Genomic DNA, 55,270 nt, shown 5'->3' with positions numbered 1-55,270 from the left:
AGTGGCCGCGCGTACAGACCACATCCGGTCGGAAGGCCACTCTTGAAATGCCGCATTGGGCAGGGGTTGACGGCCACATACCGTTCGAACCTGCGATTCTTGATCGATCGCGGCAAATTCCTTTTCGCGTCTGCGGTCCGCGGGAAATGAGGGACCGATTGCGGGTCGAAATCGCCGATGCCCCCGAACATTCTGGTCATCCGGAGGAGCTTTGGAGTGAAGCAGTCATTCGGCCCATCAAATGGCGACTTGCTTCGCCATGAACCAGCGCAATCGATGCGGCAGGTCCTCGCATGGATTGCACTGGCGTTGTCTTCGGCGCTTCTGGCGGTCGGGTGCGGGGGTGGGGGCGGCGGATCATCCAGTGGGGGTTTCGTCGTGTCCGGGAGCATCGAGGTGCAGGCCTTGCATCATGTCGATTCCGATACGAACGACCCGGAAAGCCGGATCTCCAGCAACAACGACCTCGCCAGTGCGCAGGCGGTACGCATGCCCGCCATCATCGGCGGATTTGTGGCCAGCCCCCTGACCGACAGCCGCTTCGGCTCGGCCGGAGACCCGGATGACATATTCGTGGCCGAGTTCGAGGCCGGCGACCAGGCCTTGCTGGAGTTCCCGGATACCGCACGGGCCGATCTCGACCTGTACCTGATTGATGAAGACGGGATGCTGGTGGATGCCTCCATTAGCGTCGAGGGTTTCGCGCGCGTCGTCGCACCCGAGGCCGGGCTTTACTATGTCCGGGTATCGGCCTATTCGGGCCAGTCCGCGTACCATTTGCGACTCGACTCGTCGCAGCTGCTGGACCCCGCGCATGCGGCAAGCCTGCGTGTGGCGGATGACTTTGTGCCGGGCGAGATCATCGTGCGCAGCGCGGACGAGATCCGCCCATTTGCACAAGGGAAAACCCCGGCCGACATGCTCCTGCAGAGGATTTCCGGGGCGCCGGGACGCGAGCAGCTCTGGCGCATCCCCGAGGGTCATGCGGAGGCAGTCATCAGTACGCTGGGCCTGCATACGCCCTCGATCTCGCCGGCAGTGGCCTGGCGCACCCCGGAACAAGCCGCTCGCCATGACACCCTGCGCGTGATCAAGGCGCTGCGGGGGCAGCCGGATATCGTCTCGGCATCGCCCAACTACCGAATGACTCCCCTGCGGACGACGCCCAACGACCCACACTGGGGAGATCAATGGTTCCACGAAGCCATCAACCTGCCGCAAGCCTGGGACATCACCACCGGCCAGGAAGCAGACGAAGAGGTTGTCGTGGCCGTCATCGATACCGGCGTCTACCGCGAGCACGAAGACCTGGACGAGAACCGACTCTTCCCGACAAAGCGGTTTGTCTGCGATCCGGCAGACAGCACCTGTGATGAAGAGCGTTCCTGGCATGGTACGCACGTCACCGGAATTATCGGGGCGGCCACCGACAACAGTCTTGGCGTTGCCGGCATCTCCTGGGGAGTGGACATCCTCCCTGTCTGGACGCTGAACGGGACCGGGACCCTGAACGACACGCTACAGGGGATCCGCTACGCAGCCGGTCTGCCGAACGACTCCGGCACCGTACCCGAGAAGCCGGCCGACATCATCAACCTCAGCCTCGGGGGCGGCGGCTACAGCGCGGAGGCCGATGAACTCTTGCAGGAGGTACGCGAGCTCGGAATCCTGGTGGTCGCGTCCGCGGGCAACGATGGAACCAGCACGGTCGGCTACCCCGCGGCCTACGAATCGGTATTGGCAGCGGGCGCCACGGACCGCAATGCCGAACGCGCCTGGTACAGCAACTACGGCCCCCGTCTGGACCTGGTGGCTCCCGGGGGCGTCATCATTCAACCCGGTGACGGCATCCTGAGCACCTGGGTGAAGGAGAACCCGGCCGGAACCCTTGAATCGGGCTACGCACTCCTCCAGGGCACTTCAATGTCCACGGCCGTTGTTTCCGGTGTCCTTGCGCTGGGCCGCGCGGTGAATCCGGGACTCTCCCCGGGATTGCTGCTGGAGTTGCTCGAATCGGGCCGGCTCACCCGGGACCTGGGACCTGCCGGGTGGGAGCCGGAAACCGGCTGGGGCGAGATCGACGCGCATCAGGCGGTCCAGGAGATCGCGGCCCGGGCCGGCTCGGAAGAGCTGGCACCCCGGATCTCGGTAACCCCACAAAGCCTGAACTTCGGCTTCACCGGAACGGGCCTGGATCTGCGCCTGCGCAACGGGGGCGATGGCACCCTGCAGATTGAAGACATCGCCACGCCCGCGACCTGGCTGACCGTGGAACCACACGAGGTCACCGACGACGGTCTGGGGCTTTATCTCGCCTACGGGCAGCGCGATGCCCTGAGCCCGGGCGACTACGAGTCTCGCTTGCGCATCACCGCCGACAACGGCGACCCGCGCGACATTCCGGTCGGCATCCGGGTCGCCGAGCGCGACCCGCAAAGCGATACCGTGGGACGGGTCTACGTACTCCTGCTCGACCGCGACGATCGCGTCGTGGCGCAAACGGCCCTGGAACCCGAGTTCGGGACCTACCGCTATCGCTTCGAAGGGGTGCCCGCCGGGGATTATCGCGTGGTCGCCGGCACCAACATCGCGGGCGATGACCGGATTTGTGCCGGCGCCGAGGCCTGCGGAGCCTGGCCTCAATATGGAGCCCGCGAGACCTTCCGGGTGGATCGCGACCGTACCGGACTCGACTTCGGAATCGCCTGGCGGCCGTTCACAGACGGTGGTTTTGCCCTGTAGCCCCGTTGGCCAGCGCCTGGGGTGAACTGGATCACCGGGCCTCGCAACCGGGACACGGGGACTGATTCACCCCCACCAACAGAAGGGGCGCTGAGTGAGAACCCGGCGCCCCTATGGCTTCCCCTACTGCAGGGCAGCGGCCCAAAGCCGTAACCCACTCGGACGATCGATACTAGCTATCCGGGAAATTCACTTCCGTCGTCTCACCCGCCTCGACTTCGGCGTTGGCCTGATCGACGAACTCGATGGGAGTGGCCTCCTCCGGATCGTCCTCGCCCGCCTCGAAGGTCAGGGCCACCGTGTAATCGCCCGCCTCCAGGAATCCTGCGGTGTAGCGGTACTCCCAGTCACCGGTCGCCTCGACATGGCGGTAGTGCACGTTGGCCGTGGTCACCGCATCGTCATCGTCGTCGCGGAGATCACGCGGCTCACGGTCAGGGCCCTCGAAGACATAAACCGCCGCACCCGGGCAGGCGTACAGCCCCGGTTCGCGCTCTTCGCAGGTGAAATCCGCGGGGAGCAGCCCGGGATCCACTGTCCCCGTAATGGCGCCCGCTTCACGGTTATCCACCAAACGCAGCGAACGCCGCATGCGATGGTAGCCCTCAAAGCGAGTGTCTTCGCGGATCGCTTTGCGCAGATCAAAGTCCACGGTGAACGAGGCCTCTTCGTCCTCCGCAATGCTGAAGCCGCTGGATAGCTGCAAGCCCGCCTGCAACCCACCCGGGATGATCAGGTTCTCGCTGTAGCCATCCACGAACTCGATGAACGAGCTGGTCGCGAAATTGGAGAGCGGCGGCGCACTGACACCCTCTTCGCGCTCCAGATGAAAACGGATCCAGTCGTAATCGCCTGCCGGGACTTCTGCGTCCTCGAACAGGAATTCAGAGTCTTCGCCTTGCAACGCGAGCAAATCGATCTCGCGAACGGATTCGTCCTCACCCAGATCGATGCGAATGCGTTCGCCGTCGGAGGGCTGGAGCTCGATATAGGTGAAGCGGACCACGACCCGGCTGGCCGAATCGACAGGGGCATCCGTCACGGCAAGGCTCATCTGTCCGGTCCCGCCACCGCTGCTCCCGCCGCCGCCACAGGCGACGAGCCCCGCCGTCGCGATCCCCAACCCCACCAAACGAGTCAAATTGCCAATCTTGTGCATCACGGTCTCCCTCTAGCCAGAAACGTCCTTTGCAAGCCTAGGCAGTTTGCCAGGCCCGATGACGCACAAAGCCGCATGGACCGCGGAAAGGCTGGAAAACCAGAAGCGCATCACACGAAACGAACCGCTCGGAGCCGCTGTCGGGGCGAGTCCCGCGTCGCGAATGGGCGGGGTCGACTTGCGATTTCGGCGAGAACTCGGCAGGCGTCGGCCCGCCGCGCAGGTGCCCCCCCCTCAGGCAACCAGGACCGTCAGAAGCGGTCGAGGCTGGCGAGGGGGCCCGACAGATCGCGGATTCGCATCCAGGAGGCGATGCTGGCGCGCCAGCGGCGGGTAGGCAGGACGGCATGGGGTACGGTCTGACTGAGAAACATCACCAGCGTCCCCGCGCGTGGCTGGATGCGGCGGATCTCGCGCCCTTCGCTGTCGTAGATTGCGAGCTGGCCGCCGTCGCGTTCGCGCCAGTGACGGTTCAGGTAGAACACCAGCGACAGGCGGCGGCAATTGCCAGCCTGGAAGGCATCCACATGCCGGGCGTAGTGAGTTCCTGGCGGATACAGGGCGAAGTGGGACTCGGTCTCGAACAGGCCCGGAATCAGCGCCCGGCTCGCCTGCAAACGAATCTCGTCGAGGCGCGCCATGAACGCCTGCTGCGCGGGACTCGCGCCATCCAGCCAGTGAATCCAGTCGCCGCGGGTCGCCCGGTCCCGATGGCGCTCGCCGGCGCGGCCGATCCGCGCCTGCGCCAGTTGCGCCGCATCACGCAGCGCATAGACCTCCTCTCGCAGGGCGTCGACGATCTCCTGCGGCAGGAAATCGGGCCAGACGAGCCGATGCTCGCGCGCCAGCGCATCCAGCCAGCCGTCGGGCGCGCAAAATTCGGAGGAGGAGTCGGCCACGACCGGCGCAAGGGTCGGCGCGGTCTCGGCGGCTTCCAGCCATTCGGGGCCAAGGGCAGGCAGGTTCACGTACTCGGGTCTTCCATTCAGGCCGCGATCGCGGCGCGCAGGCGGGCGCCTGTCAGGCAGACGCCCAGATCAGCGTCTTCCCCACAGGATATATACCGGGAACGCCGGGGTGCGCAAGGGCTTTATAGCACCGTTGCCCTGCCAGGAGGCTGCAGACTAGTACGCCAGAAAACCGCCGGCGATCAGGTGCTGGCGCAAGGCGGCCTGGGCCTCGGTGACGCGGGCGCGGGCGCCACGCAGGCCCAGCTCGACCTGCGGCGCCTGGCGGTCCATGCGCGGGAGACAGGAGATGCGCAGGTCGGGGAACGCGGCCTCCATGGCCTCGAGCACCGGGACCAGGCGGCTCTCGGTGACATTCTCCAGGCGCAGGACCTCTTCCACGGCACCCGCTGCCGCATCGCGGTCGGGGAAGCGCTGCTCCAGGACCCAGCGGGCCATGGGCTCGGCCATGGCCGGGAAACCGGGTACGCAGTGATGCTGCGCACAGCTAAAGCCGGGGATGCCGTTGACCGGGTTCGGGATCAGGCTGGCCCCCTCGGGGAGCTCGGCCATGCGTACGCGGTGGGGCCAGGCGTCGGCACCGAAGCGCTCCTCGAGGATGGCCATGAACTCGGGATGAGGCGCCAGCGGCTGGGCCAGTGCCTCGGCCAGGCAGGCGCGGGTGCGATCATCCGGGGTCGCGCCGATGCCGCCGAAGCTGAACACCTCGGCGCCGCTGGCCAGGGTCTCGCGGAAGGTCTGCGTCAGCAGGCGGGCGTTATCACCGACGATACGGATCCACGCAAGTTCCAGCCCCCTTTCCGCCAGCGCCGCGGTCAGGTGCGCCTGATGCCGATCACGGCGCTTCCCGCTCAGGAGCTCGTCGCCGATGATCACGGCGCCGATCTCGATCGTGTGCGATCCCCGGCCGTCCATCGTGGGTCGATCCATCGCCGATCTACTGCTTGGCACCCATGGCCAGCGCGCGCTCGCGCGCAGCCGCACGCGCCTCGGGGGCGTTGTCCGGATCGTCGAGCCACGGCGCCAGGTGCTGCTGTAGCAGCCCGGCCAGGAAGTCGAGATGATCAGCGCGGTCATTCAGCGCCGGGATGTAGTGGAAGCGCTCGCCGCCGGCCTCGGTGAAGATCTCGCGGTTTTCGTCGCCGATCTCCTCGATGGTCTCCAGGCAATCCGCCGAGAAACCGGGGCAGATCACGTCCACTGAGCGCACGCCCTGCCCCGGCAAGGCCTCCAGGGTCTTGTCGGTGTAGGGCTGCAGCCATTCCTCGCGACCGAAGCGCGACTGGAAGGTGACCTGCCACTGGTCGTCGTTCAGCCCCAGCGCCTGCGCCAGCTTGTGCCCGGTGGCGTGGCACAGGCAGTGGTAGGGGTCGCCCTGCAGCAGGTAGCGTTTGGGGATGCCGTGGAAGGACATCATCAGGCGATCGGCCTGACCATGCGCCTGCCAGTGCTCGCGCACGCTGTTGGCCAGGGCCTCGATGTAGCCGGGCTGGGCGTCATAGGCGGCGATGAACTGCAGATCGGGCACCCAGCGCCAGCCCTTGAGCACGTCGGCCACGGCATCGAAGGTGGAGCCATTGGTGCTGGCCGAGTACTGCGGGTAAAGCGGCAGGACAACCACACGACGCACGCCTTGGCGGCGCAGTTCGTCCAGGCCGGATTCAATGGACGGGTTACCGTAGCGCATGCCCAGGGCGACCGGGACATCCTCGCCGACCTGCGCGGCCAGGCGCTCGCGCACACCGGCGGCCTGGCGTTTCGAGATCGCCAGCAGCGGCGAGCCCTCGTCGGTCCACACGGTTGCGTATTTCGCCGCCGAGCGCTTGGGCCGAATGTTCAGGATCACGCCGTTCAGAATCAGCCACCAGATGGGTCGCGGGACCTCGACCACGCGCGGGTCCCAGAGGAACTCCTTCAGGTAGCGCCGCAAGGCGGGCGCGGTGGGTTCGTCCGGCGTCCCCAGGTTGGTCAGCAAAACGCCGACGCCGCGCGCCTGGCCATGGCGATAATCCGCTTCTCCGAAATACTTCATGGGGCTCCTTGCAGGCATGGGGGACGGTGACTCCCTGTCGGAGTCACGGAGCGTCGCTTTGGTTCACACGCCAAGGATACCCGCGGGCACGAGTGGGCGCGCGCCCGGGACGGATCAGACGCTACGACCCCGCAACGGGCTGGTACGCGGGAAGTGCGCCTGCAGGAACTCCATCTGGTCGGCCAGCACGCGCTTGCCCTTGAGGAAGATGTATTCCGCGTGGGTGGGCGTAAACGGGATGGCGAGCAACTGCATCCCGGCCTCTTCCGGCGTGAACCCCGCCTTGTGGTTGTTGCAGCGCTTGCAGGCGGTGACCACGTTGGTCCAAGTGTCTTCGCCGTCCTGGCTGATCGGGGTCACGTGGTCGCGGGACAAATCGCGTTCGGGGAACGCGTGACCGCAGTAGAGGCAAAGGTGGGCATCGCGGCGGAACAGGGTGGTGTTATTGAGCGGGGGGATGTAGTCGTTGAAGCGGGACTTGCGGGTGCCGTGAGTGGCGATGATCGAGTTGACCTCGACCCGTGACTGCAACCCGGTGCGCGCGTTGATGCCGCCGCGCATGCGATATAGCGGGCTGCCACAGGTGTAGGCCACCTGCTCGGTGTAATAGAGGCGCACGGCCTGCTCCAGGCCGATCCACTCTAGCGGCATGCCCGCGGCATCCGTGCGCAGGACCTGATGCTCATTCGGCAACATGACCCCGTCCCGTCTCAAGGAAACACGGATTTGCTCACGCGGCGTACGGGTGAACAAATCCATGCCGCCTTCGATACCCGAAAAACAATAAACAGCCTTCAGGAACAAAGCAATTACAACGCCATGACCCGCGGTATCGTAAGCTCGCCCAACCTGACGGGCCCTGCAACGAGGGTGGACACGGTTTAAGCACGAGGCCGGATCCGCTACACTCGCGGGTCGTTTTTTGTGCGGCACGCCCGAATCACGCGTGCCGCATCCGATTTCACCACCCGCGAGCGCGGCTGATCGTCCCATAGGGAATACGGGAACGCTTGGCCCGGGGAGAGAGCGCATGGCAATCAAATTATCCGTTCCCAGGGAATCCGCCAGTGGCGAGCGCCGCGTGGCCCTGGATCCGTCGGTAGCGGCCAAGTTCAGCGATATGGGCATCACGGTGCAGCTGGAAAAGGGTGCCGGTTCCGAGGCCCATTTTCCGGATGCGGCCTACGAGAAGGCCTCCGTGGTCGACACCGAGACCGCCTACGGCCAGTCGGACCTGATGGTCCGCGTGGCACCGCCGACAGTCGAGGAGATCAACCAGCTGCCGGAAGGCTCGACCGTGGTCAGCCTGTTCCACGCTCACCGCAACCCGGATGTGGTCAAGGCGATGCAGGAGCGCAAGATCCTGAGCTTCGCGATGGAGCTGATCCCGCGCATCTCGCGCGCCCAGAGCATGGACGTGCTGTCCTCGCAGGCGGCCGTGGTCGGCTACAAGGGCGCGATCATGGGCTCCGACCTGTCCTGCCGCTTCTTCCCGATGCTGACCACCGCGGCCGGCACCATCCGCCCGGCCAAGGTCATCGTGATCGGCGCCGGCGTGGCCGGGCTGCAGGCGATTGCCACGGCCAAGCGCCTGGGCGCGATGGTCGAGGCCTATGACGTGCGCTCCGCCACCAAGGAGCAGGTCGAGTCGCTGGGCGCGAAGTTCCTCGATCTCGGCGTCTCCGCCGAGGGCGAGGGCGGCTACGCCCGCGAACTGACCGCGGAAGAGAAAAAGCAGCAGCAGGATGCCCTGGGCGAGTACATCGCCAAGGCCGACGTGCTGATCACTACCGCCGCGATCCCGGGACGCGATGCACCCAAGCTGATCCCCAAGATCATGGTCGAGGGCATGAAGCCGGGTGCGGTCATCATCGACCTGGCGGCCGAAGGTGGCGGCAACTGCGAGCTGAGCAAGCCCGGCGAGACCCACGACCACAAGGGCGTGATCATCCATGCCCCGTTGAACGTGCCCTCGCAGGTCCCGCTGCATGCCTCCGAGATGTATGCCAAGAACCTGCTGAATTTCCTCACGCCGATGATCGCAGAAGGCGGCGAATTCCAGCCCGACTGGGATGACGAGGTCATCGCCAAGAGCGTGCTGACCCGCGATGGCGAGATCGTGCACGAGGCCACCCGCGAGGCCCTGAAGGGAGCTCAATCATGATCATCGAAGGCTTTATCGCGCTATACATCTTCATGCTCGCGGCCTTCACCGGCTACGAGATCATCTCCAAGGTCCCGGTCATCCTGCATACCCCGCTAATGTCCGGTTCCAACTTCGTCCACGGCATCGTGCTGGTCGGGACCATGGTCGCGCTCGGCCACGCCACGACCCCGCTGGAACAGGCCATCGGCTTTGTCGCCGTGATCCTGGCCGCGGGCAACGCCGTGGGTGGCTATGTCGTCACCGAACGCATGCTGGAGATGTTCAAGACCAGCAAGAAGGACGACAAGAAGGGAGATAACGCATGAGTCTGATTATCAACCTCGCCTACTTTGCGGCGGCGGTCCTGTTCATCGTCGGCCTCAAGCAGATGTCTTCGCCGACCACCGCGCGGCCGGGCATCATGTGGGCCGGCGTGGGGATGGTGCTCGCCACGCTCGTGACCTTCGTGCATCCGGAGGTCTCCGGGGGCGTGAACTACACCCTGATCGTCCTGGGTATCGTCATCGGTGGCGGTCTCGCCTGGTGGAGCGGCAAGAAGGTCGCCATGACCGACATGCCGCAGATGATCGCGCTGTACAACGGCATGGGCGGCGGCGCCGCGGCCGGCATCGGCGCGATCTACCTGCTGCAGGCCACCCCGGAGACCGTCAGCAACACCGGCCTGGCGATCGCCACCACCGGCTCGCTGATCGGTTCGGTCGCCTTCTCCGGTTCGCTGGTGGCCTACGCCAAGCTGCAGGGCCTGATGAAGAAGACCTTCCACTTCCCGGGCCAGCAGGTGGTGAACATCGCCATCTTTGCTATCACCGTGATCCTCGGCTTCATGCTGGCGACCGGCGGCGGCGAGATCGGCTCGGCCACACTGCTGTTGTTCTTCATCCTGTCGCTCGCCTTCGGCATCCTGATGACCCTGCCGATCGGCGGCGCCGACATGCCGGTGGTCATCTCGCTGTACAACGCCCTCACCGGCCTGGCAGTCGGCCTCAAGGGCATCGTGCTCGACAACCCGGCCCTGATGATCGCCGGTATCGTCGTCGGCGCGGCCGGTACGCTGCTCACGCAGCTGATGGCCAAGGCGATGAACCGCCCGATCAAGAACATCCTGTTTAGCCAGTTCGGTGGCAGCAGCGGGGGTGCCGAGGAAGCGATCGAGGGCACCATGAAGGAGATCCAGGCCAACGACGCCGGGATCATGATGGCCTTTGCCGAGAAGGTGATCATCGTGCCGGGCTACGGCATGGCCGTGGCGCAGGCACAGCACAAGATCTGGGAATTCACCCAGCTGCTGCAGAAGCGCGGCGTGGACGTGAAGTTCGCGATCCACCCGGTCGCGGGCCGCATGCCCGGGCACATGAACGTGCTGCTGGCCGAGGCCGGCGTGCCCTACGACATCATCTTCGACCTCGACGAGATCAACGAGGAGTTCAAGACCGCGGATGTCGCCATGGTCATCGGCGCGAACGACGTCGTGAACCCGGTGGCCCGGACCAATCCGGACTCGCCGATCTACGGCATGCCGATCCTCAACGCGGACCAGGCGCACAACGTCATCTGTGTGAAGCGCGGCAAGGGCTCCGGTTTCTCGGGCATCGAGAACCACCTGTTCTATGCCGACAACAACCAGATGTTGTACGGCGACGGCCAGAAGGTGGCCGCCGAACTGGTGGCATCGGTCAAGGCCCTCGGCTAGTCGGCCCGCTCCACTCGCGGGGCCCGGACACCGGGCCCCGCAACCGAAACCCGGCCACCGTTTTGCGGTGCCGGGTTTTTTTTGTTGCTCACCCACCGGGCCAGGATTGAAACCCGAAATCTGTACATTTCCTGTACAAACTACCCACAAGGGCCGGGGTCAAACCCCGGTTAGCACACACAGCGCGCACTCGGTTTCACATAACGATCATAACTCGCTGTTTTAACTCTATTAAATGGATATGGTCGATTTTTGCCCAATCCAGGTAGCCCTTAGCAGTAACAAGCATTTAGGGATGTTCATACCGATTCACCCACAGAGTTATCCACAGCTTTTGTGGATAACCCCCTCCCGCAGTGCGGCGGCCTCTCCCCCTCCCCGGGGTCCGACACAGTAGACTGTGCGCATGCCTGCCGCGCCCCGAATCGCCTGCATCGCGCTGGATCGCCCTCTGGACCGGCTGTTCGACTACCGCATCCCCGAGGACCTGACGCTTGCACCCGGCCAGCGGGTGCGCGTGCCCTTCGGGCGCGGGTCGACCATCGGGGTCGTGGTCGAGCTGGCATCCACCAGCGAGGTTGCACCCGGCCGCCTGCGTGCGATCCAGGAAGCACCCGAGGCAGAACCGATCCTGGAGCCCCGCCTGCTGGCGCTGCTGCAGTTCGGAGCCCGGTACTACCACCACCCCCTGGGCGAAGCCCTGCTGGGGGCACTTCCCCCGGCCCTGCGCCATGGCGACCCGCTCCCCGCCCTGACCCCGGAGACCCTGTGGCGGATGACACCCGCGGGCAGCCAGGCGCTGGCCGACGGTGACGCCCGCGGGCGACGCCAGCAGGCCGTCCTCCGCGCGCTGGCCCACCCGAATTCCACACCGCATGCCTCACCGGCCCTGGATCGCGCCACCCTGGCCGCCGCCACCGGGCTGCAACTCGCCCCGCGCGAACTGCGCGCGTTTGCGGAACGCGGCTGGCTGGAGGCGATCACGCCCGACCCGAAACAGCCACCGCCCCCGAACACCAGCGACCACACCCTGACCGCCGAACAACGCGCCGCCGTCGACGCCCTGACCCCGGATACCGGCGTACCCCTCCTGCTGGAGGGTGTTACCGGCAGCGGCAAGACCGAGGTCTACCTGCAAATGGCCGAACGCGTGCTGGCACGCGGGCGCCAGGTCCTGTTCCTGATCCCCGAGATCGCCCTGACGCCACAGCTGAGCGCGCGCATCCAGCAGCGCTTCCCCGGGCAGGTCGCCCTCCTCCACTCCGGGCTGTCCGAGGGCGAGCGCCTGCGCGCCTGGGAGTCGGCCCGTCAGGGGCAGCGCCGCATCGTCGTCGGCACCCGTTCGGCGCTGTTCACGCCCCTGCCCGATCTCGGCCTGATCATCGTTGACGAGGAGCACGACAGTGCCTTCAAGCAGCAGGACGGCTTTCGCTACAACGCCCGCGACCTGGCCATCAAGCGCGGCCAGCTGGAACAGGCCGCGGTGGTCCTGGGCTCGGCCACGCCGACCCTGGAGACCCTGCATGCGGCGACCACTGGCCGATACGCCCATGCCCGACTGGCGACGCGCCCGGACGGCTCTCAACCGCCCGCCGTCGAGGCCATCGACACGCGTGTGCACACCCCGGACGAGGGCCTCACCGCCCCGCTTCTGGATGCCATGCAACAGACCCTCGCCGCCGGCCACCAGTGCTTCCTGCTGTTGAACCGGCGCGGCTTCGCCCGCGTGCTGGCCTGCGACGCCTGCGGCTGGGTCGCCGAATGCCCGGACTGCGATGCGCGCCTGACCATCCACACGCACAACCCGCGTGCCGTCTGCCACCTCTGCGGTCACCAGGAACCGCGCCCCCAGCGCTGCCCGCAATGCGGCGAGGCCCTGGCCCAGCGCGGTCTCGGCACCCAGCGCCTGGAACAGGCCCTGGCCCGCCACTACCCGACCACTCCGCTGATCCGCCTGGACCGCGACAGCATCCGCCACAAGGGGGCACTCGAGGAGGCACTGGACCGCATTCGCCAGCTGGATGCCGCCATCGTCGTCGGGACCCAGATGCTGGCCAAGGGCCACGACTTCCCGCAGGTCGGACTGGTCGGCGTGATTGACGTCGACCAGGGCCTGTTCAGCGTCGACCTGCGCGCGACCGAAAACACCCTGCAGCTGATCGTGCAGGCCGCCGGGCGCGCCGGACGCGGTTCCGGCGGCGGCCGCGTCCTGCTGCAGACCGGTCATCCGGACCACCCCCTGATCCGCGGCCTGAACGCCGCGGACTACCCGGCGATGGTCGCGCCCCTGCTGGAGGAGCGCGCTGCCGCCGAGATGCCGCCCCACGGCCACCTGGCCCTGGTCCGCGTCGAGGCGGGCGATGCCGAGACCACCCGCCGCCACGCCGAGCGCGTCGCCACCCACCTGCGCAACGCCGCCGCCGAAGGCCTGCGCGTGCTCGGCCCGGCCCCCGCACCGCGCCACCGCGTCAATCGCCGCTTCCGCGAACAGATCCTGCTGCAGTCCACCCAGCGCGGCCCACTCCATCGGGCCCTGACCCGCGCCCGCCACGCCTGGCAGACCGACGACCTCCCGCGCGGCACCCGCATCGCCATCGACATCGACCCGGTCTCGCTGGCGTAAACCGCCGCCCGGTTCCCTTCGAGCGCCCCGTACCGGGGCGGCACGACCAGCGCTTCCGGGTTAGAATGCGGCCCTTTTTACCCGACGGATCGAGCTTCCCTTGAAAGACACCCTGACCGAGGCCCTGGCGGCCGCACTGGAGACCCTGGTGGCCGAAGGCCGCGTACCCGCCGACCACGGTGTCGAGGTGCAGGTCACGCGTGCGCGCGACCGCGAACACGGCGACTTCGCCGCCAACCTCGCGATGCAGCTCGCGCGCCCGGCGAAATCCAAGCCACGCGATCTGGCCGAGGCCCTGTGTGCGGCCATGCCCGAGGTGCCCGGCCTCGCCGGCACCGAGATCGCCGGCCCCGGTTTCATCAACTTCCGCCTGGCCGCGGATGCCCGCACGCTGGTGCTGGGCCGCGTCGCGACCCAAGGTGACGACTTCGGCCGCTCCAGCGCAGGCGGCGGACGCCCGGTGCAGGTGGAATTCGTCTCCGCCAATCCCACCGGGCCGCTGCATGTCGGCCATGGCCGCGGCGCGGCCTTCGGCGCCACGGTAGCCGACCTGCTGGATTTCTGCGGCTTCGATGTCACCCGCGAGTACTACGTGAACGACGCCGGGCGGCAGATGAACATCCTCGCCGCCAGTGTGTGGCTACGCTACCTGGAGCAGCACGGTGTCCAGGTGCCGTTCCCGGCCAATGGCTACAAGGGCGACTACATCCACCCGGTCGCCGAGACCCTGACCGCGCAGATCGGCGAACAGGGCGTGCACCCGGCCGAGGCCGTCACCCGCGACCTTCCGGCGGACGAACCGGACGGCGGCGACAAGGAAACCTTCATCGACGCGGTGATCGCCCGCGCCCGCGAGCTCCTGGGCGAGACGCTCTACCGCAAGGTGTTCGACTGCGGCCTGAACGCGATCCTCGATGACATCCGCGACGACCTGCGCGAGTTTGGCGTCGAGTACCAGTGCTGGTTCTCCGAGCGCAGCCTGGCCGACTCCGGCGCGATCGACGCCGCAGTGGAGGACCTGCAGGGGCGCGGCGCGCTGTACGAGCAGGACGGGGCCCTGTGGTTCCGCTCCACCGACTACGGCGACGACAAGGACCGCGTGGTGCGCCGCGAGAACGGCGACTACACCTACTTCGCCTCCGACATCGCCTACCACCGCGAGAAGTTCCAGCGCGGTTTCGAGCGCGTCATCAACATCTGGGGCGCTGACCACCACGGCTACGTCCCGCGCGTGCGCGCCGCGCTGCAGGCCCTGGGCCTGGACCCCGGCCGCCTCGACGTGCTGCTGGTGCAGTTCGCGATCCTCTACCGCAGTGGCGAGCGCCTGCCCATGTCCACCCGCGCCGGACAGTTCGTGACCCTGCGCGAACTGCGCGACGAGGTCGGCTCGGATGCCGCGCGCTTCTTCTACGTGCAGCGCCGCTGCGACCAGCACCTGGACTTCGACCTCGACCTCGCCAAGTCGCAGTCCAACGACAACCCGATGTACTACATCCAGTACGCGCACGCGCGCATCGCCAGCGTGCTGCGCACCGCTGCCGAGCGCGGGCATGCCCCGGCCGCCGCCGACGCCGCAGGCCTCAGCACGCGCCTGACCGAACCGCAAGAGGATGACCTGCTGGATCGCCTGGACCGTTTCCCGGAGGTGATCGCGGCGGCCGCCGAGGCCTGCGAACCGCACCAGATCGCCCAGTACCTGCGCGAGCTGGCCGCCGGCTTCCACACCTACTACAACGCGGTACCCTTCCTCAACGCGGACGACCCCGACGTGATCGGCGCGCGCCTCGCGCTGCTGACCGGCGCCAGGCAGGTGCTGCACAACGGCCTGCGCCTGCTGGGCGTGACCGCCCCGGAACGGATGTAGACCATGGCCCAGGCGCGCAAGACCCGTCGCAAGTCCGCCCCACGGAAGGCCTCGCGGCCGATCCCCGGCTGGGTATGGATGTTGCTCGGCCTGCTGATCGGCCTGGGGCTTGCCGCCGTGCTGTACCTGCAGGGTGCCGACCGCTCGCCGGATCTGGGCGCGTTGTTCGGTGACCCGGATCCCGCGACCGAGACGGCCGCCCCGACCCCGGCACCGGTGGAGCGGGACACCGTTCCCTCGGACGACGAGCCCCGCTTCCGCTACTACGAGCTGCTGCCCGAGGACGAGATCCGGGTGCCGGAGTCCGAGCGCGACGCGCCCGCCCCGGCTGTGCCACCGGCCGCATCGCCCAGTGAAGGCGATCCGGTCGTCCTGCAGACCGGCTCGTTCCGCCGCTTTGCCCAGGCCGACGAGATGAAGGCACGACTGACCCTGCTCGGTCTGGACCCGAAAGTGCACGAGGTCGAGATCCAGGGCGAGACCTGGTACCGCGTCTACCTCGGCCCGTTCAGTGACGAGGACCGCGTGCGCCAGGCGCTGGAGCGCCTGCGCACGGAGAATATCGAGGCCCTGCGTCTGCGCTACCAGGGCTGAGCGTGAAACCGGCCCCCGCACCGGATCTCGACGCCCTCGCGGCCCGCATCGAGGCGTTGCCCTCCGGCGGCGAACGCAAGGACCTTACGGACCTGCTGCGCCGGGCCCGCCAGCGCCAGCGGCGCGGGCAGCCGTGCGACCGTATGGCCCGCACCCTCGCCGAACGCCTGGCCACCACCGAGGGGAGCGCCCCCCAGGTAGGCAGCGACGAGCGCGCCCGCCTGCGCCCGCAACCCGTCTACGCCGGCGACCTGCCGATCCACGCCGAGCGCGAACGCATCGTCGCCGCCATCCGCGAGCACCCGGTACTCGTGCTGTGCGGCGAGACCGGCTCCGGCAAGACCACCCAGCTGCCCAAGCTGTGCCTGGAGGCCGGGCGCGGCGAGACCGGGCTGATCGGTCACACCCAGCCGCGCCGGATCGCCGCGCGCTCGGTGGCCAGCCGCATCGCCGAGGAACTGGGCACCACCCTGGGCGGCAACCGGGACTCCACGGTCGGCTTCAAGGTGCGTTTCTCCGACCAGACCGGACCAAACAACTGGATCAAGCTGATGACCGACGGCATCCTGCTGGCGGAAATGGCGCATGACCCGGAGCTGCGCGCCTACGACACCATCATCGTCGACGAGGCGCACGAACGCAGCCTGAACATCGACTTCCTGATGGGCGTGCTCAAACGCCTGTCGCACAAGCGCCCCGAGCTGCGCATCATCATCACCTCGGCCACCCTCGACCCCGAACGGCTGTCGGCGTTCTTCGACGACGCCCCGATCCTGACGGTGGCAGGACGCACCTATCCGGTGGAGGTCCGCTACCGGCCGATCGAGCCGGAGGATGCTGGAGACGAGAGCGACGAGCAGGGGCGTGGTGAACGCGACCTGTTCGACGGCATCCGCGACGCGGTGGCCGAGTGCGAGCGCGCCGGGCCCGGCGACGTACTGGTATTCCTGCCCGGCGAACGCGAGATCCGCGACGCCCACCAGGCCCTGCGCGGCCAGGTCCGCGCCGACACCGAGATCCTGGCGCTCTACGCACGCCTGTCCGCGCGCGAGCAGTCGCGGGTATTCCAGTCACACAGCGGCCGTCGCATCGTGCTCGCGACCAACGTCGCCGAGACCGCGCTGACCGTGCCCGGCATCCGCTTCGTGATCGACTCGGGGCTCGCGCGCATCTCGCGCTACTCCTGGCGCTCGCGGGTGCAGCGCCTGAGCCTGGAGGCCATCTCGCAGGCCGCCTGTAACCAGCGCGCCGGGCGCTGCGGCCGGCTGGGCCCCGGCATCTGCATCCGGCTGTTCGCGGAAGACGACTTCAACCTGCGCCCGCCCTTCACCGACCCGGAGATCCAGCGCTCTAACCTCGCCTCGGTAATCCTGCAGATGGCCGCGCTCAAGCTCGGCCAGCCGCGCCAGTTCCCGTTCCTCGACCCGCCCGACCCGCGCCTGGTCAAGGATGGCTACCACCTGCTGGACGAATTGGGCGCGGTAGACGAGCGTGGCCGGATCACCCGGCGCGGGCGGCAACTCGCGCGCATGCCCATCGACCCGCGCCACGCGGCGATGCTGCTGGCCGGTACCGAGCACGACTGTGTCACCGAAACCGCCACCATCGCCGCGTCCCTGTCGCTGCAGGACCCGCGCGAGCGCCCGGCCGAGGCCACCCAGGCGGCGGACCAGGCCCACCGCGAGTTCCAGGTCGAGGGGTCCGACTTCATGGGCATGCTGCGGCTGTGGGACGCCTGGCACACCGCCCGCGAGGACCTTGGGTCCAGTGCCCTGAAGCGCTGGTGCCGCGAGCACTTCCTGAACTTTCTGCGCATGCGCGAATGGCAGGAGCTGCGCGTGCAACTCCTGCGCCTGGCGCGCGAGATGGACCTGCACCCGAACCACCAACCGGCGGACGCCGAGGCGGTGCACCGGGCGCTGCTGACCGGGCTGGTCAGTCAGGTCGGGCAGAAGACCGAGCGCGGCGACTACCTGGGCGCGCGCAACCGCCGCTTCCAGATCCACCCCGCCTCGGTGCTGGCGAAGAAGAAGCCGGCCTGGGTGATGAGCGCGGAGATCGCCGAGACCACGCGTGTCTACGCCCGCGACAACGCACGCATCGAGCCCGACTGGATCCTGACCGCCGCCCCGCATCTGCTTAAGCACCACATCTTCGAGCCGCACTTCCAGGGCCGCAGCGGACGCGTCGGGGCCTTCGACCGCATCACCCTGTACGGCCTGGTCGTGGCACCGAAAAAGCCAGTGGACTTCGCCAAGCACGACCCGGCCGAGGCACGGCGCATCCTGATCCGCGAGGGCCTGGTCGGTGGCGAGCTGCGCTCGCGCTCCAACGGCGTGCGCGCCAACCGCGAGGCGGTGGCCGAGATCGCCGAACAGGAGGCGCGCGGGCGCCGCCGCGATCTGCTGGTGGAAGAGGAGCGCCTGTTCGACTTCTACGACGCCCGTCTGCCGGCCGCGATCACAGACGGCACGAGCTTCGAGACCTGGGCGCGCAAGACCGAAAAACACGATCCGGAGGCGCTGAAGATCGACCGCGCCGAGCTCCTGAACGAGCCAGAGGCCACGCTCCCGGAAGGCGCCTATCCCGACCATCTGGAGCTCGAGGGGCTGCGCCTGCCACTGGCCTACCGCTTCGAACCTGGCCAACCGGACGACGGCGTGACCGTCACCATCCCCATCGCCGCGCTGAACGCGGTGCCCGACTGGCTGGGCGACTGGCTGGTGCCGGGGCTGCTGGAGGATCGCGTGACCGCCCTGCTGCGGAGCCTGCCGAAGGCCCTGCGCCGCCAGTTCGTGCCCGCCCCGGACTTCGCCCAGGCCGCCCTGGCCCGCATCGAACACCGCCAGGGCCCATTGATTCCCGCACTGGCCGCGGCCCTGCGCGCCATAACCGGCACCGAGATCCCGCTGGATGCCTGGCGCCCGGAGACCCTGGAGCCGCACCTGGTGATGCGCTTTCGCATCCTCGACCCGGAAGGGAAGGAAGAGACCAGCGGCCGCGACCTGCCCGCGCTCAAGGCACGGCTGGGCGGGAGCGCCGAGGCCCACTTCGATGCCAGCCGTCCGGACGAGATCACCCGCGAGGGCATCACGGAGTGGGATTTCGGTGCGCTGCCGGAGAGTGTCGAATTCGACCACCAGGGGGCACAGCTGCGGGCCTTCCCGGTCCTGGTCGATCGCGGCGATTCGGTCTCGCTGGAGCTGGAACCCGACCCGACCAAGGCCGAACGCGCCCACCGCGCGGGCCTGCGCCGGCTGTTCCTGCTCGGCGCCCGCAAGACCGCGCGCGATCTGCGCCGCCAGCTCCCGGAGATCGAACGCGCCTGCCTGAACTACTCGACGCTGGGCAGCTGCGAGGCCCTGCGCGACCAGATCCTGGAGGCCGCTGCGGACCGCGTGTTCCTGGCCGAACCCTGGCCACGCGCCGCCGAGGCGTTCGCCCAACGACTCGACGAGTCGCTGCCGGCGTTCTCGCCCACCGTAATGGAGCTCTCGCGCCTGACCGCCGAGATCCTGCGCCGCTGGCACGACCTTCGCACCCGGCTGCAGGGCGACCTGCCGCTATCCTGGATCGAGGCCGCGCGCGACATCCGCGGGCAGCTGGACGCGCTGGTCCCGGCGGACTTCCTGCTGTGCATCCCGCATGATGTCCTGCCGGAACTGCCGCGCTACCTCGAGGCGATCGACAAGCGCCTGGAGCGCCTGAGCCAGGCCCCGGACAAGGACCGCGCCCGCCGCGTCGCCGTGGAGCCGCTGTGGCAGCAGGCGCAGGAACTGATCGCCCGCGCCCCGGACCACCCGGACGTCCTCGCCTTTCGCTACCGCATCGAGGAATTCCGCGTCTCGCAGTTCGCCCAGGAACTGGGCACCCGCGAGAAGGTTTCGCCCAAACGCCTGGAACGCGAATACGCGACACTGATCCAACGACTGGCCAGTGGCACATGAGCCACGACAACGGAAGGACCAACGGATGCGCGTAGCGGTCATCGGCGCCGGGGTGATCGGTGTCACCACAGCCTGGTACCTGCAGGAGGCCGGAGCCGAGGTCGTGCTGCTGGACGCCGCTGCGGCGCCGGCCAGCGGATCCAGTTTCGCCAATGGCGGCATGCTGCATGCCAGCCATGCCGAACCCTGGAACGCCCCGGGCGTGGGTCTCGACCTGCTGCGCTATCTCGGGCGCCGCGATTCGCCACTGCTGGTGCGCCCGCACGCCATACCGGGGCTGATCGGCTGGGGCCTGCGCTTTCTCGGCAACAGCCGCCGCGCGCGCTTCGAGGAACACACCCGGCTCAATGCGCGCCTGGCGGCCTTCTCCCTGAAGGAGATCGACCGCCTGCAGCGCGAGCTGGCACCCGAGGGGCTGGACTTCGACTTCCGCCGCAGCGGCATCCTCAAGCTATTCCAGGACCCGACCAGCCAGGCCCGCAATCGCACCGCCAGCGAGGACATGGCGGACGCCGGCGTGCGCTTCGAGGACTGGACCGTGGAACGCATCATCGCCGAAGAGCCGGCGCTGGCCCCCGTGCGCGATCAATTGTGCGGCGGGCTCTACTTTCCCGACGATGCCATCGGCGATGCCGCGCGCTTTACCGCGGGCCTGCTGGCCATCGCCCGCCGCCGCGGACTGACCTATTGCCCGGGCGTGGCGGTGCGCCGCCTGCGCACCTTCCGCGGCCGCCTCAATGCACTGGAGACCTCGGAAGGCCCGATCGCCGCGGATGCCTGTGTCGTTGCCAACGGCTACCACGCGCCCGATCTGCTGCGCCCACTCGGGATCCGGCTGCCCGTGGCACCGGTCAAGGGCTACTCGCTGACCCTGCCGATGAACGCCGGAACCCGGATTCACCTGCCACTGATCGACGACGCCAACAAGGTCGTGATGACCCCGCTGGGCGATCGCCTGCGCCTGGCCGGCACCGCGGAGTTCGCGGGTCGCGACGGCAGCCTGAACCCGCAACGGGCCGCCAGCGTACTGGATCATTGCCGGCGTACCCTGGCCAGCCTGCCCGAGCAAATGGATGCCGAGACCATGGCCCCGTGGACCGGCCTGCGCCCGATGAGCGCACGCGGCACCCCGATCCTCGGGGCGACCGCGGTACCCGGCCTTTACCTCAATACCGGATCCGGCCACCTCGGCTGGACCTTCGCCTGCGGCGCGGCCGCGCTGGTGCGCGACAGCGTGCTGGGCGAACCCCCGGCGTTGCCGATGGACGGCCTGACACTCTGATTTCGAACGGTTTGGGGAGCGACACGCCCTGGTCGATGCGTTTCGCTACGCTCAACACATCCTACGGTGCACGATGCCAAGCGGCGGGGTGCCATTAGGGATCCTCGTAGGATGCGTTGAGCACCGCGAAACGCATCATGGAGCAACCCCCGACCCCGCCCGCGCCGGCTTCAGGACGCGGAAAACACCATGCGGATGCGCGCGCCGTGGAGCTCCGGGGCCTGCTCGATGAACAGCGTCCCGCCGTGGTCGGTCACCAGGGTGTGGATGATGCTGAGACCGAGCCCCTGACCCTCACCGCGGCCGTCATCCTGGCCCCCGCGGGTATCGGCGCGCTGCCCGCGCTCCAGCACCCGGGCACGATCGGCCGGCGGGATGCCGGGGCCGTCATCGTCGATGATCAGCATCACCTCGCCGGGCTGGCAGCGAGTGGTAATGCGCACCCGCGTGGTCGCATGGCGGATGGCATTGTCCAGGGTATTGCCGAGGAGCTCGAAGATCGCCCCGCTGTCCATGCGCAGGACGCAGCCCGCAGCCAGATCGGTCTCCAGCGCCACCCCTTCCTGGGCCGCGAGCCGTCCCAATGCCTGTCCGGTACGCTCGATGATCGGCCCCAGCGGCTCGGCAGCCTGGAACGGGGCCGGCCCAAGCCGCTGGGCCTGGTTGAGCTGATGCTGGACGATGCCCTGCAGCCGGTCGACCTGGCGCTGCATGTCGTCATTATCCGGTCGTGCGCTCTCGAGGTTCAGGCGCAGGGCGGAGATCGGGGTCTTCAGGCTGTGAGCCAGGTCCGCGAGGGCATTTTGCTGGCGCGCCAGTCGGGCGCGTTCGAACTCGACCAGGTCGTTGATGCTGCCGGTCAGGGCGCGAACCTCGGTGGGATAATCGCCCGCCAGATGCGCATGGTCGCCGTGGCGCAGGGCATCGAGGTCACGCCGGACCTGGCGCAGCGGGCGCAAGCCCCAGAACCACAACGCCAGCGAGAGGACCAGGATCATGGAGAGGGTCATGGTCATCAGCCCCTGCCAGAGGCTGGTGCGGTACTGCTCGACCTGTTCGCTGAAGGCCTCGCGGTCCTCCAGCATCTGGAAGGTCAGGCCGACCTGACCGCCGTCCAGCTCCCACTGCACCGGCAGGCTGAAGCTGAAGTACTCGTCTTCCGTCCAGCCGCGCAGGGAGACGCCGACCGCTGACGGCGAGCGCCACAGGGTCTGCCCCTCCTCGCCCAGGATGCGCGCGTAGAGCCCGCTGACTGGCAACTGCAAACGGCTCTCGGGGAGCATCTCGGGGACGCGCACATCGGCCGGGCCGACCACCTCGGCCAGCCCCATCAGCAGCAGGACTTGCGCCTCGAGGCGGGTTTCTACCGCATCCGCCGCATTGTCGCGGAAGGCGGCCTCCAGCACCCAGGCGGTGAGCAACGAGAAGATCAGCACGGTGATCGCCGTGACCCCCGCCAAGCGCAGGACCAGACTCCCACGCAGCTTGCGCAGGGCCGCTGTCATGCGGACCCGGCAGCCTCGCGGCAGGTCATCGAGGGCTGTCCGACTCGTTTTCCGGCACGGCGTCGGGTTCGCGGGCGAAGCGGTAGCCGCGTCCGCGCAGGGTCTCGATCAAGCCCAGGCTGCCGTCGGCATCCAGCTTGCGCCGCAGGCGCCCGATCAGGACCTCGATCACGTTGCTTTCGCGGTCCTCGTCGTGATCGTAGAGGTAGTCCGCCAGCGCATCCTTGCTGAGCACCCGGCCCGGCTGGCGGACCAATGTCATCAGCAGGCGGTATTCGAATGTGGTCAGGGTGACCGGCTCGCCATTCAGCCAGACCTCGTCACCCGCGGTGTCGATCACCAGCGGCCCGAACGCCAGCCGCTCCTGGCCCGACTGCAGGCTGCGGCGTGCCAGGGCGCGCAGCCGCGCCAGCAATTCCTCGATGTGGAACGGCTTGGCCAGGTAGTCGTCGGCCCCGGCCTCCAGGCCCTCGACCTTGTCCTGCCAGCGGTCGCGCGCGGTCAGGATCAGGATCGGCAGGCGCGGCTTGGACTCGCGCGCCTTGCGGATTACGTCCAGCCCATCCATGCCCGGCAGGCCCAGATCCACCACCGCGATGTCGCAGTGGTACTCGGTCAGCAGGTAAAGCCCGGTCTCGCCGTCCGAGGCGGTATCCACGCGGCAGCCACTGCGGTCCAACTCGTCGCCAATCTGGTTGCGCAGCGCGACGTCGTCTTCAATCAGTACCACGCGCAGGTTCATTCCGGGAGCTCCACTTCGGTGCCTTCCTCGATCCGGAGGGTACGCACTTGTTGATCATTGGTCAGGATACGGATGATGAACAGACGCGCCCCGAACTGGCTCACATCCTCGCGCGCGTGGAGCACCCGGCCCGGGTAGTGCGCCTCGATCTGGGCAACGGCCTCGTCGAGATCCCAGACGGCGGCCTCGGGGTCATCCGTGTTGAACTGGCCTTGCGCCGGAAGCGCCACGAACAGCAGCGTCGCCAGCACCAGTGCGTGGCCCGCGCGGGGCCGCGTCAGGTCCCGCCCGCGGTATCCGGGCTGGAGATCCGGCGTGGGTCGCATATCGGTGCATTCTCCGGACGCGTGCGTGGGCAGATGTTGAAGATACAAGGGTATCGGCCTAGCCTGAACGATATCTGAAACCGACTGGAACCGTCATGCACGACGCCACTGCCGAACAACCCGAAGTCCCACTGGAAGAACAGGCCGGCCCGCTGCCGTGGAAAGACCTGATGCCGCATTTCGCGCGCGGCGTGGTGATCCGCGTGGCGCCGGAGCTGGATCTGATCGAGGTCGCCCGCGCCATCCGCGACGATGCGACCCATCAGGTCAGCGAATGGCTGGCCAACGACCAGGTCGCGCGGGCCTCGGATGACGATGCCCGCCGCTGGGCCGCGAACGACCCGATCTTCACTGCGATCGTGGCCGCCCCCTGGGTCCTGGCCCAGGAACGGACGCCGGCCCACTAGATGGCCATCTCCCTCGGCATCACCGGCGAGACGATGGAGCGGTTAATCCAGGCCGCGCGGGAATTCCATGCCAAAGAGGATGTGGTCTTCCCGGATACCGGAAGCGAGGGTAGCGACAATGACTGGGCGATGCAGATCCTGGCTGATCACGCCAGCGACCTGACCCTGCAGGAACTGGAGGGCACGCTGCGCGACCTGGGTCCGGACCAACAGGCGGAGCTGCAGGCCCTCAGCACCCTGGGGCGCGGGGATTACACGGCAGCAGACTGGGAGAGCGCCCTGCAAGAGGCGCAGGATGACTGGAGCCCGGACACCGTGAACTGGCTGCTGACCAATCCGCTGATCGCCGACGAATGGGCCGCGGGGCTGGAACAGATCGAGCGCGAGGCGTAACCCCCGTTCCCGTTGGCTATTCCAGCTCTTCGGGGTCAAAGCGCACCGCAATACCCCCGTCCATCACCCGCACCACCTGGGCCTTGACCCGCGGCGCCGCGCCGCCATCCCCCAGCATGCCGAATACCTGCAGCATCAGTTCGTCGTCCGAGGCGAGCTTCATCAGGTGCCCCACGCAGGCATTTTCCGGGTCTTCCCACTCGAGGAAGGCCCCCCCGCCGGAGATATCGTTCGTGGTCAGGGTGACCGTATCCCCGCTCTCGCACTCGGCCACGACCTCGACCGTCATCGGGATCCTTGGATGACGACGTCGTTCTCCTGTCATGGCACTCCTCCTGGCGGCATATGCCTTTGCAATGCATCGAAAAGGCGTTTTTTCTGTGCTATACGAGGTTCATGATCGTTGGTTTTCGCGATCAGGCGCAACTACCGGGCTCGAACCCGGTGGCGTAATCACAACCCGGATCTTCACACCGGGCCAAAGGATGAAGACAGTACTTCACAGCTGTCGCTCGCTAAAAGCCACTTCTTACGGAGGAGTCCGTTTCAATGAAGAAATCGCACTTGTACCTGGTGGGGCTTGCCGCCTCGCTGGCGATGGCGGGCACTGCTACCCAGGCCCTTGCCGACGACGAAATCACCCGGGGCCAGCTGATGGCCGCGTCCTGCAAGGCCTGCCACAACGCAGCCGCTGCAGACGACGGCGTACCGGAACTGAACCGCATTCCCGCTGAAGTCATCGAGAGCCAAATGAAGGCATTCCGCGACGGTGACCGCGACGCGACGATCATGGATCGTCACGCCAAGGGCTACACCGACGAGGAAATCGAATCGATGGCCGGCTACTTCAGCCGCTTCTGATCAGGGGGAAACGAATCATGCATGACTTTAATCGACGTAATTTCCTGAAGGTCGCGGGCATCAGCAGCGCCGCGGCCCTCACCGGTATCGGCTGTGCCGCCAATGGCATGCGCGGGGCCGAAAAGGCCCACATCGTGGTCGTCGGCGGCGGCTCCGGCGGCGCGACCACCGCGAAATACATCAAGCAGTTCTCGCCCGACATGCGCGTAACGCTGATCGAGCCCAACGCCACCTACTACACCTGCTACGGCAGTAACTGGGTGATCGGCGGCTTCGCCGGCATGGACGACATCGCCCAGGGCTACGACACCCTGCGCGATGAATACGGCATCGAAATCATCGAGGACCGGGTCACCGCGGTGGACGCCGATGCGCGCAGCGTGCGCCTGAGCGGAGGCGACCGCGTGAGCTACGACAAGCTCGTGATGTCCCCGGGCATCGACTTCCGCTACGACGACATGCCGGGCATCTCCGAGTCCGATGCCGAGCGCATCCCGCATGCCTGGAAGGCCGGTTCGCAGACCGAACTGCTGCGCTCCCAGCTGCAGGACATGCCGAACGGCGGCGTATTCGTCATGGTCGCCCCGCCCAACCCGTTCCGCTGCCCGCCGGGGCCGTACGAACGGGTATCCCTGGTCGCGAACTACTTCAAGCAGGAGAAGCCACGTTCCAAGATCATCATCCTCGACCCGAAGGATGGCTTCTCCAAGCAAGGCCTGTTCGAGGAAGGCTGGGCCGAGCATTATGGCGACATGATCGAGTGGCGGGCCGGCTCATCGGGCGGGCGCGCCGAGGAGATCGACGTCTCCAACATGACCGTACTGGCCGACAGCGGTTTCGAACGCGTCCGCGCCGACGTGCTGAACTTCATCCCGGCCCAGCGCGCCGGTCAGATCGCCCATGACGTCGGCCTGACCAACGACGAAGGCTGGGTGCCGGTCGACCAGCTGACCTTCAAGTCGGAGATGGACGACAACATCTACGTCCTGGGGGATGCCAGCGTGGCGGGCGCCATGCCGAAGTCCGGCCACTCGGCCAACAACCAGGGCAAGATCGTGGCGGCCGCCATCGTCCGCCAACTGGCGGGGCAGGAGCCCATCAACCCCTCGTCCGCCAACACCTGCTACAGCCTGGTGACCCCCGATTACGCGGTCAGCGTAGCCGCGGTCTACCAGTACCAGGACGGTGCGATGGCCGGGGTATCCGGTGCCGGTGGGGTCAGCCCGTCGGGTGCCAGCACCAGCTTCCGTCGCCGCGAGGCGGAATACACCCGCGCCTGGTACAACGGCATCACCAGCGACATCTGGGGCTAAGCTCCAGCGTTCCACTATGGAACACACTCAAACGGCGCCTCCGGGCGCCGTTTTTTGTTGGCCACCACGAAGTACACAAAGAAGGGCGATTTGCACCACAGAGGTCACGGATGAAACCGGGGATAACATACAAGAAGGGTAGGATGCCGATGAGCACAGCGAATCGCATCGGTTCCGCGGAACTGCCACCCCCTGATGCGTTTCGCAACGCTCAACGCATCCTACTCGCCTGACAACCGCCTGATCCCTGCCCGTCTTCGTGCCTTCATCCGCTTCGTGGTGAATACACCCGGGTCAGGCGTTGAGGTCGGGGATCAGGCGGCTGCGCAGGCGCTGGATAGAGTCCTTCAACTGCAGCTTGCGCTTCTTCAGGCGCTGGATGGCGAAGATGTCCGGTGCGGCCTGCTCGTGCATCACGCCGATCGCGGAATCCAGAGCCCGGTGCTCGGCCTCCAGCTCGGCCAGGCGTGCGCGAATCTGACTCTCGGTTTCCAAGCCGTCCCCCAGTGGTCCCGTGAAGTGGTGGCCGTATACCGGGAGACACCCCGCGTGGCCATTCGGATCATCAAACCCGTATGATCGCAGACCGTCCCCGGTGGGACCATAGCGAATACCCTGCATCCGGAGCCCCCGATGGCGATCCACAACACGCCGCTGACCATTCAGACCCCGCGCGGCGCCCGCCTCGGCGGCGTGATCGTCGCGCCCGAGCCCGATGCCCTCCGCGGCCAGGCCTGCATTGCCCACTGTTTCGCCTGCTCCAAGGACTTCCCCGCCACGGTGCGCCTGGCGCGCGCCCTGGCCGCGGAAGGCATCGCCACCCTGCGCTTCGACTTCATGGGGCTGGGCGACTCCGAAGGGGAGTTTCGCGACAGCACGCTTGCGACCTACTGCGAGGATCTGCACTCCGCCATCGAGGCGCTGGAGACCTACACGGGGCGGCATACCAACCTGCTGATCGGCCATAGCTTCGGCGGCGCCATGGCGATCTATGTGGGGGCGCAGCGCGAGTCACTGGACGGCATCGTGACCATCGCCGCCCCCAGCCGCCCCGGCCATGTCGCCCACCTGTTCGGCGATACCGCGGAGGAGATTCGGCGCGAGGGTTCGGCCCGCATCAGCATCGGCGGGCGCCCGGTGGAAATCGGCCACGCCTTTATCGAGTCGATCGAGGAGCCGACCCTGGATGCCGCACTGGAGACCCTGGAGCAGCCACTCCTGCTGCTGCATGCACCGGGCGACACCGTGGTCAGCGTCGACCACGCCCGCAAGATTTTCCAGCAGGCCCATCACCCGAAGAGCTTCGTCGCCCTGCACCAGACCGACCACCTGCTCTCGCGCCCGGAACACACCCGCTATGTCGCCGGCCTGATCCGCGCCTGGTCGGTGAACCTGCTGGACTAGCACCGGGGGCTTGATACTCGCAGGAGCGTGCTTGCACGCGAAGCCCCTGCCCACTTCCGACTTTGGCAGGGGCTTCGCGTGCAAGCACGCTCCTACATATCCGGGGACCTACCAGTAGTTCTCGGTCGTGATCTGCCCCGGCTTGCGTCGGCGGTTCTTCTCCAGCCCGCGCTCGCGCAGGATCGCGGCGGTATCCTTCACCATGTCCGGGTTGCCGCACAGCATGACCTGGGAGTGCTCCGGCGTGATCTTCAGGCCCGCGTGATGCTCCAGGCGGCCCTCGGCAATCGCGGCCGGTACCCGGCCCTCGAGCCCACCCGGGAACGGCTCGCGGCTGACAAACGGGATGTACTGGAACCGCTTCGCATCACGTTCCTGGAACTGCCGGATGGTGTCCTGATAGGTCAGTTCTTCGGCCTTGCGCGCCGCGTGGATCAGGCGGATGTTCTCGAAGCGTTCCCAGGGGGTATCGGTCTTCAGCATGGACAGGAACGGCCCCAGCGCAGTGCCCGTGGAAAGCAGCCACAGGTCGCGGCTGTCCGGTAGCTCATCCAGGGTGAAAAAGCCGGTCGCGCGCGGCATCAGCTCCACCGTGTCGCCCGGCCCCAGTTGCGCCAGACGATTGGACAGCGGTCCATCCGGAACGGTGATCAAATAGAAGTCCAGCGGCGTTTCGCCCGGCGCATTCACATAGGAATACGGCCGCGCCACCGGCTCGCCGTCGATCTCCAGACGCAGGCGGTTGAACTGCCCGGCCTTGAACAGCTCGACCTCGGCATCCACCCGCAACGAGAACAGCCGATCCGTCCACTGCTTGCGCTCCTGTACGACACCGGTCACCCAGCCCATATTCCTTACTCCATTGCTCGGGTATTATCTCGAAGAGTGCTGGCGGGGCCGGAAGGTTTCAAGCACCCCCGGCCAACGCCGTATAATTGTCGCAAATCCGAACACTGGAGCAGTCATGGCCCGCACCCCCTCGCAGATGATCGAACTCGGCACCGAGGCACCCGGCTTTTCCCTTCCGGACGTCGTCTCCGGCGAGACCATCAGCCTCGACAGCTTCCCCAACGCGAAAGGCTACATGATCGCCTTTATATGCAATCACTGCCCGTTCGTGCAGCTGGTCCGGCACGAGTTCGCCCGCTACGGCCGCGAATACTCGAGCAAGGGCATCGCGGTCATCGCGATCAACTCCAACGACATCCAGGCCGTACCGGACGACGCCCCGGACAAGATGAAGGACGACGCCCGCCGCTTCGGCTACAACTTCCCCTACTGCCTGGACGAGGACCAGTCCGTCGCCAAGGCCTATCACGCCGCCTGCACCCCGGACTTCTACCTGTTCGACGCCGAACGCAAGCTCTATTATCGCGGCCAGTTCGACGCGTCCCGCCCGGGCTCCGACACCCCAGTCACCGGACGCGATCTGCGCGCGGCCAGCGATGCCCTGCTCGACGGCCAGGCAGCCCCCGAGCCCCAGCACCCGAGCCTCGGCTGCAACATCAAGTGGCGCCCGGGCAACGAGCCCGACTACTTCGGCTGAACCGGGCACTCCTGTTCAAACAAGTTTTTGTGGTAACAGCCTTGTGGGAACGGGCCTGCCCGCGAATGGCCCTGCCCGCGCCAGATCCTGGCCGGAGCGTTCGCCCGCGGGCCATCCCCAACAAGCCCCTCGCCGCGCCGTATACTGACCCCATCTATTTTCCGGGGAGCGCCGCATGCCGCCCAATAACGTAATCGACGGCCCGCGAGTCTCAACATGGCGCTGCCCCTCCTGCCAGGAGTCGGTCCCGCGCCTGCTTCCGAACGGCAAGACCAACCGCATCCCGGTCGCCCCGGAACGCATGGCGCTGCCAGACGGAACGGTGCGTCAAGCCTGTGCGCGCGTGCAGGGCCTGCGTGCACCGGAAATCTGCTATGCCTGTGACCAGGCCTATCAGGAGCTGTTGGGCACACTGGTGCGCCCCCCCGCCGAGCTGGGCGATGCCCGCAGCGACCCCGGGCTGAACGACACCGGCCTCATCGGCGCCCTGCTGCCCATCGCCGACCAGGGTACGCAGATCCTCATCTTCAACGTGATCAACGAGGAACTGCGCTGCACCGAGATCGAGCGCCTGATCAGCTTCAACCCCGACCGCCTCACCTACCCCGGCTCACGCGGCGCCATCGCCCCACGCATCTGGGCGCTCTACGAAGACCACCTGGCCCAGCTCCACGCCCGCGCACCCGTCCCCTACCACCCCGAGTAGAAGCACCTCAGCCCCCGGTGGAGCCTCCCCACAACGGATTGATGAGCACGTCATCGCGAGGCGCGCCGCGCCGTGGCGACCTCCGCAGACAGCCCAAACGCCACCCCCTCACCCGCGAGGCAAGCATCGGGATTTCGGATGGATATTGCCACGCCCCCTCGCGGGCCTCGCAATGACGGAGGATATCGTCATCCCGGCCGAAGCGGAGCGTAGAGCCGGGATCTCGCCGGAACGGTGACAGGGTCAGGAGATCCCGGATAACCGCTACCCGGTTTCCGGGATGACGAACGAGGAAAGGATGCGTCAGGCGTCGTCTTCAGCGTCCACGCGCGCGAGCATGCGCATCCCCCCAACCATGCAACGCAGCGCCTCCAGGGTCTGCAGGTCGAACGCCGCCCCGGTCTCGCCCGGCAGCGTCCAGTACTTCGGACGGCAGGTGGCCGGGCGTTCGGCGGGCATCGCGCGGGCGGCCGCCGCGTCGACCGCCACGAGCAGGTCGGCCCACGCCAGATCCTCTGCCGTGACCCCGCCCATGATCCGCGCCGGGCGCACCTCGATCCAGTCCTCGAACTCCGCTGCTGCGCCCAGCTCGGCCACGCGTGCAGCACGCCCGTCGGCCCGCTCGGCCGCCACCAGCAGGCGCGCCCGCCGCTTAAACATGTCCGATACCCCGCAAGCCCATTTGTCCAGCCACCGAGGTCAACGCCAAGCTATATTCAGAGACACGAGTTACCCACCCCATATGGAGAACGGACACCATGGCCCACCTCGACTGGTCGCATTATCCGGTGAATGAACTGAAGCTCGTCTACAGCACGCTGCACGCGCAACTGACGCTGGAGCCCGAGCTGATGGATTCCGAACTGATGGCCGACCTGCAGACCCACCTGCAGCAGGAAGCAAAGGCTGCCGGCGTGGACGCCTCCACCCACTCGCAGTGGGCCGCGTGGCTTAACGACCGATAAAAACCGATGGAACACATGTCCCACGCAGCTAGCGGCGGACGTCGAAGCCCGACAGTCGGCCAAAAAACCCTAGCCCCTACAACTCCTGGCGCATTTTCTCGAGACCGCTGACCAAATCTGGAAGGTGCTCGTCCACCAAATTCCAGATCGTGTCGCTGTCGATACCCAGATAGGCATGGATCAGCCGATTGCGGGTAGCAACGATCATGCGCCAGGGAATATCCGGATGCGCCTCCCGGACCTCGGAGGGCACATGACTGGCAGCCTCGCCGATCAGCTCGAGGTTACGGAGTACGGCGTCGAAGACGAGCTCATTCCGTATGAACATGTCGCGATCAAGACCATCCGTATAGGCCATCGCCTTGCGCGCGAACCGAACCATGTCGTCCAGATAGAAACGCCACTCGCGCCCGGCCATGGACTCAGACACGGATCGCCTCGCGCTCGACGAACGGACGAAGCTCGGCGCGCAGAGCTTTTTCCGAGACCAGATCCACCGGATACCCTAGAAGATCCTCGAGGTAAAACTGCACACCGAAATACTGTTGTGCGGAGGCCGGGCCGTCGTAACCCACCAGGATATCGACGTCACTCTGCTCTCCGGCCTCGTCGCGGGCCAGCGAGCCAAACAGCGCCAGGCCGCACACGCCGAATTCGCGCTCGAGATGCGCACGGTGATCCCTGAGTGCCTTCAAGACGGCGGTACGGTCCAGCCTGCGAGACATTTGGCCCATTACATCGTCCTGTTAATGCCCGTCGGTCATCCCGGCAAAGTGCTCAGGCGTCGCCTTCGGTGGCCTTGCGATGTTCGGTGGCGAAATCGAGCATGCGCTGGGTGGCGACCAGGGCCTTCTGGCGCGCGGTCTCGTCGACGAAGATCTCGTTCTTCGCCGGCTCGTTGGTGTCTTCCAGTGTCTCGGCCAGCGAGACCAGATCGTTCATCGCCATCCACGGGCAGTGCGCGCAACTGGTGCAGGTGGCGCTGTGGCCACCAGTGGGCGCCTCGATCAGCTTCTTGTCCGGCGCGGCCTGCTGCATCTTGTAGAAGATGCCCTTGTCCGTCGCGACGATGAATTCCTGTTCCGGGCGGTCCTTCACCGCCGCGATCAGCTGGCTGGTGGACCCCACCACATCCGCCTGGTGGATCACCTCGCGCGGGGATTCCGGGTGGACCAGCACGGCGGCGCCGGGATGGCGCCCGCGCAGATCTTCCAGCGCCCAGGAGCGGAATTCGTCGTGCACCACGCAGGAGCCGTCCCAAAGCACCATGTCGGCGCCGGTGGTACGGCGGATGTAATCGCCCAGGTGCTTGTCCGGGGCCCAGAGAACCTTCTTGCCCTGGTCGCGCAGGTGCTCGACCAACGGCACGGCGATGCTGGAGGTGACGACGTAATCGGCCTGCGCCTTCACGTCCACCGAGGTATTCGAATACACGACGACCGTGTGATCCGGGTATTGCGCGCGGAACTTCGCGAAGTCGTCCGGGGGGCAGCCGAGGTCCAGCGAGCACTCCGCCTCCAGCGTCGGCATCAGCACGCGCTTTTCCGGGCTCAGGATCTTGGCGGTCTCGCCCATGAAGCGCACGCCGGCCACCACCAGCGTCTCGGCCGGGTGCTCCTTGCCGAAGCGCGCCATCTCCAGGGAGTCGGACACACAGCCGCCGGTCTCGTCCGCCAGGCGCTGCAGGGATTCGTCCACGTAGTAATGCGCAACCAGCACCGCGTTGCGCTCGATCAGCAAGCGCTTAATGCGGCGCACCAGCTCGTCGCGCTGGGTGTCGGTCAACGCGTGCAGCGAGGCCGTCACATGGTCCGTGCGCGGCACGTGGAAAATCGGTTTTTCGGCCACCGGTGCGTTCATCTGCCCTCTCACCCCAGGATCCGGGGTAGATCATCGTCTTCTAATAGTACGACAGGGCCCCGGCCGCTGTCGTTCCTGCACATTGTGGGGTCGTATCCGCGCATCCCAACCGGCCCGCCTATAATGTCGCGGCCATGACCGAACTGAAGCAGCAATACAAGGCGATGACGTTCGAGGAACGCATGGACCTGGCCCTGTCCGCGGACCTCGAGGACAAGTGGCGCTCGCTACTGGTACGCGACCAGCACGCCCAGGTGAAGGCGTATTTCTCGCGGCGCATGGACCTGACGCCGGAAGAGGTCGTCCTCCTACTGGCCGACCCGAACCAGACCGTGCGCCTCAACTGCGCCAAGCGCCCGGACCTGACCCCGGACCAGGTGGAGGCCTGCGTAAACGACCGCGACCCCAACCTGCGCTACTTCGTCGCGCGCAATCCGCTGTTGACCGAGGCACAGAGGGAACGCCTGATGAAAGACGAGGACGAACTGGTACGCATCGCCGTGCGCAAGGGCCCGAAGACCCGCGGCACCCGCGCACGCCCAGGACAAGCCGAGATGATCCGTTGACCGAGACCCCGCCAGAAAAGCCGAAACGCCCCAAGCCCTCGCGGCGCCGCCGCGCGCTCAGCTGGGGCATCCAGATCGGGCTCGCGCTGGTGATCTTCCTGGCGGTGCGCGCCTGGATGGCGCGCGACATGGTCGAGGGCCCGGCGCCCCAATTCGAGGCCCTTTTGCTGGACGGCACACCCGTGTCGCTTGCGGACTACGCGGACGAACCCATGCTGCTGCACTTCTGGGCCACCTGGTGCCCGATCTGCCGCCTGGAGGCAGGCGAAATCGTGCGCCTGTCGCAAGGCCACCCGGTTCTGACGGTCGCCATGCAGTCCGGCGTGGACGAAGAGCTGCTCGAACACATGACCGAACAGGAGCGCGAACTCGCCGTGATCAACGACCCGGAGGGCGCCCTCGCCGCGCGCTACAACGTGCGCGGCGTCCCGGCCAGCTTCATCATCACACCCGACGGCGAAATCGTCTTCCGCAAGCAGGGTTACGCTCCGCCGCTCGAACTGCGCCTGCGCCTCTGGCTCGCCCGCTGGCTGTAGCCCCTTCCTGCAAACGGTGCAATTCGCTTCGCTCAGTGCACCCTACGTCCAACCGTTATCACGCGGCGCGGGGTTCGATCTCGCTACGCACGCGGTCGGCGAGTTCGATCTGGGCACGCCGCAATTCGTATTCAACCTGCAGGTTTAGCCAGAAACGTTCAGTTGTGCCGAAATAACGCGCCAGCCTCATGGCCGTGTCGGCGGAGACGCCCCGGCGCTCGCGCACAATGTCATTCATGCGCGTCGTCGGCACGTGCAATGCCCCGGCAAGCGCGTTCACACTAAGCCCTAGCGGAGCAAGAAACTCCTCGCGCAGGACCTCGCCTGGATGGATGGGCCGCATACCGTTTGTAGTCATGCTCTAACCTCCTTCGGGAACCCTTCAATGGTAATCGACGATCTCCACGTCCTCGGCACCCTCGTCGGTCCACCGGAAACAGATGCGCCACCGGGCGTTGATGCGAATGCTGTGCTGTCCTGCGCGGTCACCAGACAGGGGTTCCAGCCGGTTTCCCGGCGGTGACCGCAAATCCTGCAGCGTCTCCGCCGCTTGAAGCTGGATCAGCTTGCGTTCCGCGATCGTTCGGACGCTTGACCAACGTCGACTTCTGCCCGTTTCGAACAGTGCCCGGGTTTCCCTACACCGAAAGCTTCTGATCATGGTCACATGATATAACGCTTAACGGTAAGCGGTAAACACGCGGTGCAGTTCGCTTCGCTCAGTGCACCCTACCCTCGATAATTACCCGAACGCCGTAGGATGCGTTGAGCGCAGCGAAACGCATTGCCCTCGGGCGAAGCGACTAATCGTCCAACTCGCGCAGGACGCGGAAGCCCAGATTGGTGTCCATCTCGTCGATGTTGCGGCGGCGACGGGCGGCGCTGCGCGTGTTCACGGCAGGGTCGAACCAGGAGCCACCCTTGGTCACCACCCACTCGTTTTCCGGGTCTCGGCGATAGACGCCGTCACGCGGCAGCGACTGGTGTCCGTCGTGCCAGGGGGTGGAGGTGAACTCCTGCACGTTACCGTGCATGTCGTACAGCCCCCAGAGGTTCGGCTGGAAGCTGCCCACATCCAGCGGGCGCGACAACGGGAAACACGCCGGGATATACCACCTGCGCCGCTGGCGCCGCTCCTCGTACGGAAACAGCGAATTGAAGTGCACGTCGCGGCACCCCACCACCTCGCCAAAGGCGAACGGCGTGCGCGTGCCCGCCCGACAGGCGTATTCCCACTCCGCCTCGGTCGGCAGGCGATAGCGCTTGCCCGTCTCCTCGCTCAGCCAGTCGAGATACTGCTGGATGCTGTCCGGCTTGATGTTGAAGATCGGCATGCGCGGGGTGCTGGGCCACACCAGCCACTCCCAGGGTTCCCAGCCGGTCGCCGCCTGGAAGGCCTCCCACTCCTCGCGGGTGACTTGATAGCGCCCCAGCGCAAAGGGTCGCTCCAGCGCCACGAAGCGCCGCGGTGCCTCGTGTGGCTGATGGCCGTACTCCGAGGCATCCGAACCCATCTCGAACTCCCCGGCCGGAATCACCTGCAGCTCCGGCGTCGACGCGCCGGAACGCGCGTCGTCACGAAACCCAACCGACACCCCCGCCTGACGCGCCGCCTGCTGCTGCAAATCCAGCAGATCCGCCTGATCCATCCGCTGCACGTCCTTCACCATGACCCTGCTAACCTCCAGCACCTTCAATTCCCCCGCACCTGACACGCCGCGTCGTTACGAATGACATCGCTACACCGCCCCGTCATTGCGAGCGAAGCCAAGCAATCTCCTGTCGCATCCGCGGCATCCAGCCAAAACCACCGCCCGCATGCCTGCCGGGACCTCTGACTTGTAGGCAACCTGTCACCGGCAACGTTCCAGCACCACCCGACGGGCCCGTGGCCTCGGGCGCCGCGCTCGTCTATGCTCTCGCATGCACGCGATCTCAGGGAGGAGACGACGATGCGGACCTGCAAGGGAGTTACGGCCATCGAGCTGATGGTCGCGCTGGGCGTGCTCGCCATCCTGGCCATGCTCGCCGCCCCGGGCTTCAACCAGATGCTCGAGCGTCAACGCGTCATCGGCGCCACCAACAGCCTGCTCAACGCCATGCATCTTGCACGCAGCGAGGCGATCAAGCGCAACGAGCGCGTTACCCTTTGTCCGTCCAGCGACGGCGAGACCTGCCGCGAAGACGGCGACTGGGCATACGGCTGGATCTGGTTTGCCGACCCGGAACACTCGGGCGAGCGCTCCGAGGAAGACCCACTCATCGGCTACGAGAATCCAGGGCTACAGGACATGCTCTCGATCAAGGGGAACACCCCGGTCCGGGACTACGTGTCCTACGTAGCCCGGGGAACAACCCGGCGCACGAGCGGCGCACTGCAGATGGGCAGCTTTACCGTTTGCGGCAACGGCCACGAAGGCCGGCGCGTAATTGTCAGCAGCATCGGGCGGCCGCGAAGCGAGCCATCGAAGAGCTGTCCTGACTAGCGTTGTCCTCAGCGCGCGAAAAACGTTCGGTCAGGAACGTACGGATCACCAGCAATCATCGCCACCCGGGGTTCCATCCCGGTCCGCGCTCCCTCCGGTAACCGCGAGCGTAATGCTCTGACAATTGGAGTCATTCGCCTGGCGCCCCTGCGCGGTGGCGGTCGCGGTAAAGCTCGACCCCGACTCGTTGGATATCGCCAGCTGGTAATGCCCATCGTCCGATTCGGCGGTCAGCCCCAGATCCGAAAGGTCTCCGGTGTAGGCCGGATTATTTGCCCGCCAGCGCTCCTGTTCCATCTGAATACGCAGTAGTGAGTCATGCGCATCCGCTCGTTGCGACTTCAAGATGTAGTTCTGGTACGACGGGTAAGCGATTGCCGCCAGGATGGCCACGACCGCGACCACGATCATCAGCTCGATCAGGGTAAATCCCAGCGCCTTCGTGTTTGCTGCCTTCATCGCTCTATCCCCTCGGAGACTTCCGTTTTCGCCAAACCCGATTCCACCACAACCGCCCGCCAGCGAGCCCTGTCAATATCGCGAGTGGAAGCATTCGCACGACGAGCGGTAGCCAGACGACATGCCCAAGATACCCCAAACCGTATAATGGGAGTCGAGACCTCCCTACCTCCTGCCCGGGGACCGCGCATGGCCGCACCACAAAAACCCTTCGGCTTCACCCTGATCGAGCTCATGATCACCATCGCCGTGCTGGTGATCCTGGTCACGCTGGCCGCCCCAGCCTTCAACCTCGCCGAGCAGCGCCGTGTAATCGGCGCCGCCGAAAGCGCCCTCGACCAGATCCAGATGGCCCGCACCGAGGCCATCAAGCAGGGGCGCGATATCCGCTTCGTGAGCCAGGTGGACGGCGACGCCTGGTGTCACGGCATAACAAGCACACCCGCCTGCGATTGCACGGTCGAGGACCCGGCCGCCGCGAACGCATGCACCATCGTGATGGCAGGTGACGAGGACGCAGTGCTGCGCACGACCAGCTCGGATGATTACCGCAATGTCTCGATGACGGGCGAACAGACCATCACCTTCAATCACGTGCGCGGCACCGTGCAGGGCGACCGGTCCGATCTCCTCTTCACGTCATCGCCAAACAACTTTGTGATGCAGGTCCAGATCAATCCGATCGGACGTCCTCGCGCCTGCGGAACCAACCGTGCCATGGGGGCGTATAGCGAATGCTGAACCGAGCTAGAAACACTGCGCCGATTCCTTCGCGCCGCCGCAACGGCGCTGGGGGCTTCACGCTCATCGAGCTGATGATCGGGATCCTGGTCGGAACGATCGTGATCGCCGCGGTGATTGCCCTATACATCACGGCCATACGAGGCGCCACCTTCGTCACCCAGGAAGCCCGGCTTACGCAGGAAACGCGCATTGCGCTGGATCTAATGGCCAACGACATCCGTCGCACGGGCTATTCGCACCCCGACCGCATTGAGTTCGACGAAGAATCCGATGCGCTTCCGAGAAACCCCTTCATGGCCTCGGACCTGAACCTGGCAATTCACGAAGGCGGCAGCTGCATCCTGCTCAGCTACGACCCAACTTACGGCTACATCATCGAGGATCCGTTGCAGGCACTGGACGAGATCGACGAACAGTACGTGTTCGGCTACCGCCTGGCAGGGAATTCGATTCAGATGCTGACCGGCCAGATCGAGTCAACCGGATCATGTGACCAGAATGACGGCTGGGAAACCCTCACAGACCCGACAACAACTAACGTCACCCTGCTCGACTTCTCGCTTGACCGGTCGTCCTGCCTGCACCTAAACGCAGACGGGAACGCCACCGAGACAGCCGGCCTTTGCCCCGACAACGGCGGCGACGAAGATTTTTACTTCGAGAACCGACGCGTAACCATCCAGCTGGATGCGCAGCACGCCGACGAGCCCGACACACGGGTCTCGTTCACTGACAGCGACGACCGAGATACCAGCCTGACCGTCGGAGTCCGCAACGCGCGAATCTTTAATGGTAGCGACGACTGACCCGCTACAACGGAGCAACTGCATGACATCGTATTTTTCCAGGTTACCGCGCAGAGGCCACCAGAAAGGCCTTGCGACCCTGTTGATCACGGTGATCATCCTGGTCGCCATCACCCTGGTGATCATCTTCGCCTCCCAGACCGCCATTCTCGAACAGCGCATGTCAGCCAACGAATTGCGCATGAAACAGACCAACAACGCCGCGCAGGCGGGACTGGAAGTAGCACTGGCCTACGCAGCGGAGAACAACCGCCCCCCGGGCTGGGAAGACAATGGAGATTCGTTCCTCATGCTGGAGACAGACCGATACGCGGCCCGAGCGGCCTTCCTTGCGCCTACGGCTGCGAGTGAAGCCTTCGGCACCGCGGATGCAATCTGCGGCAATACTCCGGACGCCTTTGCTCAAGCAGTGGCCAACCTAAACTCTGCTTCCGGCGATCCTTTGCTGCTCACCAGCGCTGACGAAGAAACAAACATCCGGAATGCCGTGGCCCTTTCTTGCGGCTGGAGCGATGACCGAGCCGGACGGAAGGCGATACTGGTCGGCGTACAGGCCGGTCCATCAATCGCGAATCCACCTGACAATCCCCTCGTGACACGAGGAGGCCTCGCAATCTCCGGTACAGCTGCGGTTTACAACGCGTACACGGACACCACCATCCGCTCCGGTGGTGAAATCAACATCAGCGGTGGTGGTACAGGTAACAGTTTCCTCTTGCGCGAGGGCGAATCCCGCCCTTCCACGGACCCAGCCAACCCAGACCCAGTCCCTCTGGACGGGGACGGGACTTATGTCCAGGAGTCTCGCGGTGACCTGCTGGGCCTTGATGTCATCGACCGAGACGACAACTTTGGCGTCACCGGAGATGAGTTCTTCGAATCATTCATGGGCTCCAGCATGGAGTCATACAAGGAAAACCAAATCGAAAATGTCCTCGAATCAAACGGAGACCGATTCGAATTTGACGCAAGCGAATGGGGCCAGACGATCTGGATCGAAGGCGATGCCGAACTGACTGGGACCTTGGGTAGCCGCGAAAACCCCGTACTGCTAGTTGTGGAAGGTGACCTCAGGACAACGGGTAATTTCCAAGACTTTCACGGCATTCTCTACATTACCGGCGACCTTATCGCGCGAGGCAATCCCCGGTTCTTTGGTGCCGCCATTGTCCAGGGGCGTACGGACGTACCTGACGACGCAGAGGTCTCCGGTACACCCTTCTTCTACTTTGATCCGATCGCAGCTGGCGGTGCGGGCAGCGTAGGGGCACGCTCTCTGGTATCTGGAAGCTGGCGCGACTGGACCCATGGCGTTGACTAAAGCAAGCACCACCGCCCGCCTGCATCCAACGACAGCCCCGTCACGCTTCGCGTACAGAGGTTCAAAGATGATGTCTCACCCTAAACAGCGCACGTTCGGAATCACGTTGATCGAGGCACTAATTGCCTTGGCGGTGATCGGCCTCGGAATCCTTGCGTTGTCCAAGCTGTACGGGGACCTGATGGTCTCGACGGCAGACTCCAAGGCCCGGGCGGAAGCCGTCCAGGTCATGGAGTCCCGCATCGACAAGATGCGTGATTCCCTCACGGAGACAGATTTCAACCTTGCGAAGGATGCATTGACCGAAGGCTTCACCGGGACCAATGCAAATTTTCGTTTTGAGCTTGACGAAGGAACCATCAACTCCCTCGATGGCACCACCACAATCGAGCTGACAGCATTCTGGGACAACGCGAGAGATGAAGAACAGAGCGTTCAAGTCGCGAGCGTACTCTACTGGACCGACCCCCTTCTGAGCCTTAACCAGGCGCGGGGACGCCTCCCCGGCGGCCAGAATATCGCATCGCCCTCCGGTGACGCCCGCACTGGCGGGGACCCAATTGACCCGTCAGACGCAACGACGCTGGCCGAGCTGCCTGATGACCGAGGGTTTGGACGGATGGAGATGCGCGCAGATGATGATCGTCGCCAACTGGTCCGCATTGACACGGACGGGACCGAGACCGTTCTTCTCGAAACCGACCTTTCTCTGGGATTCAGCACGATCTCGGGGTTGGTAATCCGTCTATTTGACGACGATCAATTCGATACTCTGCGTGCCCGCGTCTCCGATTCCGGCTATTGCGTAAACAACGACATCCCTGAATTCGAACCCGAGACGTTCTTTTATCGATGCTACGTGGGACGGGGATGGTTCGGCAATATCGCCGTCCGCGACTCTCAAATCGACGTGTCCGACCAAAGTGGCGCAATCGCAGTGGGCGACCCCGAGTTCGACCTCGCAGATTCGGGGGATAACGAACCCCGAGTCACCGAACCGTCCGTCTCGATCCGCCGGGCCTTCCGGGGCAGCGGGATATGGCAGCGCGCAGAGCTCGGGATGACCCACCCGCTGGTGCAGGCCCTCGTCGAGCGCGACTCCGCCGACGGTATCCGCCCCACCTGGCTGCCACCGGCGTTCGACGCCAGTGACAGCGCCCCTCCGGAGTACGTGACACGTGAAAGCGCAGGTGGTCCAAACGTTGATTACGCGGATTATTTCGACGATGACTATCAACTCATCGATTTTGGCCAGCACTTTGTATTCGACCAAATCACGGGGCAGCGCACCCCCACTCAAGCGAAGTCCGCGCCCGAAGACGCGAACGAGCAGATCGTCGATTTCCTCGGTTGGGATACCACAACAGACGGAGCCCCCTTGGCCAATAACGCAGGGGAGTTCTATCGCCAATGGTGTGATCAAACTGACGTCACTTGTCCCGGATTTTAGTACAACCGGGATCAAACCTTGCCTCTTTGCCTGGCGCCCTATCCTCAATAACGGTTTCGCGATTTCCAGGAGGGCGACAGCGGGCTGGAGCCGAAGCTTCGGAGTCGACACATCAAAAGCGCCCGGCGGCTGAACCGACCGGGCGCTTTTCTTTCCCTTGGCCCCTGGAGGGGCGTTGGCGCTAGCGGTTACGCCGAGGCGCGGGAGGCCTTCTTGCGCTCGTGCTCCACCAGGAACTTCTTGCGGATGCGGAGGCTCTCCGGGGTGACCTCGACCAGCTCATCTTCGTCGATGAACTCGATGGCCTGCTCCAGCGTCATGCGGATCGGCGGGGTGAGCTGGATGTTCTCGTCAGTGCCGGACGCGCGGACGTTGGTGAGCTGCTTGGCCTTGAGCGCGTTCACGACCAGGTCGTTCTCGCGCGAGTGCAGCCCGATGACCATGCCCTCGTAGACCTCTTCGCCGGGGCCGATGAACATCTTGCCGCGATCCTGCAGGTTAAACAGGGCAAAGCCCAGCGCCTTGCCGGTGGCGTTGGCGATCAGCACGCCGTTCTGGCGCGAGGCGACCGAACCGGGCTGGTACGGGCCGTAGTGATCAAAGATGTGGTGCAGGATGCCGGTGCCGGAGGTCGCGGTCATGAACTCGGTCTGGAAGCCGATCAACCCGCGCGACGGGATGATGAAGTCCAGGCGCACGCGGCCCTTGCCGTCGGGGACCATGTTGGTCATGTCGCCGCGGCGTTCGCCGAGCTTCTCCATGATCGTGCCCTGGTGCTGCTCCTCGATGTCCACGGTGACGGCTTCGTAGGGCTCCTGCCGCACGCCGTCGACTTCCTTGATGACCACCTCGGGGCGCGCAACGGAGAGCTCGTAGCCCTCGCGACGCATGTTCTCGATCAGGATGCCGAGATGCAGCTCGCCGCGGCCGGAGACCTTGAACTTGTCCGGGTCCTCGCCCTCTTCGACGCGCAGCGCGACGTTGTGCTTGAGCTCTTCCTGCAGGCGATCGCGCAGCACGCGCGAGGTGACGTACTTGCCTTCGCGCCCGGCGAACGGCGAGGAGTTGACCTGGAAGGTCATGCTCACGGTCGGCTCGTCGACGGTGAGCGGTTCCATCGCCTCGACGTGGTTCGGATCACACAGGGTGTCGGAGATGAACAGCTTGTCCATCCCGGTAAAGGTAATGATGTCGCCGGCGCGGGCCTCTTCGACCTCCACGCGCTCCAGGCCGTGGAAGCCCATGATCTGCAGCATGCGGCCATTGCGCACGCCGCCTTCGCGGTCCACCACTTTCACCGGGCTGTTCGGCTTGATGTGCCCGCGCTTCACGCGGCCGATGCCGATCAGGCCCTGGTAGCTGTTGTAGTCCAGCGAGGAGACCTGCATCTGGAACGGGCCTTCCGCATCGACGTTCGGCGGGGACACATGCTCGACGATGGTCTCCAGCAGGCAGGTCATGTCGCCTTCGGTAACGCTGGAATCCATGCCGGCAAAGCCGTTCAGCGCGGAGGCGAACACGATCGGGAAGTCCAGCTGCTCGTCGGTCGCGCCCAGGCGATCGAACAGGTCGAAGACCTGATCCACGGCCCAGTCGGGGCGCGCGCCGGGGCGGTCCACCTTGTTGATCACCACGATCGGCTTGAAGCCCATGGCGAAGGCCTTCTGGGTGACAAAGCGGGTCTGCGGCATCGGGCCATCCACCGCGTCCACCAGCAGCAGCACCGAGTCGACCATCGACAGCACACGCTCGACCTCGCCACCGAAGTCGGCGTGTCCGGGGGTGTCGACGATGTTGATGCGGTAGTCCTTCCATTCGATGGAAGTGTTCTTGGCGAGAATGGTGATCCCGCGTTCCTTCTCGATGGCGTTGGAGTCCATGATCCGCTCGCCGTGATCGCCACGCTTGTCGAGGGTGCCGGACTGGCGCAGGAGCTGGTCGACCAGCGTGGTCTTGCCATGATCAACGTGGGCGATGATGGCGATATTGCGAAGCTTCTCGGTCATGGAATGCAAACTCTAGATACTGGCAAAAGGGCCGACACTATACAGAGTTATGCGTTGGCGCGCTGAGACTTCCACGTTTTCAGCGCAGGCTCCGCACGCTTGCGCCCGTCATCCCGGCCAAAGCGCGGCGCAGTTCGCGCCCCGACAATGCCGAGCGACCTCGTCATCCCGGCCGCAGCGCAGCGAAGAGCCGGAATCTCCCACGCCGGATACCCCCAAGGCCTGGCCAGACCACGGCGCACAAGATCCCGGATCACCGCTGCGCGGTGTCCGGGATGACGGGGGAGAGGCCGGTGCCCAGGACGCCGAAGAGGGCGCCAGCGGCAGGGTGACGACGATATGCAACGATCCGGGGTGACGGAGAGCCCCCCCCCCCAGGTCGACGGCAAGGGCCCAAGCGGCTAGGTCAGGGCTAGCGGTCTTCTTCCGGAGGCGGGAACTGGAGGTGGAAGCCCTGCTCATCGAGGTTGGCGAGGACCTTCTGCGGGTCTTCCTGGGCCAGGGTGCGTTCCGGGGTCAGCTCGAATTCCAGAGCGAACTCCAGGCGACCGAGCGCCCGAACCACGCCCTCGGGGAGTTCGGAGAAATCATCCTTCTCCGGGAGATACACATAGGTATCGGCGCGCTTGGTCGCGCGATAGACGTAACACTGCATGGGTTCAGTCCTCGAGATAGGTGTAGCCGGTCAGGCCGTGTTCCAGTTCCGCCAGCAGGCGCCCGGCGGCCTCGCCGCGCAGGCCGATGGCATCGATCTTGGCGCGGAAGGCGCGGCGCAGGTCGTCCGGGGCGAAGTGCACGTAGGAGAGCAACTCGTCCACGGTGTCGCCGCGCTCGGGGTTCAGCAGGCGGTAGCCACCCTGCTCGGTCAGCTCCACGTTCACCGTGTCGGTGTCGCCGAACAGGTTGTGCAGGTCGCCGAGGATCTCCTGGTAGGCCCCGACCAGGAAGATGCCGAGATAGTAGGCCTCGCCCGTTTTCCACGGGTGCAGCGCCAGGGTGGTGTGCGTACCCTCGCGCTCCACGTAGTGCTCGATGTGGCCGTCGGAGTCACAGGTCAGATCCTGCAGCACGGCGCGGCGGGTCGGGGCCTCGTCCAGGCGGTGCAGCGGCATGATGGGGAAGATCTGGTTGATCGCCCAGGTATCCGGGATCGACTGGAACACGGAGAAATTGCAGAAAACCTTGTCCGCCAGCTTGTCCGTCAGCTCCGCATGGATCTCGGCCGGCAGCGCATCCGGCTGTGCCAGCAGCCGCTGACACAGGGCGAAATAGATCGCCTCGGCGCGCGCCCGGTCCGCCAGCGAAAGCATCCCGCGGGCGAAACGCGCCTGCAGGTCGGACAGGCCGAAGGCGGCGTCGTGATAGATCTCCGAGGCCGGGCGGTCGCGCTCGTCCAGCAGCGCGCGCATCGCGGCGATCTCGGGCAGCTCGTCGTCCGGCGCCGGCGGTATAGCACCATCCCCCGGGGCTGGCTCGCAGTCGATCACGTTGGTGATCAACACCGCGTGATGCGCGGTCAGCGCCCGTCCCGACTCGCTGAACACCTCGGGCATGGCGAGATCATGCTCCTCGCAGATGCGCTTGAGCGGGCGCAGGATGTTCAGCGCGTACTCCTCCACCGAGTAGTTGATGGAGCATTCGTTGCGCGAGCGCGACCCCTCGTAGTCGATACCCAGGCCGCCGCCGACATCCACCACCTGAAGCGCGGCACCCGCTTCGGTCAGCGCGGCGAAGTAGCTGGCCGCCTCGCCCATGCCGTTCTGGATATCGCGGATGTTCGCGATCTGCGAGCCCATGTGGAAGTGCAGCAGCTGCAGCCGATCCAGCCAGCCGAGGCCGCGCAGGCGCTCGAGGATGCCCAGCACATCCGCCGCGGACAGACCGAACTTGGCCTTCTCGCCACCGGTGTTCTGCCACTTGCCCTTGCCAATCGACGACAGGCGCACGCGCAGCCCCAGCAGGGGTGCGATATCCATGTGCTCGGCCTGGCGGATGACCTCCTCCAGCTCCGAGGGCTTCTCGATCACGATGTACACGCGATGCCCGAGCTGGCGCCCGATCAGCGCCAGGCGCACGTATTCGCGGTCCTTGTAGCCGTTGCAGATGATCGCGGCGCCCGGGCGCGACTGTGCCAGCACAGCCATCAGTTCCGGCTTGCTGCCCGCCTCCAGCCCCACCCGTGGGGTAAAGCCATCGGCATCCGGCGTGTCGCCCGCCGCCAGGATCTGATCCACCACGCTGCGCTGCTGGTTCACCTTGATCGGATAGATCGCCGTGAACGCGCCCTGGTAGTCCAGCTCGCGTGCGGCCGCATCGAAGGCCCGCGCCAGGCGGCGCACACGCCCGTCCAGCACGTCCTGGAAACGCACCAGCACCGGCGGCCCGATATGCTCCTCGCGCAGCCGCCCGGCCAGCTCATGCAGATCGACACCCGGGTGATCCGGCCAATCCGGTCGCCGCATCACCACATGGCCAGCGTCGTTCAGATCGAAAAAGCCACCATTCCAGTGGTCGATCCCGTAGGTGGCGCGGGCCTCATCCAGATTCCAGGGCGTGACGGTCATGGCGATTCCTTGGGATCTACGAAGACATCTCGCCCGTCATTGCGAGGAGCCGCAGGCGACGAAGCACAAAAGCAGCGAAGCTGCGTTGAACGGCCGCCGGCCGGCCCGAAGGGCGAGCGTAGCGAGTAATCTCCTGAACGAGGGCCGTGCGTTTGGTTGCGCTGCTCGCCCTCGGCGTTCCGGTGGACATGGAAAGCGATTGCCGCGTCGCTTCGCTCCTCGCAGTGACGGGGAGGTTCAGAGTTGCCCGCAGGATACAGGGCACTATCATAGCGGCGCATCATACCGTCCACCGCATCCGCAAGGGGAGCCGCCCAATGGCACTCGACAACAACTGGTTCAGCGAACCGCACGAAAACATGGCGCTGTCCCTGCGCATCAAGCAGAAGCTGCACGAAGAACAGACCCCGTACCAGAAGATCGAGATCTACGAGACCGAGGCCTTCGGCAACCTGATGGTGATCGACGGCTGCGTGATGCTCACCGGGCGCGACAACTTCATCTACCACGAGATGATGTCGCACCCGGTGCTCTACTCGCACAGCGCCCCGAAGAACGTGGTCATTATTGGCGGCGGCGACTGCGGCACCCTGCGCGAAGTGCTCAAGCACGACGAGGTGCAAAAGGCCGTGCAGGTAGATATCGACGAGCGCGTCACCCGCTTGGCCGAGCAGTACTTCCCGGAGCTGTGCGACGCCAACGACGACCCGCGCGCCGAGCTCCTGTTCGACGACGGCGTGCAGTACCTGCAGGACGCCACACCCGGCTCCGTCGACGTGATCATCGTCGACTCCACCGATCCGGTGGGCCCGGCCGAAGGCCTGTTCTCCACCGCCTTCTACAAGGACTGCGTGAAGGCCCTGGGCCCGGATGGCCTGCTGGTACAGCAAAGCGAATCGCCGCTGTTGCATACCGAGAGCATCATCCGCCCGATGCACGACAGCCTGCGCGCGGCCGGCTTCATCGATGCATTGACGATGCACTTCCCACAACCCACCTACCCCTCCGGCTGGTGGACCTGCACCATCGCGGCGAAGGACGCCCCGGTGTCCTTCCTGCGCGAGGAAGCCGCCGAGGAGGCGGCGTTTGTCACCCACTACTACAACGCCGCCATCCACCGCGCCGCCGGGGCCACGCCCGAGTTCTTCCGCCGCAAGCTGTTCGCCTGATCCCGGGCAGGCCCCTGGCGCGACCCAAACCCGTCATTGCGAGGCCCCGCAGGGGCCGCGGCACAAAAGCGCGAAGCGCGTTGAACGGCCGCAGGCCGGCCCGAAGGGCGAGCGCAGCGAGTAACCTCCCGACGCAACCCCGACGTTTGCCCGGGCCGGCGCTGGGGCGCCCACGGAGATCGCCACGTCGCTGCGCTCCTCGCAATGACGGTGCTTGCTGGCCCCGTCATTGCGAACCATGCAGGGCCGCGCTAATCTGACTACATTTGTAGTAGAGGAGGCACGCCATGAGTTTGCCCGTCCGCATTGATGAGACGCTGTATCAGCAGGCCCGGGCCCACGCCAAGGCCGAGCACCGGACCATCGCCGGTCAGATCGAGTTCTGGGCCGAAGTGGGGCGCACCGCCATGGACAACCCCGACCTGCCCATCGACTTCGTCTGTGAACTGCTGATCGCTCGCGCCGAGGGGCGGGAACTCGCGACCCCGTTCACACCCGAGGGCAAACCCGACTAATGGCCGCGGACGTGGAGGTGCTGCAAAGCATCCGCTTCCGGCGCGCCTACAAGCGCCTCCATCCCGCCCAGAAGGCCGACGTGGACGAAGCGGTTGCCGAGATCGTCCGCAACCCCGAGATCGGCACCAGCAAGAAAGGCGATCTGGCCGGAGTCATGGTCTACAAGTTCAAGTCGCGCGAGCAACTGATGCTGCTCGCCTACGAGTACGACCCCACCACCCGCCTCCTGCTACTGCTCGGCACACACGAAAACTTCTACCGAGATTTGAAACGCGGCTCGTAGGGTCTGCACGCGCAGGGGGTCGCGAAACACACGCCATGTGATGCGGTTCGCTGCGCTCAGCGCATCCTACGAGGGCTCGGCCGCGCGCCGCAGGGCGCATTGAGCGAATGCGAAATGCACCGTTCGGGCGGATATGGCTACGTGTGGCGGCCCGGCTTGAGGCGGTCGAGGCGCAGGCGTTCGCGGGTGTCGAACAGGCGGCGGGAGGCGAACCAGACCGCGCCGAGGGTGCCGAAGCCGGTGCCGGCAGTGATCAGGAACATGATCAGGATCTGGTACTTGACCGCCTCCACCGGCGGGGCACCGGCGAGGATCTGGCCCGTCATCATGCCCGGCAGGCTGACGATACCGGCCGCGGCCATGGCATTGATGGTCGGCATCAGGCCGGAGCGGGCGGCCTCGCGGCGCATGGTGGCGACGGCCTCGCTCCAGCCCGAGCCCAGCGCCAGGCGGGCCTCGATGGTGCGGCGCTCGCGCCAGACCGTCTGGGTCAGGCGGTCCAGCCCCAGCGCGATGCCGGTCATGGTGTTGCCCAGCAGCATCCCCAGCAGCGGGATGGCGTACTGCGGCTCCCACCAGGGCGAGGGTCCCACCATCGTGGTCAGCGCAAGCACGGTGACGGCAAAGGCCGAAACGAACATGGTGACCGCACCGATCCCGTAGCCCCACAGCCCGGCAAAACGGCGCTGCTGACGCGCCATCACCTCGTAGCCCGCGATCGACACCATGACCAGCGCCATCAGTGCCACCCAGCCCAGGTGCGCGTGGTCGAACAGCGTCTGCAACACCAGGCCGATCAGCAGCAGCTGGATCACGGTGCGCGCCCCGGCGATCAGCAGGCTGCGCCCCAGCCCCATGCGCGCCCAGATGGTCAGACCAGCCAGGGCGACAACCAGCAGCGCCGCCAGCGTCAGATCCAGCGCGGAAAGCGAGATCAGGTCCATGCGTTTGCCTCCAACTGGCCATCGCGGATGGTCAGGATGCGCCCGCCCAGACGCTGGCGCTGCAGCGTGTCATGACTGACCCATAGTGCCGCCGCCTCTTCTTCGGCCAAGTACGCCCGCACCGCGCGCTCGATGCGCTTGGTGTTCTCCAGGTCCAGGTTGGCGGTGGGCTCGTCCAGCAGCAGGACACGGGGCCGGTTCAGCAGCGCGCGCACCAGACCCAGGCGCTGTTTCTCGCCGCTGGAGAGACGCTCGACCTCCCACCCCAGCGAGGCCTCCGGCAACGCGACCTGTTTCAGCAGGTGCAGGGCCGCCTCGCGAGAGAAATCGGCCGGCAGGTGTTCGTCCACGCGCTCGCCCCACCAGGCGGTCTCGGCCGACACATAGGCCACGCGCCGGCGCCACTGGACCGGCAGCATGGCGTCGCGCGCCTCGCCGTTCAGCATCACCTCCCCCGTGCTGGGGTCGAGATCCGCCAGGGCGCGCAACAGCAGGGACTTGCCGGCACCCGAGGCGCCGGTGACCTGCACCAGTTCGCCCGGCTGAACCGCCAGGTCCAGCGGGCCCAGCTGGGCTGTTTTCAGTTGTCGGACGTCCAGCAGGCGATCCATGCGACAGGGTTCCGGTGCGGCAAAAGCGGGATCGTAACCGAAGCCGGGGTACGGGGATGAATGGCCGGACCGGGAGACCCTGCTTGCTGGGAAGAGAGCCGGCCGGGGTGTTAGTAGCCCGCGGGCATCAGTCGCAAGAACCGCCGCGGGCGGGGGCTTCGCGGGCAAGCCCGCTCCCACAGGGTGTATCGAACAAAAAAAAGGGCGCCCGATAAAGGGGCGCCCAAAGGCCAACATCCAAGTCCTGGGAGACTGTCTTGTCGGCGTCGGAGGAGACGATGTATCGGGATCGAGCCGGGTTACGGCCCGACCCCGGTTTCAGGTTAACGAAGCTTTATTGCTTCCCGGTGAACTCCGGGTAGGCCTCGAGACCGCACTCGGCGATATCGGCGCCCATGGCCTCGTCCTCTTCGCTCAGGCGGATGCCCATCACCGCCTTGAGGATCGCCCAGACGATCAGGCTGGCCACGAAGACGAAAACGAAGATGGCGAGCAGGCCCACGATCTGCCCGAAGAAGGTCGCATCCGGGTTGGACAGCAGGACCGCCATCACACCCCAGATACCGGCGGTACCGTGCGCGGAGATCGCACCAACCGGGTCGTCGATCTTCAGCTTGTCGAGGGCGACGATCGAGAACACCACGATCACACCACCCACGGCACCGATGATCATCGCCAGGACCGGGCTGGGCATCAGCGGCTCGGCAGTGATGGACACCAGCCCCGCAACCGCTCCGTTCAGTGCCATGGTCAGGTCGGCCTTGCCGAAGATCAGACGGGTGGTGATCAGCGCGGCAACCACACCCCCGGCCGCGGCCAGGTTGGTGTTGGCGAACACGGCGGCCACGGCATTGGCGGACTCGATGTCCGACACCTTCAGCTCGGACCCGCCATTAAAGCCGAACCAACCCAGCCACAGGATCAGCACACCCAGCGTGGCCAGCGGCATGTTGGAACCCGGAATGGCGTTGATCTTGCCATCCGCGCCGTACTTGCCCTTGCGCGCCCCGAGGAGCAACACACCGGCCAGCGCCGCAGCGGCACCCGTGAAGTGGACGATGCCGGAACCGGCGTAGTCCAGGTAGCCGATCTGGTCGAGGATACCGCCACCCCAGCTCCAGAAGCCCTGGATCGGGTAGATGAAGCCCGTCAGCACGACCGCAAAGGCCAGGAAGGCCCACAGTTTCATGCGCTCGGCCACGGCACCCGAGACGATGGACATCGCGGTGGCCACGAACACGACCTGGAAGAAAAAGTCGGCACGATCGGAGTAGTAGATGTCGCCACCGCTACCCAGCACGTCCGCGACTGCGTTGTCGCCGCTGATCAGGAAGCCCAGCCCCGGGATAATGGAGCTGAGACCATCGCTGTACATGATGTTGTAGCCGATCAGCATGTACATGATGCTGGCGATCGAATACAGGGCGATATTCTTGGTTGCGATTTCGGCCACACTCTTGGTGCGCACCATACCGGCCTCGAGCATGGTAAAGCCCGCGGCCATCCACATCACCAGTGCACCGGCCACCAAAAAGTAAAAGGTGTCCATCGCATAGGCGAGTTCGACAACTTGCTGTTCAATTTCCATGATTGAAATTCCTCATTCGCTGGAAGGCAAAGGTTTAAAGCGCTTCCGGTCCGGTTTCGCCCGTGCGAATACGCACGACCTGCTCCACCGGCGTAATAAAGATCTTGCCGTCGCCGATCTTGCCCGTGCTGGCGGACTTTGAAATGGCCTCGACGACCTGGTCGACCAGGTTTTCGTCAACGGCCACTTCAAGCTTCACCTTGGGCAGAAAATCGACTACATACTCGGCACCGCGATACAACTCGGTATGACCGCGCTGGCGACCAAAACCCTTCACTTCGGTCATGGTCATGCCCTGCACGCCGATCTCCGAGATCGCCTCGCGAACATCATCAAGCTTGAACGGCTTGATCACGGCGGTAATCATCTTCATGTCAGACTCCTGTGGGCGGGTCCGCTGATCCACGGACCCGCCTTTTCATTAAGAGGTAATAGCCGGCTTCAGAACGTCTTGGACCAGCCCACCCAGGCGCCCAGGTCCTCGTCGGATTCGTCGACATACTCGAGGTTAAGGCTGAACTCGCCCCAGTCCCCGGCGTCGCGCGCCAGGCTGGCGGTGTAATGGGTGTAGTTTTCGGCATCGGAATCGTCGAAGCGGGTACGACCCACGAGGAACCCGGCGCTGTAGACATCCATGAACGGGATATCCAGACCGGCGTAGAAGTACATGTCGTCATCCTGCAAGGCCGAGTCATCACTGTCGTGAACAACATAGGCCATACCGCCGTAGAGACCGACGGTGCCAGTATCAAAGCTGACTTCCCCGTAGATCTCGCCAAAGTCGGCGCTCAGGGAGCCGGTGTCATCACGGGCATCGGGGTAGGCATAGTAGATGTAGCCAACGTCGTATCCGAACCCGCTGGCGAACTCGTCGGCGAATCCGGCATAGAGATCGAGTTCGTAGCTGGTGTCATCACCAAAATCGACGTTCGACAGCCAGGTTCCGGCGTAAAACCCGGAGGCATGCTCGTAATCAATGCCGCCCTGAATGGCCGCACCGTCATCGCTTTCGGAAAAGCCCCTGAAGTAGTAGTTGGACACCGCACCAATGTTCACGGACAGCTCCGCGGCGGCGGTGGAGGTAAACGCGACGCCACCGGTGGAGCCTACGGTGAGGACAGCAGCGGCCAGCGCGGAACGGGTGAACTTCTTCATATTGGTCATCTCCCAGATTGGTCAATCGAGTGTCGCGTAGTCGACACCCGGTCCTTGCACGGGCTGTGCCAAGTACCAAAAGGGAGCAAAATCGGCTTTTCACAACACGTGTTGCGGCCGAACCACGAGGTTTTGCCTCTGGATGGTGCGCACTAAAAGTGCACACGCACCAAAAGCGTGCGATCAACGAAAAGTGTGAACACGGTCCGGTCCCCGCACGGGCCAGACGCGGAACAAGAGACAGGAAAGCGGGCCGGAAGGGCCCGTAGGAGAAGAGGGGCTAGTCGGACGTCGCGAGGGTGCCGCGCTCGATCTCGATGCCGACCTCGCGTACACCGGGAACGGCCCCGGGCTTGCCCAGTTTGATGCGCACCCAGGGGGTGCCGAACTGGGCCATCAGGGCCTCGGCGATCTCTTCGGCCAGGGATTCCAGCAGCGCGTGCGGCTCGCGCGTGACGATGGCGCGCACCGCGTTGGCCACCGCCTCGTAATCGACGGTATCGCCGATCTCGCCGGAATAGGCGGCGATGCGGGTATCCGCCGCCAGTTCGATGTCGAATCGCAGGCGGCGCTGGATCCGCTGTTCCCAGTCGTAGACACCAACAACGGCATCGATTTCGAGGTCGCGCAGATAGATTCGATCCATGGGCTCGGCGGGCTCCTGTAGGTCGGCGCCTATCCTACTGCCCGGGCCGCACGAGGTACACCGAGCCGTTATCATGGAGCTCTCCTTGCACGGCTTCGAGACACGCATGAGCGAGCCCTTCCACGACCTCCCGTGGCCCGACACCCCCGAGGGCGAACCGCGCCGCATCGGGGTAGAGATCGAGATGGCCGGGGTCTCGCTGGAGATTATGGCCGAAGCAGTAAAGGCCGAATTCGGAGGGCAGATCGAACCGGACAGTGCGTTCGTCGCCCGCGTGCGCGATACCGACGTCGGCGACTTCCAGCTGGAACTGGACGCCCGGGTGCTGAAGGACCGGGCCTACCGCGAGCATCTCGCGCGCCTCGGCATCTCGCTGGACGACTCCGACAAGGCGGCGCTGGATCGCTGGCTGGCCGACGCCGCCGGCCGCCTGGTGCCGCATGAAATCGTGGCCCCGCCGATCCCGGTGGCCGACCTGCCCCGCCTGGACCGGGTACGCGCGGCCCTGCAAGAGGCCGGCGCCCAGGGCACCGAACGCTCGTTTCTCTACGCCTTCGGGTTGCAGATCAATATCGAGATCCACCGCACCGATGCCGAGTGGCTGCTGGCGATCCTGCGCAGCTTCCTGCTGATGGCCGAGGCCCTCACCGCGGCCGGCGCAATCGACCTGGCACGGCGACTGTCGCCCTACATTCGGGCATTTCCCGGGCCCTTTGTACGCCACATGCTGGACCCGGACTTCCAACCCGATCAGGCCGGCCTGATCGATGCCTACCTGGCACACAGCCCGACGCGCAACCGACCACTGGACCTGTTGCCCTTGTTTGCCCACTTGGACCCGGAACGGGTCAACGCCGCACCGGTGGAACACGACTTGATCAAACCGCGCCCGGCCTTCCATTACCGCCTGCCGAACTGCGAGATCGACGACCCGGACTGGAGCCTGGCGCGACCGTTCAATGGCTGGGTCGAGGTGGAACGCCTGGCGGCGGATCCGGAACGCCTGGAGCGCCTGTCGCGGGAATACCTGGACCGCCCCGGCCAGGCCCTCGGCCGCTGGGCCGACGACTGGAGCCAGCGCCTCCGTGACTGGTTCTGACTCGGCTCCCAATGCAACCAGCCGGGTCACGCCCCAAGCCCGTCGCCCGGTGATCGCGATCACCGGGCCGGACCAGGGCGGGGGTCCGGCCTGGCTGTTCACCGCCCTGGCGGTGTGGCGCGCGGGAGGCCGCCCTTTGCGGTTGCGCCCGGGAAAGCCGCGCGGCCGTTGCCCGTTCGACGGACTGATCGTGGGCGGCGGGGCGGATGTCGACCCCGAGCTCTACGGCGAGACCCTGCCCGACGGGCCGGATGCGGCGGCCATCCGCCAGGCGGAGCGCCGCCTCTCGCAACGGCTGATCGGCTATCTCTTCTACCCGGCCCTGTGGCTGCTGCGCCGGCTGTTCCAGTCGCACGGCGGGGTACTGGACGTCGACCGCGACCGCCTGGAGAAGGCCCTGATCCACCGCGCGCTGGACGATCACCGCCCGATCCTCGGCATCTGCCGCGGCATGCAGCTGGTCAACGTGGTGCGCGGCGGCACGCTGCAGCGCGACCTGGCCGAGTTCTACGTGGAAACACCGCAGGCCCGCAGCCTGTTGCCGGTCAAGCCGGTCCAGCTGGAGCCGCGCAGCCACCTGGCCGACATCCTGGGCGACGCCACGCTGCACGTGAACGCCCTGCACAATCAGGCGGTGGATGGCCTGGGTCGCGGGCTAAGGGTCGCCGGCCGCGAGAGCAGCGGCGTGGTACAGGCGATCGAAGCCGACCGCGGCTGGTGCATCGGCGTGCAGTGGCACCCGGAATACCTGCCCCAGAAGCGCCGCCACCAGCGTCTGTTCCACGCCCTCGTTCAGGCCGCCGCCAACAACGGCTAAAACCCGATTCACCAAGAAGACACGAAGAAGGGCAGGCGCTCAGGCCGGGTACGGCACGGAGAGGCCGCCGAGGCCGCAGTAGCCGTGGGGGACCTTGGCCAGGTATTGCTGGTGATCCTCTTCGGCGAAATAGAACGCCGGCCCTTCGCCGATCTCGGTGGTGATCGTTCCGCCCCGTGCCTTGTCCAGCGCGGCCTGGAAGCGTTGGCGGCTGGTCTCGGCGGCCGCCAGCTGGTCCGCATCGGTGGTGTAGATCGCGGAGCGGTACTGGGTACCGACGTCGTTGCCCTGGCGCATGCCCTGGGTCGGGTCGTGGCCTTCCCAGAAGGTGCGGAACAGCGCATCCAGGTCGACTCGCCGCGGATCGAATACCACACGCACCAGCTCGGTGTGCCCGGTCTGGCCGCT

General features: G+C 65.9%; 58 protein-coding genes (1 of these 58 only partly in view). 29 read left to right on the top strand and 29 right to left on the bottom strand.

What is annotated here, in order from left to right; translation table 11 throughout:
• The first annotated feature begins 396 nt into the window (after positions 1-396).
• A complete protein-coding gene (locus B0684_RS09170; RefSeq protein WP_018168312.1) occupies positions 397-2,742 on the top strand; it encodes a S8 family serine peptidase in 2,346 nt (781 codons plus the stop codon).
• 172 nt (positions 2,743-2,914) lie between these two features.
• Here the strand turns inward: B0684_RS09170 and B0684_RS09165 are convergent, their stop codons facing one another.
• The 5 genes from B0684_RS09165 to B0684_RS09145 form a co-directional block, all read right to left on the bottom strand.
• Positions 2,915-3,901: a DUF4382 domain-containing protein gene (locus B0684_RS09165; protein ID WP_018168313.1), complete on the bottom strand. Its 987-nt coding sequence runs from the start codon at positions 3,899-3,901 to the stop codon at positions 2,915-2,917.
• A gap of 251 nt (positions 3,902-4,152) precedes the next feature.
• On the bottom strand, positions 4,153-4,869 hold the full coding sequence (locus B0684_RS09160) for a 2OG-Fe(II) oxygenase (protein ID WP_018168314.1): 717 nt from the start codon (positions 4,867-4,869) through the stop codon (positions 4,153-4,155).
• Between the two features lie 156 nt (positions 4,870-5,025).
• Positions 5,026-5,784, bottom strand: coding sequence for a competence/damage-inducible protein A (locus tag B0684_RS09155; protein WP_018168315.1), 759 nt, complete (start codon positions 5,782-5,784; stop codon positions 5,026-5,028).
• A gap of 22 nt (positions 5,785-5,806) precedes the next feature.
• A complete protein-coding gene (hemH, locus tag B0684_RS09150) occupies positions 5,807-6,901 on the bottom strand; it encodes a ferrochelatase (protein WP_018144579.1) in 1,095 nt (364 codons plus the stop codon).
• A 114-nt stretch (positions 6,902-7,015) separates the two neighbouring features.
• On the bottom strand, positions 7,016-7,597 hold the full coding sequence (locus B0684_RS09145; protein ID WP_018168316.1) for an HNH endonuclease: 582 nt from the start codon (positions 7,595-7,597) through the stop codon (positions 7,016-7,018).
• Between the two features lie 334 nt (positions 7,598-7,931).
• Between B0684_RS09145 and B0684_RS09140 the strand changes: the two genes are divergently transcribed.
• The 8 genes from B0684_RS09140 to B0684_RS09105 all read left to right on the top strand — a co-directional run bounded on the left by B0684_RS09140 (position 7,932) and on the right by B0684_RS09105 (position 21,068).
• On the top strand, positions 7,932-9,065 hold the full coding sequence (locus B0684_RS09140) for an NAD(P) transhydrogenase subunit alpha (protein ID WP_038037866.1): 1,134 nt from the start codon (positions 7,932-7,934) through the stop codon (positions 9,063-9,065).
• Positions 9,062-9,373, top strand: coding sequence for an NAD(P) transhydrogenase subunit alpha part 2 (locus B0684_RS09135; RefSeq protein WP_017942675.1), 312 nt, complete (start codon positions 9,062-9,064; stop codon positions 9,371-9,373). Before B0684_RS09140 ends, B0684_RS09135 begins: the two co-directional genes overlap by 4 nt.
• On the top strand, positions 9,370-10,758 hold the full coding sequence (locus tag B0684_RS09130; RefSeq protein WP_018168318.1) for an NAD(P)(+) transhydrogenase (Re/Si-specific) subunit beta: 1,389 nt from the start codon (positions 9,370-9,372) through the stop codon (positions 10,756-10,758). The genes B0684_RS09135 and B0684_RS09130 overlap by 4 nt, the downstream gene beginning before the upstream one ends.
• 406 nt (positions 10,759-11,164) lie before the next feature.
• Entirely contained in the window at positions 11,165-13,381 is a 2,217-nt protein-coding gene (locus B0684_RS09125; RefSeq protein ID WP_018650551.1) for a primosomal protein N', read from the top strand.
• A gap of 100 nt (positions 13,382-13,481) precedes the next feature.
• Entirely contained in the window at positions 13,482-15,245 is a 1,764-nt protein-coding gene (gene argS / locus B0684_RS09120) for an arginine--tRNA ligase (RefSeq protein ID WP_018650552.1), read from the top strand.
• Positions 15,246-15,248: 3 nt separating this feature from the next.
• Positions 15,249-15,839, top strand: coding sequence for an SPOR domain-containing protein (locus B0684_RS09115; RefSeq protein ID WP_018144585.1), 591 nt, complete (start codon positions 15,249-15,251; stop codon positions 15,837-15,839).
• 2 nt (positions 15,840-15,841) lie between these two features.
• The gene (gene hrpA, locus B0684_RS09110; protein WP_018650553.1) at positions 15,842-19,786 is read left to right on the top strand and encodes an ATP-dependent RNA helicase HrpA; all 3,945 of its coding nucleotides are present in this window, start codon (positions 15,842-15,844) and stop codon (positions 19,784-19,786) included.
• A gap of 25 nt (positions 19,787-19,811) precedes the next feature.
• Positions 19,812-21,068: an FAD-dependent oxidoreductase gene (locus B0684_RS09105; protein WP_018168322.1), complete on the top strand. Its 1,257-nt coding sequence runs from the start codon at positions 19,812-19,814 to the stop codon at positions 21,066-21,068.
• A 170-nt stretch (positions 21,069-21,238) separates the two neighbouring features.
• Here the strand turns inward: B0684_RS09105 and B0684_RS09100 are convergent, their stop codons facing one another.
• The 3 genes from B0684_RS09100 to B0684_RS09090 are packed head-to-tail and all read right to left on the bottom strand — an operon-like array spanning position 21,239 to position 23,641.
• Positions 21,239-22,573, bottom strand: a complete 1,335-nt coding sequence (locus tag B0684_RS09100) for an ATP-binding protein (protein WP_018168323.1) — start codon at positions 22,571-22,573, stop codon at positions 21,239-21,241.
• A gap of 25 nt (positions 22,574-22,598) precedes the next feature.
• Positions 22,599-23,315, bottom strand: a complete 717-nt coding sequence (locus B0684_RS09095) for a response regulator transcription factor (protein WP_018168324.1) — start codon at positions 23,313-23,315, stop codon at positions 22,599-22,601.
• Positions 23,312-23,641: a PepSY domain-containing protein gene (locus tag B0684_RS09090; RefSeq protein WP_018144590.1), complete on the bottom strand. Its 330-nt coding sequence runs from the start codon at positions 23,639-23,641 to the stop codon at positions 23,312-23,314. The genes B0684_RS09095 and B0684_RS09090 overlap by 4 nt, the downstream gene beginning before the upstream one ends.
• A 95-nt stretch (positions 23,642-23,736) precedes the next feature.
• On the opposite strand from B0684_RS09090, the gene B0684_RS09085 reads away from it, so the two are divergent.
• Both B0684_RS09085 and B0684_RS09080 read left to right on the top strand, forming a co-directional pair.
• Positions 23,737-24,048: a DUF2288 family protein gene (locus B0684_RS09085; RefSeq protein WP_018144591.1), complete on the top strand. Its 312-nt coding sequence runs from the start codon at positions 23,737-23,739 to the stop codon at positions 24,046-24,048.
• Positions 24,049-24,441, top strand: coding sequence for a DUF3775 domain-containing protein (locus tag B0684_RS09080; protein ID WP_018144592.1), 393 nt, complete (start codon positions 24,049-24,051; stop codon positions 24,439-24,441).
• A 16-nt stretch (positions 24,442-24,457) separates the two neighbouring features.
• Here the strand turns inward: B0684_RS09080 and B0684_RS09075 are convergent, their stop codons facing one another.
• Positions 24,458-24,766, bottom strand: a complete 309-nt coding sequence (locus tag B0684_RS09075) for a PilZ domain-containing protein (protein WP_077277014.1) — start codon at positions 24,764-24,766, stop codon at positions 24,458-24,460.
• Positions 24,767-24,990: 224 nt separating this feature from the next.
• Between B0684_RS09075 and B0684_RS09070 the strand changes: the two genes are divergently transcribed.
• A complete protein-coding gene (locus tag B0684_RS09070) occupies positions 24,991-25,302 on the top strand; it encodes a c-type cytochrome (RefSeq protein ID WP_018144594.1) in 312 nt (103 codons plus the stop codon).
• A gap of 17 nt (positions 25,303-25,319) precedes the next feature.
• Positions 25,320-26,615, top strand: a complete 1,296-nt coding sequence (locus B0684_RS09065) for an FCSD flavin-binding domain-containing protein (protein WP_018650554.1) — start codon at positions 25,320-25,322, stop codon at positions 26,613-26,615.
• Between the two features lie 294 nt (positions 26,616-26,909).
• Here B0684_RS09065 and B0684_RS09060 read toward each other — a convergent pair whose 3' ends face one another.
• Positions 26,910-27,110: a YdcH family protein gene (locus tag B0684_RS09060; RefSeq protein ID WP_018168326.1), complete on the bottom strand. Its 201-nt coding sequence runs from the start codon at positions 27,108-27,110 to the stop codon at positions 26,910-26,912.
• 138 nt (positions 27,111-27,248) lie between these two features.
• On the opposite strand from B0684_RS09060, the gene B0684_RS09055 reads away from it, so the two are divergent.
• Positions 27,249-28,019, top strand: a complete 771-nt coding sequence (locus B0684_RS09055) for an alpha/beta hydrolase family protein (RefSeq protein ID WP_018650555.1) — start codon at positions 27,249-27,251, stop codon at positions 28,017-28,019.
• Between the two features lie 108 nt (positions 28,020-28,127).
• Here the strand turns inward: B0684_RS09055 and B0684_RS09050 are convergent, their stop codons facing one another.
• Positions 28,128-28,868 carry a ferredoxin--NADP reductase gene (locus B0684_RS09050; RefSeq protein WP_018168328.1) on the bottom strand — a complete coding sequence of 247 codons (741 nt, stop codon included), beginning with the start codon at positions 28,866-28,868 and terminating at the stop codon, positions 28,128-28,130.
• A gap of 115 nt (positions 28,869-28,983) precedes the next feature.
• Here B0684_RS09050 and B0684_RS09045 point away from each other — a divergent pair, with 115 nt between their 5' ends.
• Positions 28,984-29,565, top strand: coding sequence for a thioredoxin family protein (locus tag B0684_RS09045; protein WP_018650556.1), 582 nt, complete (start codon positions 28,984-28,986; stop codon positions 29,563-29,565).
• A gap of 175 nt (positions 29,566-29,740) precedes the next feature.
• Positions 29,741-30,271 carry a hypothetical protein gene (locus tag B0684_RS09040; protein ID WP_018144600.1) on the top strand — a complete coding sequence of 177 codons (531 nt, stop codon included), beginning with the start codon at positions 29,741-29,743 and terminating at the stop codon, positions 30,269-30,271.
• A 303-nt stretch (positions 30,272-30,574) separates the two neighbouring features.
• Here B0684_RS09040 and B0684_RS09035 read toward each other — a convergent pair whose 3' ends face one another.
• Positions 30,575-30,931 carry a hypothetical protein gene (locus tag B0684_RS09035; protein ID WP_018168331.1) on the bottom strand — a complete coding sequence of 119 codons (357 nt, stop codon included), beginning with the start codon at positions 30,929-30,931 and terminating at the stop codon, positions 30,575-30,577.
• A 98-nt stretch (positions 30,932-31,029) separates the two neighbouring features.
• Between B0684_RS09035 and B0684_RS09030 the strand changes: the two genes are divergently transcribed.
• On the top strand, positions 31,030-31,236 hold the full coding sequence (locus B0684_RS09030; protein ID WP_018144602.1) for a hypothetical protein: 207 nt from the start codon (positions 31,030-31,032) through the stop codon (positions 31,234-31,236).
• A 76-nt stretch (positions 31,237-31,312) separates the two neighbouring features.
• On the opposite strand, the gene B0684_RS09025 is transcribed toward B0684_RS09030, so the two are convergent.
• From B0684_RS09025 to nadA, 3 genes are read right to left on the bottom strand one after another with little or no spacing between them, the layout of a single operon-like run.
• On the bottom strand, positions 31,313-31,654 hold the full coding sequence (locus B0684_RS09025) for a HepT-like ribonuclease domain-containing protein (RefSeq protein WP_018650557.1): 342 nt from the start codon (positions 31,652-31,654) through the stop codon (positions 31,313-31,315).
• Positions 31,655-31,658: 4 nt separating this feature from the next.
• Positions 31,659-31,970 (bottom strand): nucleotidyltransferase family protein, encoded by a 312-nt coding sequence (locus B0684_RS09020; RefSeq protein WP_018650558.1) that lies wholly within the window; start codon positions 31,968-31,970, stop codon positions 31,659-31,661.
• A 43-nt stretch (positions 31,971-32,013) separates the two neighbouring features.
• Positions 32,014-33,096: a quinolinate synthase NadA gene (gene nadA, locus B0684_RS09015; RefSeq protein WP_018650559.1), complete on the bottom strand. Its 1,083-nt coding sequence runs from the start codon at positions 33,094-33,096 to the stop codon at positions 32,014-32,016.
• Between the two features lie 134 nt (positions 33,097-33,230).
• Between nadA and B0684_RS09010 the strand changes: the two genes are divergently transcribed.
• Complete coding sequence (locus B0684_RS09010; protein WP_018650560.1) at positions 33,231-33,662, top strand: hypothetical protein; 432 nt, start codon at positions 33,231-33,233, stop codon at positions 33,660-33,662.
• Entirely contained in the window at positions 33,659-34,198 is a 540-nt protein-coding gene (locus B0684_RS09005) for a protein disulfide oxidoreductase (protein ID WP_018176226.1), read from the top strand. Before B0684_RS09010 ends, B0684_RS09005 begins: the two co-directional genes overlap by 4 nt.
• A gap of 58 nt (positions 34,199-34,256) precedes the next feature.
• On the opposite strand, the gene B0684_RS09000 is transcribed toward B0684_RS09005, so the two are convergent.
• From B0684_RS09000 to B0684_RS08990, 3 genes are all read right to left on the bottom strand, one after another.
• A complete protein-coding gene (locus B0684_RS09000; RefSeq protein WP_018176227.1) occupies positions 34,257-34,556 on the bottom strand; it encodes a HigA family addiction module antitoxin in 300 nt (99 codons plus the stop codon).
• Positions 34,557-34,580: 24 nt separating this feature from the next.
• Positions 34,581-34,859, bottom strand: coding sequence for a type II toxin-antitoxin system RelE/ParE family toxin (locus B0684_RS08995; RefSeq protein ID WP_077277016.1), 279 nt, complete (start codon positions 34,857-34,859; stop codon positions 34,581-34,583).
• A 142-nt stretch (positions 34,860-35,001) separates the two neighbouring features.
• On the bottom strand, positions 35,002-35,868 hold the full coding sequence (locus B0684_RS08990) for a formylglycine-generating enzyme family protein (RefSeq protein ID WP_018176228.1): 867 nt from the start codon (positions 35,866-35,868) through the stop codon (positions 35,002-35,004).
• A 282-nt stretch (positions 35,869-36,150) separates the two neighbouring features.
• On the opposite strand from B0684_RS08990, the gene B0684_RS08985 reads away from it, so the two are divergent.
• A complete protein-coding gene (locus tag B0684_RS08985) occupies positions 36,151-36,684 on the top strand; it encodes a GspH/FimT family pseudopilin (RefSeq protein WP_018176229.1) in 534 nt (177 codons plus the stop codon).
• 45 nt (positions 36,685-36,729) lie between these two features.
• Here B0684_RS08985 and B0684_RS08980 read toward each other — a convergent pair whose 3' ends face one another.
• The gene (locus B0684_RS08980; protein WP_018176230.1) at positions 36,730-37,143 is read right to left on the bottom strand and encodes a type IV pilin protein; all 414 of its coding nucleotides are present in this window, start codon (positions 37,141-37,143) and stop codon (positions 36,730-36,732) included.
• 189 nt (positions 37,144-37,332) lie between these two features.
• Here B0684_RS08980 and B0684_RS08975 point away from each other — a divergent pair, with 189 nt between their 5' ends.
• The 4 genes from B0684_RS08975 to B0684_RS08960 all read left to right on the top strand — a co-directional run bounded on the left by B0684_RS08975 (position 37,333) and on the right by B0684_RS08960 (position 41,464).
• Entirely contained in the window at positions 37,333-37,884 is a 552-nt protein-coding gene (locus tag B0684_RS08975; protein WP_018650561.1) for a GspH/FimT family pseudopilin, read from the top strand.
• Positions 37,878-38,693, top strand: a complete 816-nt coding sequence (locus B0684_RS08970) for a prepilin-type N-terminal cleavage/methylation domain-containing protein (protein ID WP_077277013.1) — start codon at positions 37,878-37,880, stop codon at positions 38,691-38,693. The genes B0684_RS08975 and B0684_RS08970 overlap by 7 nt, the downstream gene beginning before the upstream one ends.
• 22 nt (positions 38,694-38,715) lie before the next feature.
• On the top strand, positions 38,716-40,014 hold the full coding sequence (locus tag B0684_RS08965) for a pilus assembly PilX family protein (protein WP_018176233.1): 1,299 nt from the start codon (positions 38,716-38,718) through the stop codon (positions 40,012-40,014).
• 67 nt (positions 40,015-40,081) lie between these two features.
• The gene (locus B0684_RS08960) at positions 40,082-41,464 is read left to right on the top strand and encodes a PilV family protein (RefSeq protein ID WP_018650562.1); all 1,383 of its coding nucleotides are present in this window, start codon (positions 40,082-40,084) and stop codon (positions 41,462-41,464) included.
• A gap of 188 nt (positions 41,465-41,652) precedes the next feature.
• Here the strand turns inward: B0684_RS08960 and typA are convergent, their stop codons facing one another.
• The 3 genes from typA to speA form a co-directional block, all read right to left on the bottom strand.
• Entirely contained in the window at positions 41,653-43,470 is a 1,818-nt protein-coding gene (gene typA, locus B0684_RS08955) for a translational GTPase TypA (RefSeq protein WP_018650563.1), read from the bottom strand.
• Positions 43,471-43,882: 412 nt separating this feature from the next.
• Positions 43,883-44,125 (bottom strand): YcgL domain-containing protein, encoded by a 243-nt coding sequence (locus B0684_RS08950; protein ID WP_018144623.1) that lies wholly within the window; start codon positions 44,123-44,125, stop codon positions 43,883-43,885.
• Positions 44,126-44,129: 4 nt separating this feature from the next.
• Positions 44,130-46,034, bottom strand: a complete 1,905-nt coding sequence (speA, locus tag B0684_RS08945; protein ID WP_018650564.1) for a biosynthetic arginine decarboxylase — start codon at positions 46,032-46,034, stop codon at positions 44,130-44,132.
• 317 nt (positions 46,035-46,351) lie between these two features.
• Here speA and speE point away from each other — a divergent pair, with 317 nt between their 5' ends.
• From speE to B0684_RS08930, 3 genes are all read left to right on the top strand, one after another.
• Positions 46,352-47,203, top strand: a complete 852-nt coding sequence (gene speE / locus B0684_RS08940; protein ID WP_018650565.1) for a polyamine aminopropyltransferase — start codon at positions 46,352-46,354, stop codon at positions 47,201-47,203.
• A 287-nt stretch (positions 47,204-47,490) separates the two neighbouring features.
• Positions 47,491-47,718 (top strand): ParD-like family protein, encoded by a 228-nt coding sequence (locus tag B0684_RS08935; RefSeq protein WP_018650566.1) that lies wholly within the window; start codon positions 47,491-47,493, stop codon positions 47,716-47,718.
• Positions 47,718-48,002: a type II toxin-antitoxin system RelE/ParE family toxin gene (locus B0684_RS08930; protein WP_018650567.1), complete on the top strand. Its 285-nt coding sequence runs from the start codon at positions 47,718-47,720 to the stop codon at positions 48,000-48,002. Before B0684_RS08935 ends, B0684_RS08930 begins: the two co-directional genes overlap by 1 nt.
• Positions 48,003-48,139: 137 nt before the next feature.
• Here B0684_RS08930 and B0684_RS08925 read toward each other — a convergent pair whose 3' ends face one another.
• The 6 genes from B0684_RS08925 to folB form a co-directional block, all read right to left on the bottom strand.
• Positions 48,140-48,946, bottom strand: coding sequence for an ABC transporter permease (locus tag B0684_RS08925; protein ID WP_018168345.1), 807 nt, complete (start codon positions 48,944-48,946; stop codon positions 48,140-48,142).
• On the bottom strand, positions 48,937-49,557 hold the full coding sequence (locus tag B0684_RS08920) for an ABC transporter ATP-binding protein (RefSeq protein ID WP_018650568.1): 621 nt from the start codon (positions 49,555-49,557) through the stop codon (positions 48,937-48,939). Before B0684_RS08920 ends, B0684_RS08925 begins: the two co-directional genes overlap by 10 nt.
• A 334-nt stretch (positions 49,558-49,891) precedes the next feature.
• The gene (locus tag B0684_RS08915; protein ID WP_018144631.1) at positions 49,892-51,145 is read right to left on the bottom strand and encodes an ammonium transporter; all 1,254 of its coding nucleotides are present in this window, start codon (positions 51,143-51,145) and stop codon (positions 49,892-49,894) included.
• A 34-nt stretch (positions 51,146-51,179) separates the two neighbouring features.
• Entirely contained in the window at positions 51,180-51,518 is a 339-nt protein-coding gene (locus B0684_RS08910) for a P-II family nitrogen regulator (RefSeq protein ID WP_012981610.1), read from the bottom strand.
• Between the two features lie 68 nt (positions 51,519-51,586).
• Complete coding sequence (locus B0684_RS08905) at positions 51,587-52,300, bottom strand: TorF family putative porin (RefSeq protein WP_018144632.1); 714 nt, start codon at positions 52,298-52,300, stop codon at positions 51,587-51,589.
• 280 nt (positions 52,301-52,580) lie between these two features.
• Positions 52,581-52,946: a dihydroneopterin aldolase gene (gene folB / locus B0684_RS08900; RefSeq protein ID WP_018144633.1), complete on the bottom strand. Its 366-nt coding sequence runs from the start codon at positions 52,944-52,946 to the stop codon at positions 52,581-52,583.
• A gap of 73 nt (positions 52,947-53,019) precedes the next feature.
• Here folB and B0684_RS08895 point away from each other — a divergent pair, with 73 nt between their 5' ends.
• Positions 53,020-54,045 (top strand): amidoligase family protein, encoded by a 1,026-nt coding sequence (locus B0684_RS08895; RefSeq protein ID WP_018650569.1) that lies wholly within the window; start codon positions 53,020-53,022, stop codon positions 54,043-54,045.
• A gap of 49 nt (positions 54,046-54,094) precedes the next feature.
• Complete coding sequence (locus B0684_RS08890; protein WP_018650570.1) at positions 54,095-54,862, top strand: gamma-glutamyl-gamma-aminobutyrate hydrolase family protein; 768 nt, start codon at positions 54,095-54,097, stop codon at positions 54,860-54,862.
• A 39-nt stretch (positions 54,863-54,901) separates the two neighbouring features.
• Here the strand turns inward: B0684_RS08890 and msrA are convergent, their stop codons facing one another.
• A protein-coding gene (msrA, locus tag B0684_RS08885; protein WP_018650571.1) for a peptide-methionine (S)-S-oxide reductase MsrA crosses the window boundary here: on the bottom strand, positions 54,902-55,270 show its 3' portion. Its footprint extends 264 nt past the window's final position; 369 of the gene's 633 nt are visible here — the last part of the coding sequence; its start codon lies beyond the right edge, outside the window; the stop codon is at positions 54,902-54,904.

Source organism: Thioalkalivibrio versutus (assembly GCF_001999325.1).
In the GTDB taxonomy this organism is placed as follows: Bacteria; Pseudomonadota; Gammaproteobacteria; order Ectothiorhodospirales; family Ectothiorhodospiraceae; genus Thioalkalivibrio; species Thioalkalivibrio versutus.
This window is presented reverse-complemented; position numbering and strand designations above follow the sequence as displayed.

Coding starts and splice junctions, on each gene's coding strand:
- B0684_RS09165 (WP_018168313.1), bottom strand. CDS start 3,901: ATGCACAAGATTGGCAATTTGACTCGTTTGGTGGGGTTGGGGATCGCG.
- B0684_RS09155 (WP_018168315.1), bottom strand. CDS start 5,784: ATGGACGGCCGGGGATCGCACACGATCGAGATCGGCGCCGTGATCATC.
- hemH (WP_018144579.1), bottom strand. CDS start 6,901: ATGAAGTATTTCGGAGAAGCGGATTATCGCCATGGCCAGGCGCGCGGC.
- B0684_RS09145 (WP_018168316.1), bottom strand. CDS start 7,597: ATGTTGCCGAATGAGCATCAGGTCCTGCGCACGGATGCCGCGGGCATG.
- B0684_RS09140 (WP_038037866.1), top strand. CDS start 7,932: ATGGCAATCAAATTATCCGTTCCCAGGGAATCCGCCAGTGGCGAGCGC.
- B0684_RS09135 (WP_017942675.1), top strand. CDS start 9,062: ATGATCATCGAAGGCTTTATCGCGCTATACATCTTCATGCTCGCGGCC.
- B0684_RS09130 (WP_018168318.1), top strand. CDS start 9,370: ATGAGTCTGATTATCAACCTCGCCTACTTTGCGGCGGCGGTCCTGTTC.
- B0684_RS09125 (WP_018650551.1), top strand. CDS start 11,165: ATGCCTGCCGCGCCCCGAATCGCCTGCATCGCGCTGGATCGCCCTCTG.
- B0684_RS09115 (WP_018144585.1), top strand. CDS start 15,249: ATGGCCCAGGCGCGCAAGACCCGTCGCAAGTCCGCCCCACGGAAGGCC.
- B0684_RS09105 (WP_018168322.1), top strand. CDS start 19,812: ATGCGCGTAGCGGTCATCGGCGCCGGGGTGATCGGTGTCACCACAGCC.
- B0684_RS09100 (WP_018168323.1), bottom strand. CDS start 22,573: ATGACAGCGGCCCTGCGCAAGCTGCGTGGGAGTCTGGTCCTGCGCTTG.
- B0684_RS09095 (WP_018168324.1), bottom strand. CDS start 23,315: ATGAACCTGCGCGTGGTACTGATTGAAGACGACGTCGCGCTGCGCAAC.
- B0684_RS09090 (WP_018144590.1), bottom strand. CDS start 23,641: ATGCGACCCACGCCGGATCTCCAGCCCGGATACCGCGGGCGGGACCTG.
- B0684_RS09085 (WP_018144591.1), top strand. CDS start 23,737: ATGCACGACGCCACTGCCGAACAACCCGAAGTCCCACTGGAAGAACAG.
- B0684_RS09080 (WP_018144592.1), top strand. CDS start 24,049: ATGGCCATCTCCCTCGGCATCACCGGCGAGACGATGGAGCGGTTAATC.
- B0684_RS09075 (WP_077277014.1), bottom strand. CDS start 24,766: ATGACAGGAGAACGACGTCGTCATCCAAGGATCCCGATGACGGTCGAG.
- B0684_RS09070 (WP_018144594.1), top strand. CDS start 24,991: ATGAAGAAATCGCACTTGTACCTGGTGGGGCTTGCCGCCTCGCTGGCG.
- B0684_RS09065 (WP_018650554.1), top strand. CDS start 25,320: ATGCATGACTTTAATCGACGTAATTTCCTGAAGGTCGCGGGCATCAGC.
- B0684_RS09055 (WP_018650555.1), top strand. CDS start 27,249: ATGGCGATCCACAACACGCCGCTGACCATTCAGACCCCGCGCGGCGCC.
- B0684_RS09050 (WP_018168328.1), bottom strand. CDS start 28,868: ATGGGCTGGGTGACCGGTGTCGTACAGGAGCGCAAGCAGTGGACGGAT.
- B0684_RS09045 (WP_018650556.1), top strand. CDS start 28,984: ATGGCCCGCACCCCCTCGCAGATGATCGAACTCGGCACCGAGGCACCC.
- B0684_RS09040 (WP_018144600.1), top strand. CDS start 29,741: ATGCCGCCCAATAACGTAATCGACGGCCCGCGAGTCTCAACATGGCGC.
- B0684_RS09035 (WP_018168331.1), bottom strand. CDS start 30,931: ATGTTTAAGCGGCGGGCGCGCCTGCTGGTGGCGGCCGAGCGGGCCGAC.
- B0684_RS09030 (WP_018144602.1), top strand. CDS start 31,030: ATGGCCCACCTCGACTGGTCGCATTATCCGGTGAATGAACTGAAGCTC.
- B0684_RS09025 (WP_018650557.1), bottom strand. CDS start 31,654: ATGGCCGGGCGCGAGTGGCGTTTCTATCTGGACGACATGGTTCGGTTC.
- B0684_RS09020 (WP_018650558.1), bottom strand. CDS start 31,970: ATGGGCCAAATGTCTCGCAGGCTGGACCGTACCGCCGTCTTGAAGGCA.
- nadA (WP_018650559.1), bottom strand. CDS start 33,096: ATGAACGCACCGGTGGCCGAAAAACCGATTTTCCACGTGCCGCGCACG.
- B0684_RS09010 (WP_018650560.1), top strand. CDS start 33,231: ATGACCGAACTGAAGCAGCAATACAAGGCGATGACGTTCGAGGAACGC.
- B0684_RS09000 (WP_018176227.1), bottom strand. CDS start 34,556: ATGACTACAAACGGTATGCGGCCCATCCATCCAGGCGAGGTCCTGCGC.
- B0684_RS08995 (WP_077277016.1), bottom strand. CDS start 34,859: ATGATCAGAAGCTTTCGGTGTAGGGAAACCCGGGCACTGTTCGAAACG.
- B0684_RS08990 (WP_018176228.1), bottom strand. CDS start 35,868: ATGGTGAAGGACGTGCAGCGGATGGATCAGGCGGATCTGCTGGATTTG.
- B0684_RS08985 (WP_018176229.1), top strand. CDS start 36,151: ATGCGGACCTGCAAGGGAGTTACGGCCATCGAGCTGATGGTCGCGCTG.
- B0684_RS08980 (WP_018176230.1), bottom strand. CDS start 37,143: ATGAAGGCAGCAAACACGAAGGCGCTGGGATTTACCCTGATCGAGCTG.
- B0684_RS08975 (WP_018650561.1), top strand. CDS start 37,333: ATGGCCGCACCACAAAAACCCTTCGGCTTCACCCTGATCGAGCTCATG.
- B0684_RS08970 (WP_077277013.1), top strand. CDS start 37,878: ATGCTGAACCGAGCTAGAAACACTGCGCCGATTCCTTCGCGCCGCCGC.
- B0684_RS08965 (WP_018176233.1), top strand. CDS start 38,716: ATGACATCGTATTTTTCCAGGTTACCGCGCAGAGGCCACCAGAAAGGC.
- B0684_RS08960 (WP_018650562.1), top strand. CDS start 40,082: ATGATGTCTCACCCTAAACAGCGCACGTTCGGAATCACGTTGATCGAG.
- typA (WP_018650563.1), bottom strand. CDS start 43,470: ATGACCGAGAAGCTTCGCAATATCGCCATCATCGCCCACGTTGATCAT.
- B0684_RS08950 (WP_018144623.1), bottom strand. CDS start 44,125: ATGCAGTGTTACGTCTATCGCGCGACCAAGCGCGCCGATACCTATGTG.
- speA (WP_018650564.1), bottom strand. CDS start 46,034: ATGACCGTCACGCCCTGGAATCTGGATGAGGCCCGCGCCACCTACGGG.
- speE (WP_018650565.1), top strand. CDS start 46,352: ATGGCACTCGACAACAACTGGTTCAGCGAACCGCACGAAAACATGGCG.
- B0684_RS08935 (WP_018650566.1), top strand. CDS start 47,491: ATGAGTTTGCCCGTCCGCATTGATGAGACGCTGTATCAGCAGGCCCGG.
- B0684_RS08930 (WP_018650567.1), top strand. CDS start 47,718: ATGGCCGCGGACGTGGAGGTGCTGCAAAGCATCCGCTTCCGGCGCGCC.
- B0684_RS08925 (WP_018168345.1), bottom strand. CDS start 48,946: ATGGACCTGATCTCGCTTTCCGCGCTGGATCTGACGCTGGCGGCGCTG.
- B0684_RS08920 (WP_018650568.1), bottom strand. CDS start 49,557: ATGGATCGCCTGCTGGACGTCCGACAACTGAAAACAGCCCAGCTGGGC.
- B0684_RS08915 (WP_018144631.1), bottom strand. CDS start 51,145: ATGGAAATTGAACAGCAAGTTGTCGAACTCGCCTATGCGATGGACACC.
- B0684_RS08910 (WP_012981610.1), bottom strand. CDS start 51,518: ATGAAGATGATTACCGCCGTGATCAAGCCGTTCAAGCTTGATGATGTT.
- B0684_RS08905 (WP_018144632.1), bottom strand. CDS start 52,300: ATGAAGAAGTTCACCCGTTCCGCGCTGGCCGCTGCTGTCCTCACCGTA.
- folB (WP_018144633.1), bottom strand. CDS start 52,946: ATGGATCGAATCTATCTGCGCGACCTCGAAATCGATGCCGTTGTTGGT.
- B0684_RS08895 (WP_018650569.1), top strand. CDS start 53,020: ATGGAGCTCTCCTTGCACGGCTTCGAGACACGCATGAGCGAGCCCTTC.